This window comes from Burkholderia sp. AcTa6-5, from assembly GCF_017815075.1.
Lineage (GTDB): Bacteria > Pseudomonadota > Gammaproteobacteria > Burkholderiales > Burkholderiaceae > Burkholderia > Burkholderia sola.
This window is the reverse complement of sequence record NZ_JAGIQE010000007.1, coordinates 57541-112838: the sequence shown is the minus strand read 5'-3', so window position 1 is coordinate 112838 and position 55298 is coordinate 57541. Positions and strand designations below refer to the sequence as shown.

Annotated in this window: 58 protein-coding genes (2 of these 58 only partly in view); 26 read left to right on the top strand and 32 right to left on the bottom strand. The window is 67.2% G+C overall.

All coding sequences use genetic code 11. From position 1 onward, the window contains the following. The 5 genes from J8I33_RS11965 to argH all read right to left on the bottom strand — a co-directional run. Positions 1 to 107, bottom strand: the beginning of a protein-coding gene (locus tag J8I33_RS11965) for a polysaccharide deacetylase (protein ID WP_209924283.1). Its footprint begins 766 nt before the window's first position; only the first 107 of its 873 coding nucleotides appear in the window; its start codon is at positions 105 to 107; its stop codon lies beyond the left edge, outside the window. Between the two features lie 7 nt (positions 108 to 114). Next, complete coding sequence (locus J8I33_RS11960; protein ID WP_050015299.1) at positions 115 to 954, bottom strand: ABC transporter substrate-binding protein; 840 nt, start codon at positions 952 to 954, stop codon at positions 115 to 117. 81 nt (positions 955 to 1035) lie between these two features. Beyond that, positions 1036 to 1839, bottom strand: coding sequence for an amino acid ABC transporter ATP-binding protein (locus J8I33_RS11955; RefSeq protein ID WP_280920949.1), 804 nt, complete (start codon positions 1837 to 1839; stop codon positions 1036 to 1038). Then, positions 1836 to 2729, bottom strand: a complete 894-nt coding sequence (locus J8I33_RS11950; protein WP_050015303.1) for an amino acid ABC transporter permease — start codon at positions 2727 to 2729, stop codon at positions 1836 to 1838. The genes J8I33_RS11955 and J8I33_RS11950 overlap by 4 nt, the downstream gene beginning before the upstream one ends. Continuing rightward, complete coding sequence (gene argH / locus J8I33_RS11945; RefSeq protein WP_124592677.1) at positions 2723 to 4156, bottom strand: argininosuccinate lyase; 1434 nt, start codon at positions 4154 to 4156, stop codon at positions 2723 to 2725. The genes J8I33_RS11950 and argH overlap by 7 nt, the downstream gene beginning before the upstream one ends. A gap of 127 nt (positions 4157 to 4283) precedes the next feature. Between argH and gcvA the strand changes: the two genes are divergently transcribed. Continuing rightward, positions 4284 to 5162, top strand: coding sequence for a transcriptional regulator GcvA (gcvA, locus tag J8I33_RS11940; protein WP_089490044.1), 879 nt, complete (start codon positions 4284 to 4286; stop codon positions 5160 to 5162). Between the two features lie 24 nt (positions 5163 to 5186). On the opposite strand, the gene J8I33_RS11935 is transcribed toward gcvA, so the two are convergent. Further along, positions 5187 to 5717, bottom strand: a complete 531-nt coding sequence (locus J8I33_RS11935) for a GNAT family N-acetyltransferase (RefSeq protein ID WP_209935805.1) — start codon at positions 5715 to 5717, stop codon at positions 5187 to 5189. Positions 5718 to 5845: 128 nt separating this feature from the next. Further along, positions 5846 to 6871: an AraC family transcriptional regulator gene (locus tag J8I33_RS11930; RefSeq protein ID WP_209935798.1), complete on the bottom strand. Its 1026-nt coding sequence runs from the start codon at positions 6869 to 6871 to the stop codon at positions 5846 to 5848. Between the two features lie 351 nt (positions 6872 to 7222). Between J8I33_RS11930 and J8I33_RS11925 the strand changes: the two genes are divergently transcribed. From J8I33_RS11925 to J8I33_RS11905, 5 genes are all read left to right on the top strand, one after another. Continuing rightward, positions 7223 to 8470 carry a dienelactone hydrolase family protein gene (locus J8I33_RS11925; protein ID WP_209935791.1) on the top strand — a complete coding sequence of 416 codons (1248 nt, stop codon included), beginning with the start codon at positions 7223 to 7225 and terminating at the stop codon, positions 8468 to 8470. Positions 8471 to 8511: 41 nt separating this feature from the next. After that, a complete protein-coding gene (locus J8I33_RS11920) occupies positions 8512 to 9300 on the top strand; it encodes an SDR family oxidoreductase (protein WP_209935785.1) in 789 nt (262 codons plus the stop codon). A gap of 64 nt (positions 9301 to 9364) precedes the next feature. Further along, the gene (locus J8I33_RS11915; protein WP_209935778.1) at positions 9365 to 10603 is read left to right on the top strand and encodes a styrene monooxygenase/indole monooxygenase family protein; all 1239 of its coding nucleotides are present in this window, start codon (positions 9365 to 9367) and stop codon (positions 10601 to 10603) included. A gap of 5 nt (positions 10604 to 10608) precedes the next feature. Further along, positions 10609 to 11136, top strand: coding sequence for a flavin reductase family protein (locus J8I33_RS11910; RefSeq protein ID WP_050015318.1), 528 nt, complete (start codon positions 10609 to 10611; stop codon positions 11134 to 11136). Between the two features lie 37 nt (positions 11137 to 11173). Further along, a complete protein-coding gene (locus tag J8I33_RS11905) occupies positions 11174 to 12139 on the top strand; it encodes a transporter (protein WP_050015413.1) in 966 nt (321 codons plus the stop codon). Positions 12140 to 12405: 266 nt separating this feature from the next. On the opposite strand, the gene J8I33_RS11900 is transcribed toward J8I33_RS11905, so the two are convergent. From J8I33_RS11900 to J8I33_RS11830, 15 genes are all read right to left on the bottom strand, one after another. After that, entirely contained in the window at positions 12406 to 13380 is a 975-nt protein-coding gene (locus J8I33_RS11900) for a type II secretion system F family protein (protein WP_209935772.1), read from the bottom strand. A 36-nt stretch (positions 13381 to 13416) separates the two neighbouring features. After that, positions 13417 to 14394: a type II secretion system F family protein gene (locus J8I33_RS11895; protein WP_209935765.1), complete on the bottom strand. Its 978-nt coding sequence runs from the start codon at positions 14392 to 14394 to the stop codon at positions 13417 to 13419. Between the two features lie 34 nt (positions 14395 to 14428). Beyond that, the gene (locus J8I33_RS11890) at positions 14429 to 15796 is read right to left on the bottom strand and encodes a CpaF family protein (RefSeq protein WP_050015323.1); all 1368 of its coding nucleotides are present in this window, start codon (positions 15794 to 15796) and stop codon (positions 14429 to 14431) included. Between the two features lie 18 nt (positions 15797 to 15814). Continuing rightward, complete coding sequence (locus J8I33_RS11885; RefSeq protein ID WP_050015325.1) at positions 15815 to 17023, bottom strand: AAA family ATPase; 1209 nt, start codon at positions 17021 to 17023, stop codon at positions 15815 to 15817. 22 nt (positions 17024 to 17045) lie between these two features. Beyond that, on the bottom strand, positions 17046 to 17489 hold the full coding sequence (locus J8I33_RS11880; protein ID WP_124592669.1) for a TadE family protein: 444 nt from the start codon (positions 17487 to 17489) through the stop codon (positions 17046 to 17048). Further along, positions 17486 to 18019, bottom strand: coding sequence for a TadE/TadG family type IV pilus assembly protein (locus tag J8I33_RS11875; protein ID WP_069619953.1), 534 nt, complete (start codon positions 18017 to 18019; stop codon positions 17486 to 17488). The genes J8I33_RS11880 and J8I33_RS11875 overlap by 4 nt, the downstream gene beginning before the upstream one ends. 13 nt (positions 18020 to 18032) lie before the next feature. Next, the gene (locus tag J8I33_RS11870) at positions 18033 to 19304 is read right to left on the bottom strand and encodes a TadE/TadG family type IV pilus assembly protein (RefSeq protein WP_209924275.1); all 1272 of its coding nucleotides are present in this window, start codon (positions 19302 to 19304) and stop codon (positions 18033 to 18035) included. Between the two features lie 25 nt (positions 19305 to 19329). Next, on the bottom strand, positions 19330 to 19626 hold the full coding sequence (locus tag J8I33_RS11865) for a hypothetical protein (protein WP_124592666.1): 297 nt from the start codon (positions 19624 to 19626) through the stop codon (positions 19330 to 19332). 20 nt (positions 19627 to 19646) lie between these two features. Then, positions 19647 to 21578: a type II and III secretion system protein family protein gene (locus J8I33_RS11860; RefSeq protein ID WP_209935758.1), complete on the bottom strand. Its 1932-nt coding sequence runs from the start codon at positions 21576 to 21578 to the stop codon at positions 19647 to 19649. Between the two features lie 104 nt (positions 21579 to 21682). Beyond that, a complete protein-coding gene (gene cpaB / locus J8I33_RS11855; RefSeq protein WP_124592664.1) occupies positions 21683 to 22522 on the bottom strand; it encodes a Flp pilus assembly protein CpaB in 840 nt (279 codons plus the stop codon). A gap of 35 nt (positions 22523 to 22557) precedes the next feature. Then, positions 22558 to 23958 (bottom strand): ATP-binding protein, encoded by a 1401-nt coding sequence (locus J8I33_RS11850; RefSeq protein WP_124592663.1) that lies wholly within the window; start codon positions 23956 to 23958, stop codon positions 22558 to 22560. Positions 23959 to 24001: 43 nt separating this feature from the next. Further along, positions 24002 to 24541, bottom strand: a complete 540-nt coding sequence (locus J8I33_RS11845; RefSeq protein ID WP_124637523.1) for a prepilin peptidase — start codon at positions 24539 to 24541, stop codon at positions 24002 to 24004. 28 nt (positions 24542 to 24569) lie between these two features. Next, positions 24570 to 24776, bottom strand: coding sequence for a Flp family type IVb pilin (locus J8I33_RS11840; protein ID WP_124555503.1), 207 nt, complete (start codon positions 24774 to 24776; stop codon positions 24570 to 24572). 83 nt (positions 24777 to 24859) lie between these two features. Further along, positions 24860 to 25051 carry a Flp family type IVb pilin gene (locus J8I33_RS11835; protein ID WP_050015343.1) on the bottom strand — a complete coding sequence of 64 codons (192 nt, stop codon included), beginning with the start codon at positions 25049 to 25051 and terminating at the stop codon, positions 24860 to 24862. Positions 25052 to 25199: 148 nt separating this feature from the next. Then, positions 25200 to 25391 carry a Flp family type IVb pilin gene (locus tag J8I33_RS11830; protein ID WP_069619945.1) on the bottom strand — a complete coding sequence of 64 codons (192 nt, stop codon included), beginning with the start codon at positions 25389 to 25391 and terminating at the stop codon, positions 25200 to 25202. A 1049-nt stretch (positions 25392 to 26440) separates the two neighbouring features. Here J8I33_RS11830 and J8I33_RS11825 point away from each other — a divergent pair. The 6 genes from J8I33_RS11825 (at position 26441) to J8I33_RS11800 (ending at position 31926) form a co-directional block, all read left to right on the top strand. Beyond that, a complete protein-coding gene (locus tag J8I33_RS11825) occupies positions 26441 to 27679 on the top strand; it encodes a glycosyltransferase family 87 protein (RefSeq protein WP_209935753.1) in 1239 nt (412 codons plus the stop codon). Beyond that, positions 27676 to 29055 carry a glycosyltransferase family 87 protein gene (locus J8I33_RS11820; protein ID WP_209935747.1) on the top strand — a complete coding sequence of 460 codons (1380 nt, stop codon included), beginning with the start codon at positions 27676 to 27678 and terminating at the stop codon, positions 29053 to 29055. Before J8I33_RS11825 ends, J8I33_RS11820 begins: the two co-directional genes overlap by 4 nt. 24 nt (positions 29056 to 29079) lie before the next feature. Continuing rightward, positions 29080 to 30123 carry a glycosyltransferase family 2 protein gene (locus J8I33_RS11815; RefSeq protein ID WP_124555462.1) on the top strand — a complete coding sequence of 348 codons (1044 nt, stop codon included), beginning with the start codon at positions 29080 to 29082 and terminating at the stop codon, positions 30121 to 30123. A gap of 12 nt (positions 30124 to 30135) precedes the next feature. Further along, entirely contained in the window at positions 30136 to 30519 is a 384-nt protein-coding gene (locus J8I33_RS11810; protein WP_209935741.1) for a GtrA family protein, read from the top strand. Positions 30520 to 30813: 294 nt separating this feature from the next. Further along, a complete protein-coding gene (locus J8I33_RS11805) occupies positions 30814 to 31317 on the top strand; it encodes an inclusion body family protein (protein ID WP_023475068.1) in 504 nt (167 codons plus the stop codon). A gap of 69 nt (positions 31318 to 31386) precedes the next feature. Continuing rightward, the gene (locus J8I33_RS11800; RefSeq protein WP_209924271.1) at positions 31387 to 31926 is read left to right on the top strand and encodes an AidA/PixA family protein; all 540 of its coding nucleotides are present in this window, start codon (positions 31387 to 31389) and stop codon (positions 31924 to 31926) included. A 107-nt stretch (positions 31927 to 32033) separates the two neighbouring features. On the opposite strand, the gene J8I33_RS11795 is transcribed toward J8I33_RS11800, so the two are convergent. Further along, the gene (locus J8I33_RS11795; RefSeq protein WP_050015356.1) at positions 32034 to 32984 is read right to left on the bottom strand and encodes an ABC transporter substrate-binding protein; all 951 of its coding nucleotides are present in this window, start codon (positions 32982 to 32984) and stop codon (positions 32034 to 32036) included. 96 nt (positions 32985 to 33080) lie between these two features. Further along, positions 33081 to 34202, bottom strand: a complete 1122-nt coding sequence (locus J8I33_RS11790) for a TauD/TfdA family dioxygenase (RefSeq protein WP_124637519.1) — start codon at positions 34200 to 34202, stop codon at positions 33081 to 33083. A 404-nt stretch (positions 34203 to 34606) separates the two neighbouring features. Between J8I33_RS11790 and J8I33_RS11785 the strand changes: the two genes are divergently transcribed. Beyond that, positions 34607 to 36049: an MFS transporter gene (locus J8I33_RS11785; protein WP_209924270.1), complete on the top strand. Its 1443-nt coding sequence runs from the start codon at positions 34607 to 34609 to the stop codon at positions 36047 to 36049. A gap of 53 nt (positions 36050 to 36102) precedes the next feature. Continuing rightward, positions 36103 to 37371 carry an ATP-grasp domain-containing protein gene (locus tag J8I33_RS11780; RefSeq protein ID WP_050015362.1) on the top strand — a complete coding sequence of 423 codons (1269 nt, stop codon included), beginning with the start codon at positions 36103 to 36105 and terminating at the stop codon, positions 37369 to 37371. 18 nt (positions 37372 to 37389) lie between these two features. Here J8I33_RS11780 and J8I33_RS11775 read toward each other — a convergent pair whose 3' ends face one another. Beyond that, positions 37390 to 38265, bottom strand: a complete 876-nt coding sequence (locus tag J8I33_RS11775; protein ID WP_050015364.1) for a LysR substrate-binding domain-containing protein — start codon at positions 38263 to 38265, stop codon at positions 37390 to 37392. 164 nt (positions 38266 to 38429) lie between these two features. On the opposite strand from J8I33_RS11775, the gene J8I33_RS11770 reads away from it, so the two are divergent. Then, positions 38430 to 39374 carry a hypothetical protein gene (locus tag J8I33_RS11770; RefSeq protein WP_209935734.1) on the top strand — a complete coding sequence of 315 codons (945 nt, stop codon included), beginning with the start codon at positions 38430 to 38432 and terminating at the stop codon, positions 39372 to 39374. A gap of 37 nt (positions 39375 to 39411) precedes the next feature. Continuing rightward, positions 39412 to 40620 (top strand): ATP-grasp domain-containing protein, encoded by a 1209-nt coding sequence (locus tag J8I33_RS11765; protein WP_209935727.1) that lies wholly within the window; start codon positions 39412 to 39414, stop codon positions 40618 to 40620. Positions 40621 to 40658: 38 nt separating this feature from the next. Here J8I33_RS11765 and J8I33_RS11760 read toward each other — a convergent pair whose 3' ends face one another. Next, positions 40659 to 41273 carry an NIPSNAP family protein gene (locus tag J8I33_RS11760; RefSeq protein ID WP_209924268.1) on the bottom strand — a complete coding sequence of 205 codons (615 nt, stop codon included), beginning with the start codon at positions 41271 to 41273 and terminating at the stop codon, positions 40659 to 40661. A 112-nt stretch (positions 41274 to 41385) separates the two neighbouring features. Here J8I33_RS11760 and J8I33_RS11755 point away from each other — a divergent pair, with 112 nt between their 5' ends. Continuing rightward, the gene (locus tag J8I33_RS11755; protein ID WP_124630113.1) at positions 41386 to 42306 is read left to right on the top strand and encodes a LysR family transcriptional regulator; all 921 of its coding nucleotides are present in this window, start codon (positions 41386 to 41388) and stop codon (positions 42304 to 42306) included. 52 nt (positions 42307 to 42358) lie between these two features. On the opposite strand, the gene J8I33_RS11750 is transcribed toward J8I33_RS11755, so the two are convergent. Further along, the gene (locus J8I33_RS11750; protein WP_209924489.1) at positions 42359 to 43462 is read right to left on the bottom strand and encodes an alpha/beta hydrolase; all 1104 of its coding nucleotides are present in this window, start codon (positions 43460 to 43462) and stop codon (positions 42359 to 42361) included. 255 nt (positions 43463 to 43717) lie between these two features. Between J8I33_RS11750 and J8I33_RS11745 the strand changes: the two genes are divergently transcribed. Continuing rightward, the gene (locus J8I33_RS11745; protein WP_124592655.1) at positions 43718 to 44299 is read left to right on the top strand and encodes a TetR/AcrR family transcriptional regulator; all 582 of its coding nucleotides are present in this window, start codon (positions 43718 to 43720) and stop codon (positions 44297 to 44299) included. Positions 44300 to 44427: 128 nt separating this feature from the next. Here J8I33_RS11745 and J8I33_RS11740 read toward each other — a convergent pair whose 3' ends face one another. Continuing rightward, complete coding sequence (locus tag J8I33_RS11740; protein ID WP_124592796.1) at positions 44428 to 45348, bottom strand: LysR family transcriptional regulator; 921 nt, start codon at positions 45346 to 45348, stop codon at positions 44428 to 44430. An 81-nt stretch (positions 45349 to 45429) separates the two neighbouring features. Here J8I33_RS11740 and J8I33_RS11735 point away from each other — a divergent pair, with 81 nt between their 5' ends. The 6 genes from J8I33_RS11735 to J8I33_RS11710 all read left to right on the top strand — a co-directional run bounded on the left by J8I33_RS11735 (position 45430) and on the right by J8I33_RS11710 (position 50689). Continuing rightward, on the top strand, positions 45430 to 46380 hold the full coding sequence (locus J8I33_RS11735) for a 2-dehydropantoate 2-reductase (RefSeq protein ID WP_050015377.1): 951 nt from the start codon (positions 45430 to 45432) through the stop codon (positions 46378 to 46380). Then, the gene (locus tag J8I33_RS11730) at positions 46377 to 46769 is read left to right on the top strand and encodes a VOC family protein (RefSeq protein WP_050015379.1); all 393 of its coding nucleotides are present in this window, start codon (positions 46377 to 46379) and stop codon (positions 46767 to 46769) included. The genes J8I33_RS11735 and J8I33_RS11730 overlap by 4 nt, the downstream gene beginning before the upstream one ends. 2 nt (positions 46770 to 46771) lie before the next feature. Continuing rightward, positions 46772 to 47230: a MaoC family dehydratase gene (locus tag J8I33_RS11725; protein WP_209924488.1), complete on the top strand. Its 459-nt coding sequence runs from the start codon at positions 46772 to 46774 to the stop codon at positions 47228 to 47230. Then, the gene (locus tag J8I33_RS11720) at positions 47230 to 48453 is read left to right on the top strand and encodes a CoA transferase (protein WP_209935719.1); all 1224 of its coding nucleotides are present in this window, start codon (positions 47230 to 47232) and stop codon (positions 48451 to 48453) included. Before J8I33_RS11725 ends, J8I33_RS11720 begins: the two co-directional genes overlap by 1 nt. After that, the gene (aroE, locus tag J8I33_RS11715; protein WP_050015384.1) at positions 48450 to 49283 is read left to right on the top strand and encodes a shikimate dehydrogenase; all 834 of its coding nucleotides are present in this window, start codon (positions 48450 to 48452) and stop codon (positions 49281 to 49283) included. Before J8I33_RS11720 ends, aroE begins: the two co-directional genes overlap by 4 nt. A gap of 173 nt (positions 49284 to 49456) precedes the next feature. Then, a complete protein-coding gene (locus J8I33_RS11710; RefSeq protein WP_209935717.1) occupies positions 49457 to 50689 on the top strand; it encodes an MFS transporter in 1233 nt (410 codons plus the stop codon). A 207-nt stretch (positions 50690 to 50896) separates the two neighbouring features. Here J8I33_RS11710 and J8I33_RS11705 read toward each other — a convergent pair whose 3' ends face one another. Then, entirely contained in the window at positions 50897 to 51154 is a 258-nt protein-coding gene (locus tag J8I33_RS11705) for a hypothetical protein (RefSeq protein ID WP_200891628.1), read from the bottom strand. After that, positions 51151 to 51768 (bottom strand): NAD(P)H-dependent oxidoreductase, encoded by a 618-nt coding sequence (locus tag J8I33_RS11700; protein ID WP_209935713.1) that lies wholly within the window; start codon positions 51766 to 51768, stop codon positions 51151 to 51153. Before J8I33_RS11700 ends, J8I33_RS11705 begins: the two co-directional genes overlap by 4 nt. Positions 51769 to 51877: 109 nt before the next feature. Between J8I33_RS11700 and J8I33_RS11695 the strand changes: the two genes are divergently transcribed. Continuing rightward, on the top strand, positions 51878 to 52312 hold the full coding sequence (locus J8I33_RS11695) for a helix-turn-helix domain-containing protein (protein ID WP_050015389.1): 435 nt from the start codon (positions 51878 to 51880) through the stop codon (positions 52310 to 52312). A 366-nt stretch (positions 52313 to 52678) separates the two neighbouring features. Here the strand turns inward: J8I33_RS11695 and J8I33_RS11690 are convergent, their stop codons facing one another. Then, positions 52679 to 53545 (bottom strand): NmrA family NAD(P)-binding protein, encoded by an 867-nt coding sequence (locus J8I33_RS11690; protein WP_209936182.1) that lies wholly within the window; start codon positions 53543 to 53545, stop codon positions 52679 to 52681. Between the two features lie 210 nt (positions 53546 to 53755). Between J8I33_RS11690 and J8I33_RS11685 the strand changes: the two genes are divergently transcribed. Further along, positions 53756 to 54688 (top strand): LysR family transcriptional regulator, encoded by a 933-nt coding sequence (locus tag J8I33_RS11685; protein WP_089490056.1) that lies wholly within the window; start codon positions 53756 to 53758, stop codon positions 54686 to 54688. A 153-nt stretch (positions 54689 to 54841) separates the two neighbouring features. Here J8I33_RS11685 and J8I33_RS11680 read toward each other — a convergent pair whose 3' ends face one another. Continuing rightward, a protein-coding gene (locus J8I33_RS11680; protein WP_209935707.1) for an SDR family oxidoreductase crosses the window boundary here: on the bottom strand, positions 54842 to 55298 show its 3' portion. 308 nt of this gene lie beyond the right edge of the window; only the last 457 of its 765 coding nucleotides appear in the window; its start codon lies beyond the right edge, outside the window — the gene reads right to left on this strand; its stop codon occupies positions 54842 to 54844.

Here is a 55298-nt window from a genome sequence, read left to right as displayed (position 1 = left end):
CAGATCGACCCGTTCAGCATCGCGTCGCCGGTCGGGCCGTCGAGATCGAACGCGAGCGCGACGCATGCGCGCTTCGCGTCGGGCCAGCGGGGCGCCAGGTCCGTCATCGCGCGCTCAGTGGGTGCCGTTGATCATCGCCTTCGCCACCGCGTGTTCCTGCAGCCCCCATTTCGCGAGCAGCTTCCGGTACGAGCCGTCCGCGATCAGCTGGTCGAGCGCCGCCGTCAGCGCGCTGCTCAGCGCCGTGTTGCTCTTCGCGACGCCAATGCCCGTGTATTGCGACAGGAACGGCTTGCCGACCGGCGCATACGCGTTCTGCTCGAGGCTGTTCTGGTACGGCAGCGTCTCGCCGCCCTGCACCGCCGCGTCGATGCGGTTCTGGCGCAGCTGCATCCGCGCATCCGACGAGCCGTCGGTGCCCACCACCACGATCGGCGGCTTGCCGGCCTTCACGCAGTTCTCCGCGCTCCATGCGGTCGTATTGTCCGGGAACGACGTGCGCCGGCTCGACCCCACGCGCTTGCCGCACAGCGCGCTCATCTGCGCGAACTCGCCGGCGCGTGCCTTCAGCACGTAGAACTGCGGGCCCGTCTCGATGTAGTCGACGAACGTCACCGCATCGCGGCGCGTCGGCAGGTCGGTCATCCCGGACAGGATCATGTCGACGCGTTGCGTCGCGACCGCGCTCATCATCTGGTCGAAGCTCGTCTCGACCCAGTTGAGTTTCGCGCCCATCTTCGCGGCAAGCGCCTCGCCGAGATCGACGTCGAAGCCCGCGAGCTTGTCGGTCGCCGGATCCTTGTATTCGAACGGCGGATAGTTCGGCACGATCGCGACGTTCAGCGTGCGTTTCGCGGCCGCGGGGGCGGATTGCGCGACCGAGAACGTCGCATGAAGCGCGAGCGCGCCGAATGCGGCGGCGGCCAGCGTGCGGGTCAGGACGGATGCTTTCATGGGGTGTCGCCTTGTCGTTGTGGGCTTGTATCGTTGACGGAGGAATCGTTCGGGCGCTTCTGCACGGGGCGCCCGACCCGCTCAAGCAATCACCGCCGAAATGAAGTCGCGCGTGCGCGCATGGGTCGGCGCGGACAGCACCTGGTCCGGCGGCCCGCTTTCGACGATCCGGCCGCCGTCCATGAACACGACGCGGTCGGCCACTTCGCGCGCGAAGCCGAGCTCGTGCGTGACGACGATCATCGTCATCCCGCTCTTCGCGAGATCGCGCATCACGGCCAGCACTTCGCCGACGAGTTCGGGATCGAGCGCCGACGTCGGTTCGTCGAACAGGATCAGCTGCGGATGCATCGCGAGCGCCCGCGCGATCGCGACGCGCTGCTGCTGGCCGCCCGACAGCTCGACCGGAAACACGTCGCATTTGTGGGCGAGCCCGACGCGGGCGAGCAGCGCGCGCGCCTCCTCCTCCGCTTGCGCACGGCGGCGCTTGAGCACCTGCACGGGGCCCTCGATCACGTTCTCGAGCGCCGTCTTGTGCGGAAACAGGTTGAAGCGCTGGAACACCATGCTCGTCGCCAGCCGCTGGCGCGCGACCTGGCGCTCGGACAGCGCGTGGAGCCGGTTGCCCGTGCGCCGGTAACCGGCCAGTTCGCCGTTGACCCACAGCGCGCCCGCGCTGATCGTCTCGAGTTGATTGATGCAGCGCAGGAACGTGCTCTTGCCCGAGCCCGACGGGCCGATGATGCACAGCACTTCGCCCGGTTCGACGTCGAGCGTGATGCCGTGCAGCGCCTGGAAATCGCCGTACGACTTGCGCACGTCGACCGCGCGAACGACTGCATTCGTCATGACGTTCTCCCGATAGTTGTGGATCGTGTCGTTCATTTTCGGCCCGCCGCGCGCCCCGCACCGCGTGCGAAGCGCCGTTCGACGCGGGCCTGCGCGAGCGACAGCACGGTGACGACCGCGAGATACCAGATGCCGGCGACGATCAGCAGTTCGATCACGCGGGCATTCGCGTAATAGATGTTCTGCGCGTTGTGCAGCATCTCCGCGTACTGCACGACGCTCGCGAGCGACGTCAGCTTGACCATGCCGATCAGCTCGTTGCCGATCGGCGGCACGATCACGCGCATCGCCTGCGGCAGGATGATCCGGCGCAGCGCCTGCAGGCGCGGCATGCCGATCGATTTCGCGGCCTCGTACTGGCCTGTATCGACCGATAGCAGCCCGGCCCGCACGACTTCCGACGTATACGCGCCCTGGTTGATGCCGAGTCCGAGCACGGCCGCGAGGAACGGCGTCATCACGTCGACGGTCCGGTATTCGGCGATGCCCGGGATGCCGAGCGTCGGAAACACCAGCGCCAGGTTGAACCACAGCAGCAACTGCAGAATCACCGGCGTGCCGCGGAACAGCCAGATATAGCCCTGCGCGATCGCCCCGAGCACCGGGTTCGACGACAGCCGCATCACCGCGGTGACGACCCCGAGCACGACACCGACCGTCATCGCGAGGACGGTCATCACGATCGTGTTGGCGAGCCCCGTCAGGATCGAGCGCGCGGTCAGGAACTGGCCGACGACACGCCATTCGATCTGTCCGCGCGCGAACGCGGCGGCGATATAGGCAAGCGCGGCAACGATCGCGACCGATGCGACGTAGCGGCCCCAGTAGCGCCGGCGCACGCGCACGAGGGCGGCCGTGTCGTCCGCGACCGCATCGGCCGCCGCCGGTGCGCCGTCGAGACGGCGGGAATCGGATGCGCTCAGCATGACGGCCCCCGGTAATCGGCCGCCCACGCGGCCTGGCGCTCGATTGCCTCGCTCAGGCGGTCGATCTGTTCGCGCACGCGTGCAGGCGACGTGCCGCCCGCCCCGCCGCGTGCGGCAACGGCCGCGTCGAGCGTCAGATGCGCGCGCACCGCCGGTGCGAGGCGCGTGTCGACGGCCTCCAACTGTTCGGCGCTCGCGTCGGCCAGCTCGATGCCGTCCCGCTCGCACGCGCGCACGAGCGTGCCGGTGATCTCGTGCGCCTCGCTGAACGGCACGCCCGTCAGCGCGAGCCAGTCGGCGACCTCGGTGGCGAGCGTGAAGCCGAGCGGCGCCTGGCGACGCATCTCGTCGACGTTCACGCGCATCGTGCGGATCATCCCCGCCATCGCCGGCAGCACGAGTTCGAGCGTGTCGATCGAATCGAACGCGGCGATCTTGTCTTCCGCGAGATCGCGGTTGTACGCGAGCGGCAGCGACTTCAGCGTCGCGAGCAGCCCCGTCAGGTTGCCGATCAGGCGCCCCGCCTTGCCACGCGTGAGCTCCGCGATGTCCGGGTTCTTCTTCTGCGGCATGATCGAGCTGCCGGTCGCGTAGCCGTCGTCGAGTTCCACCCAGCGGAATTGTCGCGACGTCCACAGGATCACTTCTTCCGACAGGCGAGACAGGTTCACGGCAAGCATGCTGGTGACGAACACGAATTCGGCGACGTGGTCGCGCGCGGCCACCGCGTCGATCGAGTTCTCGCACGGCGCGTCGTAACCCAGCTCCCGCGCCGACAGCTCGGGCCGCACGCAGATCGCCGAGCCCGCGAGCGCGGCCGCGCCGAGCGGCGAACGCGCGGTGCGACGGTCCCAGTCGACCAGGCGATCGGCGTCGCGATACAGCGACTGCGCGTGGGCGAGCAATTGATGGCCGAACACGATCGGCTGCGCGGGCTGCAGGTGGGTGAATCCGGCCGTCACCGTGTCGACATGCCGGCTCGCCTGGCCGATCAGCGCATCCTGCAGGTCGAGCACGCCGCGCACGAGCCGGCGCGCCTTGTCGCGCAGATACAGGCGCAGGTCGTTCGCCGCCTGGTCGTTGCGCGAGCGCCCGGCGCGCAGCTTGCCGCCGAGCGCCGGCAGCCGCTGCGTGAGCACGCGCTCGAGGAACGTGTGCACGTCCTCGTCGGCGAGCGATGGCGCGATCGCGCCGGCGGCATAGTCGCGCGCGATGCCGTCCATCGCGTCCAGCAGTTGCGCGAGGTCGTCGTCGTTCAGGATACCCGCGCGGTTCAGTTCGCGCGCATGGGCCCGGGAGCCCGCCAGATCGTACGGCACGAGACGGAAGAAACTCGGATCGGAGCGGGACAGGTTCTGCAGCGCGTCGGACGGCGCCGACTGGAAGCGGCCGCCCCACAGGCGTTCGATCGGTTCGGTAAGGCTCATTGCGGTCGACCTCGACTCGGTTGGATTGCTCCCACTGTAGGCATTCAATTTTTTTTGTTGTAGCGAGAAATTGAATCCGTTTTAATGAAATTTTTCTCAGTATCGTCGCCCGCGACGCGCCCCGCCGATGCGCAACCGCCTGCCTCCGCTGAACCCGCTTCGCGCATTCGAAGCCGCCGCCCGGTGCGGCAGCGTGTCGGCCGCCGCCGATGAACTGCACGTGACCGCCAGCGCGGTCAGCCACCAGATCCGCATTCTCGAGAACACGCTCGGCATCGCGCTATTCGTCCGATCAAAGGCCCGCGTGAAGCTCACGCCCGAAGGTGAGGCGCTGCTCGAACCGGTCGGTACCGCGTTCGACATGATCGCGAACGCCACCGTCAGGCTCGATTCGCCGGCCGCCGCCGGCGATCTCGTCGTGTCGACGCCGCTGTCGCTGACGTCGCGCTGGCTCGCCCGGCACATCGGCGATTTTCTGGAGCGTTATCCGGGTATCCATCTGAAAGTGATTCCGTCGAACGACGATCGCGAAACCTATTCGGCGGACGTCGACGTCTGCATTCGCTACGGGGAAGGCAACTGGCGCAACCGGCGCGTCGAGCTGCTCGCGCATCCGGCGCTGTTCCCGGTGGTGAGCCCGGCGTTGATGAACGGGCCCGATGCGATCCGCAAGGTGCAGGATCTCGCGGGGCGGACGCTGTTCTGCGAGCATGCGGGCTCGTGGACGCGGTGGCTCGCGCAAGCGAACGCCGATAAGCTGCCGGGCATCCGCATTCTCGAAATCGGCAACGCGCACATCGGCGTCGAAGCCGCGGTGCACGGCCAGGGCGTCGCACTCGGCGACAGCCTGTCGGTGCGCGACGACCTGATCGACGGCACGCTCGTGCGGCCGTTCAGCGCCACGGTGCCGTCACGCCACGCGTACTATCTCGTCACGCGTCATGAACTGGCCGAGTCGCCGCTCGTGGCCGCGTTCACGTCGTGGCTGCGGGCACGCCTCGCGTGATACGCGTCGCCGCGCGCGGTGTGCTCACGCACCAAGGCTCGCGAGGTCGTCCCACACCATCACGATGTTGCGCGATCGCCAGACCGGCCCCGGATCGATGTATTCGCCGGCAGGCCGGCCATGCAGCGCCGCATAAAACGCGATCGCCGCGTCGTTGCCGTCGACGACGCTCAACGCCGCGCCCGGATACCGCAACCGGCCCAAATGCGTCGCGAGCCGCGCGAGCAGCTGGCGGCCGATGCCGCGACGCTGGAATCGGGGATCGACATACAGAAACTTGATCTCGCCACGGCCGTTGAATACCGGATCGGACGGCGCGCCGGCGGCCCCGATGCCGACGATGCTGCCGTCGATCTCCGCCACCAGCACGAGCGGGTTCCCGTCGTTCGACGACAGCTTTTCATTCCATTGTCTGTGGCGATAGTGTTCGTCGAGAACGGCGTGCGCGTCGGCCGGCGCGAGATCCCGATAGGTGTGCCGCCACACCTTGACATGAAAATCGGCGATCGCCTGCGCATCGCCGATCGTGGCGGACCGGATGGATAGGCCAGTCATTGAGGACGCTCCCGGAGGCATCGCGTCGACGGGCGCGATGTGCACGACGGATTGTCGACGATCCGCGCAACGCTGTCGAACGACCTTCGTCGCCGCGCGATCGAGCGGGCCGACCCAACGCGCCGCCCTCACCCCCGTCCGCGCCGCATCCTGAGCGTCGCCGACGGCGATTCGCCGAACGCCCGCTTGTACTCGATCGCGAACCGCCCGAGGTGCGCGAAGCCCCATTTCAGCGCGACGTCGGTAACCGACGCGAGCCCCGGCGTGTCGTCGGCCAGCAGTTCGTCGCGCACATGTTGCAGCCGCAACTGTCGGACGAAGCCCATCGGCGTGATCCCGTGGCGATTGCGGAAGCCGGCGAACAGCGTGCTCGGGCTGACGCCGGCGAGTTCGGCGAGCCGTTCGATCGTCAGCGGCTCGTCGAGATGCGCGCGGATGTATTCCTCGACGCGCCGCACGTAGAACGGCGCGAGCGGCGCCGGCGCGGAACGGGTGCCGTTGCGCGCGGTGTTCGGGTGGCCGTACAGCAGCAGGTTCAGCAGCGTCGATTCGAGCTGCTCGAACGCGAGCGGATGACGCAGCGGATGCGCGTCCGTCGCGATCGCGCCGGCGAGCACCGGCAGCAATTGCGCGAGACAGACGCCTTGCGGCGACGACAGGTCGAACGCCGGTTCGAATTCGACGCTCGCGCGCCGGTCCCCGCCGAAATGCCGCTGCGCATGCCGTTCCATCACGTCGCGCTCGATACGCAGGATGACTTGCGGACACGCTTCGCCCCATCGCATCCGGAGCGGCAGCGTGGGCGACAGCAGCGACGCCGTGTCGGGCGACGACACGAAGCGCATCGCGCCGCATTCGATCTGGGCGTCGCCGCGCAGCGGAATCTGCAACAGATAGAAATGCTCGAGCGGCCCCGGTTCGATCGACACCTCGCCACCGTAATCGAGCAGGTTCAGCGACAGGTTGCCCCAGCGCGCATGGTGCATGCAGCTGTGCAGCACGCGCGATTCGCCGGTGGGCGTGAGTCGATGCGGCTTGAAGACGTCCGCCACGCGCGCACGCACCTCGTCGACGTCGTTCGACTCCAGCAGCAGCGTGCCGTGATTGAAACAGGCGGCTTCACCCAGCCAGCCGGTTTCGGAAAATTGCGCCATCGAAGTTCTCCTGTCGTGCTCGATCGCACTCGCGCCGTGCATGCATTCCCGATCTCGGGGAATGCGTCGCACGATCCGGACAGCGCCCGGAGCATCCGGACAATCCGTCCCACGAAACACGCAAGTCCCGCGCAAGCCACGCAAGAAGCGGACCGTTCGCGCATCGTAGAAAACTGTGCGGGCTGTCCGCATCCGCACATACCCGCAGTCGCCCGCGGCCCGCCGGCTCGCGGCGGCCGCTGCCGCAGGTTTCCGTAATTCGCGGATACCGGCCGAAGAAAGCGGATAGAAACGCCCATTTCGGCCGCCAATACTGGGCCCATCACCGAAACCAACAGCACGGAGGGACAGATGAACGGACGTCACATCGAGATTCCATCGCCGGACGGCGGCGCGATTCGCGCGTACCTGAGCACGCCGGCCGGCGGCACGGGGCCGGGCATCGTGCTCTGTCACGAGATCTTCGGCGCGAACGCGACGATGCGGGACGTGGCCGACTACTACGCCGAGGAAGGCTACACGGTGCTCGTGCCGGACCTGTTCTGGCGCCAGTCGCCCGGCATCGAGCTCGGGTATGCGGCCGCCGATGTCGAGCGCGCAATGGCCCTTTATCGCGAATTCGACGAAAACAACGGTGTCGACGACGTCGGCGCCGCGCTGGACGCGCTCCGCCAGCGGCCGGAATGCACGGGCGAGGCCGGCGTGCTCGGCTACTGCCTCGGCGGCAAGCTCGCGTATCTCGCCGCATGCCGGCTGCCGGGCGTGGCGGCGGCGGTCAGCTACTACGGCGTGGGCATCGAGCATGCGCTGGACGAAGCGGCGCACCTGCACGGGCGGCTCGTGCTGCAGATCGCCGCGCAGGACCGTTTCTGCCCGCCCGACGCGCAGCAGCGCATCGCGGCTGCGCTGGCCGGCCGCGACGGCGTCGAAGTCTACGTCTACCCCGGCGTCGACCACGCGTTCGCCCGCGCCGGCGGCGATCATTACGACCAGGCCGCCGCGGTCATGGCCCACCAGCGCGCGATCGCCGCGTTCCGCGCCGCGCTCGGCCCGCGCTACGACCTGTCCGCGCTGTGGGAAACGCATCTGCAGCACGAGTTCGACACGCGCAACGTCGACGCGACGATGGCCACGATGGTCGCCGAGCCGTACGTCAACCATATTCCGACGCTGACCGGCGGCGTCGGCCATGACGAGCTCAAGCGCTTCTACACGCATCACTTCGTGCATGCGAACCCGCCCGACACGACGATCACGCCGATCTCGCGCACGATCGGCGCGAGCCAGATCGTCGACGAGCTGCTGTTCTGCTTCACGCACACCACCGAGATCGACTGGATGCTGCCGGGCGTCGCGCCGACCGGCAAGCGCGTCGAGATTCCGCTCGTCGCAATCGTCAAGTTTCGCGGCGACAAGCTCTATCACGAGCACATCTACTGGGATCAGGCGAGCGTGCTCGTGCAGATCGGCCTGCTCGACGCGTCAGGCCTGCCGGTCGCGGGCGTCGACACGGCCCGCAAGCTGCTCGACGTCACCGTGCCGTCGAACGGCCTGATGCGCCGCTGGCGCGACAGTGCGCCGTCCACCGGTGCGCACTGACGCGGCCCCACCCTCACCCCCATGATTCCCGGAGACACCCCATGAATGCCATTGCTGGCAAAGTCGCGCTCGTCACCGGCGGCGCCACGCTGATCGGCGCCGCGGTTGCACAGGACCTGAGCCGCGCCGGTGCGTGCGTCGCAATCCTCGATCTCGATGCGGACAACGGCGCACGCGTGGCCGCATCGCTCGGCGAACGGGCGCTGTTCATCGCGCTCGACATCACGGACGACCGTGCGATCGAGCGCGCGATCGCGACGATCGTCGAACGATTCGGCGCGATCGACGTGCTCGTCAACCTCGCGTGCAGCTATGTCGACAACGGCATCCACGCGACCCGCAACGACTGGCTCGCGGCGATGGACGTCAACGTCGTGTCGGCGGCGATGCTCGCGAAGGCCGTGCATCCGCACATGGCGCGGCGCGGCGGCGGCGCGATCGTGAATTTCAGCTCGATCTCCGCGCAGTGCGCGCAAACCGGCCGCTGGCTGTATCCGACCTCCAAGGCCGCAATCCGTCAGCTCACGCGCAGCATGGCGATGGATCTCGCGCCCGACCGGATTCGCGTCAACTCGGTGTCGCCCGGGTGGACCTGGTCGCGCCTGATGGACGAGCTCACGCACGGCGACCGTGCGAAGACCGATCGCGTCGCCGCGCCGTTCCACCTGCTCGGCCGCGTCGGCGATCCGTCGGAAGTCGCGCAGGTCGTCACGTTCCTGTGCAGCGACGCGGCGAGCTTCGTGACGGGCGCCGACTACGCGGTGGACGGCGGCTATGCCGCGATGGGCCCCGAACAGGCGGTGCCGGCGATTCCGCGGCTCGCGGAGTGACCGCGCGTCGCCGCTGCTTCCCTCGATCACTACGGCCGCTACACGACCAACCAAGGAATTTCCCATGAGACGCATCGCTATCGTCGGCGCCGGCCAGTCCGGCCTGCAACTCGCCTTCGCCCTGCTCGACCAGGGCTACCACGTCACGCTCGCGACCAACCGCGACGCGGAGCAGATCCGCTCCGGCAAGGTCATGTCGAGCCAGTGCATGTTTCACACGTCGTTGCAGATCGAGCGCGATCTCGGCCTGAATACGTGGGAGGAAGCATGCCCGTCCGTCGAAGGCATCGGCATCGCGGTGCCGCACCCGGACGGCCACGGCCGCAAGGCGATCGACTGGTCGTCGCGGCTGACCCGCTACGCGCAGTCGGTCGACCAGCGCGTGAAGATGGCCAACTGGCTCGACGGCGTGCGCCGCCGCGGCGCGGACGTACGGATCGGCGACATCGGCGTGCCCGAACTCGAGGCACTCGCGCGCAGCCACGACCTCGTGCTGCTCGCGGCCGGCAAGGGCGACATCGTGAACCTGCTCGGCCGCGACGATGCGCGCAGCCCGTTCGATCGTCCGCAGCGCGCGCTGGCGCTGACCTACGTGACAGGGATGACGCCGAGCGAGCCGTATTCGCGCGTGCGCTTCAACCTGCTGCCGGGCATCGGCGAGTACTTCGTGTTTCCCGCGCTGACCACTACCGGCCCGTGCGAAATCATGGTGTTCGAAGGCATCCCGGGCGGCCCGCTCGACTGCTGGGCCGACGTAAAGACGCCCGAGCAGCATCTGGACCGCAGCCTGTCGTTCCTGCAGCAGTACGTACCGTGGGAATACGAGCGCTGCCGCGACGTCGCGCTCACCGATCCGAACGGCACGCTGGCCGGGCGCTTCGCGCCGACCGTGCGCAAGCCGTTCTTCCGGCTGCCGTCGGGCCGCACCGTGTTCGGGATGGCCGATGCGGTGGTGGTCAACGATCCGATCACCGGCCAGGGCTCGAACAACGCCGCGAAATGCGCGAACGCGTATTTCGACGCGATCGTCGCGCGCGGCGCCGCACCGTTCGGCGAAGACTGGATGCACCAGACGTTCGAAGGCTACTGGGCGTATGCGCGGCACGTCGTGCGCTGGACCAACTCGCTGCTCACCCCGCCGCCGCCGCACATCCTCGAACTGCTCGGCGCGGCCGGCCAGTTGCCGTCGCTCGCGAAAACGATCGTCGACGGTTTCGACGATCCGCGCCGGTTCGCGCCGTGGTGGTTCGAGCCGTCGGCGTGCGCGGCGCTGATCCGCGAACACAGCGTGCGTGCGGAGTGAGCGCCATGGACACGACCGTTACCGACCGTCCGGCCCTCGACCCGATGCAGTTGCGCGCCGCGTTCGGGCAGTTCCCGACCGGCGTGACCGTGATCACCACGTGCGCGGCCGACGGCCGCAAGGTCGGCCTCACCGCCAATTCGTTCTCGTCGCTGTCGCTCGATCCGCCGCTCGTGCTGTGGAGCCTGCGCAAACTCGCGCCGAGCCGCCCGGATTTCGTCGCGGCGACCCACTTCGCGATCAACATCCTCGCGCACGACCAGATCGACCTGTCGCGCCGCTTCGCGACGCCCAGCGCCGACAAGTTCGACGGCGTGCCGCACGCGGATTCGGAGAACGGCGGCGTGCCGTGCCTCGACGGCGCGAGCGCGCGCTTCGTGTGCCGCAACGTCGGCCACTACGAAGGCGGCGACCACCTGCTGTTCATCGGCGAGATCGAGCAGTTCGACGCCTTCGGCAAGGCGCCGCTCGTGTTCCATGCGGGCCAGTATCGCGCGATCGCCGATCATCCCGATCTTTCACGTTCCATTTAATTAGTACATACAAGTAAACAACCAAGAGGTGGTGAACATGAAAATCGGCTCTCGCCTGCTCGTCGCCGCAGGCTTCGCACTCGCCGGCCTCGGCGGCCTCGCCGGTCATACGCCGGCCCATGCGGCCGACCTGCCGGCGGTCAACCTCGGCATGACCAGTTTCCTCGACGGCATGCCGCCGGCCGGCGCCGGCTGGTACGGCACGCAGTACCTGCAGTACTACACGGCCGGCCGCGTCAACGACAATGCAGGCAACAAGGTCGGGCTGCCGAAGCAGGACATCGACCTGTTCGCGGGCTTGAGTCAGCTCGTCTATCAGTCGCCGCTGACGTTTGCCGGCATGCATCCGGGCCTCGACGTGATCCTGCCGTGGATCGCGTCCGCGCGGACCGACGACGGCATCGGCAACGTCGCGCTGAATGCGCGCGCCGGCTTCGGCGATCTGCTGATCGGCCCGTTCGTCCAGTTCGACCCGGTGATGGGCGCGCAGGGCCCGCGCTTCGCGCAGCGCGTCGAATTCCAGTTCGTCGTGCCGACCGGCGCGTACGATCCGGCGCGCGCGATCAATCCGGGCAGCCATTTCTGGTCGTTCGATCCGTACTGGGCCGCGACGCTGTGGCTCACGCCGAAATGGACCGTATCGTGGCGGCTGCACTATCTGTGGAATGCGACCAACCATCAACCGGCGACGGCACTCGGCCCGGACGTGACGTCGACGCAAGCGGGCCAGGCGATCCACGTGAACTTCGCGACCGAGTACGAAGTGCGGCCCGGCCTGCGGCTGGGGCTCAACGGCTACTGGCTACGTCAGACCACCGACATGAAGGCCAACGGGCAGGACGTGCCGGGCACGCGGGAAGCCGTGTTCGCGATCGGGCCGGGCGCCATGTATAGCTTCTCGCCGCACGATCACCTGCTGTTCAACGCGTACTTCGAGACCTATGCGCGCAACCGGCCGCAGGGGACGCGGATGGTGCTGCGCTACGTGCATCACTTTCAGTGATACACCGGGCGTCGGCCGTCCCGATACGCAGCACGCCGGCTCGGCGGTTAGCCGCAGGGGGCAGCCGTGAAGGCGGTGGACTACGGCTCGTTCCATGATCGACCATGGGTCCAGGATGCATCGACGCCGCTATGGTCGACCTGTCTCGCGGCGCCGCCTGGGGAGGGAGCCTCCATGAAGCCTGTTGCCGCGCCGGCCGCCGAATCGCCCCGGGGCCGGCACGTCGAGCCTGAATCGATGCGCGTGAAGCCGCATCCGCGCGCCGCTTACGGCGCGATGCCGACGAACGTGGGCAGCAGCACCCGATAGACGTGGATCATCGCCGGCCCGAGCAGCACCATCATCAGCGCGGGGAAGATGCAGAAGATCAGCGGAAACAGCAGCTTCAGCGCGATCTTCGCCGCGCGTTCCTCCGCGCGCATCCGGCGCCGCGTACGCAGCATGTCCGACAGCACGCGCAGCGATTCGCCGATGCTCGTGCCGAACCGGTCCGCCTGGATCAGCATCGCGCAGAACGATTCGATGTCCTCGACGCCGGTGCGCAGCGCGAGATTGCGCAGCGCCGTCTCCTTCGTGAAGCCGGAGCGCATCTCGAGCAGCAGCAGATCGAGTTCGCTCGCGACCACCTCGCTGCGAAACCGCAGCTCCTCGCTCACCTTCATCAGTGCCGCGTCGAGCCCGAGCCCCGCCTCGACGCACACCGTCAGCAGGTCGAGCGCGTCCGGGAAATCCTCGAAGATCTTCTGCTGGCGCACCTTGACCCGCTGCGACAGTACGACGTTCGGGATGTAGTAGCCGATGCCGGCGAGCGCCACGAGAATCAGCGACAGCACCGCGCGCTCGTCGCCGAGCGACGTCGTGATCAGCGCCAGCAGCGCCGCGCACGGCAGGCCGAGCGCGAGTATCGTCTTCGCGGTGAAATACAGCGCGGCCGCGCTTTGGTTGCGCCAGCCGGCATTCATCAGCCGGATGCGCAGCGGCGAATTCTCCCAGCCGTCCTTCGGCACCGACAGCTTCGAGATCGGGGTGGACAGCTCGACCAGCTTCGCGACCCAGCGCGACGCCATGTCGTCGCCGTCGCCCGGGCCGGCGACGCCGCCCGCCCCGGTCCCGCCGGCCTGCTGGAGCCGGCGCTGGATGCCGCGCGGCGCGAACAGCAGCATCGCGACGAGCACGCCGCCGGCCACGAAGATGAACAAGCCGCCCAGCATCACGGCCTGGACCACGCTCAGGTTTTGCATGACAACCTCGCAACGGTTCGTTATTCGGCTCGCGCGTCAGACGCGAATGCGCACGATTCGGCGGATCCAGAACAGGCCGAACAGCATCGACACCAGCATCGTGCCGACCATCCGGATCCCGGCCGGATCCTCCCAGAGCACCGACAGGAATTCGCGGTTCAGCAGCGCCATCACCGCCGCGGTGCCGAACGGCAAGAGCCCGAGAATCCACGCCGACAGCCGCCCTTCCGCCGACAGCACGCGCACCTTGTCGAACAGCTTGAAACGCTCGCGGATCAGCGCGGCGATGCTGTCGAGCAACTCGGCCAGGTTGCCGCCCGTCTCGCGCTGGATCAGCACCGCGATCACGAAGTAGCGCAGGTCCTGCACCGGCACGCGCGTCGCGAGGTTCATCAGCGCGTCGTGCAGCGACACGCCGTAGTTGACCTCGTCGAACGTGACGCGGAATTCGCCGCCCATCGGCTCGGAAAACTCGTCACCGACCATCCCGAGCGTGCTCGTGAACGAATGACCGGAGCGCAGCGCGCGCGCGATCATGTCGCAGATCTCCGGCAACTGCCGTTCGAGCTTGCGCATCCGCCGGGCGCGGCGGCGCAACACGTACATCATCGGCCACCACCCGGCGAACAGCGCGAGCGGCACCGCGGCGAGCTGCGGCGCTCGCGCGAAACTCGCCGCGAACCACGTGAGCACCGCGAACGTCGCGCTGAGCGTGATCAGCTTCGGCAGCGTCCAGTCGAGGCCCGACTGCTGGATCACGAGATCGAGCGCGTGCACGCGCGGCAGGCGCAGCAGCAGCCGGTCGAACGGCTTCGACTCGTCGAGCATGCGCTTTTTCAGGATCGACAGCCGCTCCTGCTGCACGTTGCCGCCGGCCGACATCGCGCGAATGCGCGATTCGATCCGGCGCGCGGCGGCGCCGTGCCGCGCGTTCCACCATTGATAGATGCCTTCGATCGACAGCACGACCGCGACGAAGGTAAGAATCACAAAACCGTAAAAGATCGCATTCATGAGCCTCTCCCCGGCAGCACAGGACGCCCTGGCGTCAGTCCGCCTCGTACCGCATGGACGGGTCGTACAGCGAATCCGGCAGGTTGATGCCGAACGCCTGCAGCCGCTCGACGAACTTCGGCCGCACGCCGGTCGCGCAGAAGTGGCCGCGCACCGCGCCGTCGCGGTCCACGCCCGTGCGCTTGAACGTGAAGATCTCCTGCATGTTGATGATGTCGCCTTCCATCCCGGTCAGTTCCTGGATGCTGATGATCTTGCGCTTGCCGTCCGTGAGCCGCGCCGCCTGCACGACCACCGAGATCGCCGACGCGATCTGCTGACGCATCGTCTTCGGCGGCAGCGTCAGGCCGGACACGCTGACCATGTTCTCGAGCCGCGTCAGCGCGTCGCGCGGCGTGTTCGCGTGGATCGTCGCGAGCGAGCCTTCGTGGCCGGTATTCATCGCGTTGAGCATGTCGAGCGCTTCGGCGCCGCGCACTTCGCCGAGGATGATCCGGTCCGGGCGCATCCGCAGCGCGTTGCGCACCAGCGTGCGCTGCGTGATCTCGCCCTTGCCCTCGATGTTCGGCGGGCGCGTTTCGAGCCGCAGCACGTGCGGCTGCTGCAGTTGCAGTTCGGCCGCGTCCTCGATCGTCACGATCCGCTCGTTGCGCGGAATGAAGCCGGACAGGATGTTGAGCAGCGTCGTCTTGCCGCTGCCGGTGCCGCCCGACACCAGCACGTTGACCTTCGCGCGCGACAGCGCGTCGAGCAGCTCGGCCATCGGCGGCGTCAGGCTGTGGTAGCGCACGAGGTCGTCCATCTTCAGCGGGTTGACCGCGAAACGCCGGATCGACATCAGCGGCCCGTCGATCGCGGACGGCGGGATGATCGCGTTCACGCGCGACCCGTCCGGCAGCCGCGCGTCGACCATCGGGCTCGATTCGTCGATGCGGCGCCCGACGCGCGACACGATCTTCTCGATCACCTTCATCAGGTGCGCATCGTCGTAGAACGTCACGTCGGTCAGTTCGAGCTGCCCGCAGCGCTCGACGTAGACCTGCCGGTACGTGTTCACGAGGATGTCGGAAATGCCGGGGTCGCGCAGCAACGCTTCGAGCGGGCCGAAGCCGAACATCTCGTCGTACACGTCGATCGCGAGCTGGCGCCGCTCGATGTCGTTCGCCGGCATCCGCTCCTCGTCGAGGATGCGTGCGATCAGCGAGCCGATCTCCATGCGGACCTGGTCCTGATGCAGTCGCGACAGGCGCTCGAGCTCGACGCGCTCGAGCACGGCCAGGTGAATTTCGCGGCGCAGCTTCTGGTATGCGTCGCGCACCGACGAATGCGCCGGGCCGACCGGTTCGCCGCCCGCCGCCGCCGGCTGGGCCCGATGCAAGGACATCTGTTCGCGCAATGACATGATGGTTCCCCGTAAGAATTACATCGACTTGAGCTTCGGCGTGGCCTTGCGGCCGAACAGCCGGGACATCAACGGCTCGCTGTGCGTCGCGCTGCGTCCCGCGCGCACCTCGCCGTCGACGAGTTGTTTCGCATGGCCCTGCAACGCCCGTGCGACCGCCGAGCCGCGCGCGAGCCGCGACACCGGATGGCCCTGGTTGATCGCTTCGAGCACGGTGTCGGCGTCGTCGGGAATCGTGCAGGCCGCCTGCAGCCCGAGCACTTCCTCGAGCGCGGTGCGGGTCCGCTCGCTCGCGCGCGTCGCGCGGTTCACGATCAGCCGCAACTGGTCGGTCGAATAGCCGAGCGACACGAGGATCTCCAGCAGCCGGCGGCCGGCGCGCACGTGCGGCATCGCCGGCTGCAGCACGAGCTGGATCTGGTCGCTGCGATCGAGCGCGACCATCGACAGCGGGTTGATGCCGACGCCGACGTCGAAGATCACGAAGTCGTAGCGCGGCGCGGCGACGCCGAGAATCCATTCGAGCGCGTCCTCGCGCATCTCGGCGGCCTTGACCGGGTCGCCGGCGCCGGCCAGCACGTGGAAGTTTTCCGTCACGTGCGCGACGCTCGCGTCGAGAAACGCGCTGTCGAGCCGCTCGATCTGCGCGCACAGCTGCGGCAGCGTCGACGGCGGAGTTTCGTCGCTGACGAGGAACGCCGCGTCGGCGAACTGCTGGTTCAGGTCGATCAGCAGCACGCGGCGCTTGAAGCCCTCGGCGATCTCGAACGCGACGTTGCTGGCCGCGAAGCTCGTGCCGGCGCCGCCCTTGCACGACATGAACGACACGATGCGCGTGTCGTCGGTATCGCGCCGCGTGCTCTGCGCGGCGGCCCGCCCGAGCGCGTGGCCGAGCGCCTGCGGATCGAGCGGCCACTGCAGCACGTCGCGGGCGCCCGCACGCATCGCATCGAGCAGCACGTGCGGCGATGCGTCGGCCGTCACGAGGATGCAGGTCAGGCCCGCATGCGCGCGGCAGATGCGCTCGATCGCCGACAGCTCGAACGGCTCGAGCGACGCGCCGTCGACCAGCAGGATGTCGAACGCGTCGAGCCCGTCGGTGCGATGTTCGATCTGCGACGGGCGGCCGGTGGCGCGCGTCGTGCGATAGCGTCCGCAGTCGGCCACGAGACGCGCGATCTGCGAAAGCCGCGCGGTATCGTCGGAAGCTACGAGGATATTGATCATGTCGTGTGCCTCGTCTTGTCGATTAGTTGCAGGCGGAGCCGCCCGTCGCGGAATTCAGGCTTTCGCGCGGCAGCGTCGTCGTGAACGGCGGCATTTTCAGCGTGACGTTCATGAACGGAATCATGGTCTTGACGGTGACGTTCGTGACGCTCACCGTCACGAACGAACAGGTGTTGATGTCGCAACTCGACGGCGTGTAGTTAACCGAAACGTTCGCGTTCGACAGCAGCGGCATCAGCGATCGCACACGCTTCACGACGCCCGCGGCGTTCACGTCGCAGACCACCGCCGTGCGTGCGCCGAGGCGCACGGCCTCGCTCGCCGTGTTCCAGTAGAACAGCACGCGGCCGAACTCGAAGATGCCGATCAGCAGCATGATCAGCACCGTCGCGATCAGCGCGAATTCGACGATCGCCGCGCCGCGCTGCGCGCGCCGGCGGGACAGCGGAAAATGGCGCGCGTTCATGACACTTGCCTCATCACGGTGACGATGTTGCCGAAGGTGATCGACGGCAGCCCCGGGTACGCGGGAATCGGCTGGTACTTGTAGCCGCTGATCTTCACTTCGACGACGTTGATCGCGCCCGTGGCCGTGCCGCTTGCCGCGTTGTTGTTCGAATCGTAGGTCGGCAGGTTCGCGAACTGCGCCGGATCGGACGCATCGCTGCAGCCGGTCGTGTGCTGCGCGTCGCAGATCGTGACCATCGACGTCGTGAGCCCGGGCACCAGCTCGGTGCCCGACGTGCCGCACGTCGTGCTGCCGTAGACGACCAGGCACTGCGCCTGCGCCACCGGATACGCGCTGTCGGTCGGCAACCAGACCGACAGGTAGCGCGCCGCGTCGCGGGTCGCCTTGGTCAGCGTCTCGTACTGGTAGATCGCCCGGCCGAACTCGGCCACGCCGGTCGCCAGCATGATCATCGGCATCAGCACGAGCGCGAACTCGACGGCGACGGCGCCGCGGGTGCGCGAACGACGAATCGACGGCTTCTTCATGATCGTCTCTCCGCTATTGAACGAGCATCGGAACCTGGGTTCCGGACGCGCTGCCGCTGCCGGGCAAGCCGTGCGTCGCGCACGGGTTGTTGCCGGACACCGACGAGCCGAGGTATTCCAGATGCGCGACGATGGCGCCGCTGCCCGCGCTGAACGGGAGCGGATCGAGCATCAGCACGCAATCCCACTGCGTGACGTGCACCTTGCCGCTGGTGCCCTTCAGCGTCGAACAGTCGCCCTCCGGCGCGAGCGCGAGGCGCCGGTCGCTGCCGTAGGTCGCGTAGTTGCTCGCCGTCGCCGTGCCGTTGGTGGCGATGCCGCTGCCCGACGGCGGTGCGCCGTCGCCCTGGTAAGGCTTGAAGCTCGCGCGGTCGGCCACGAACTGCGTGTACGCGTCGCCCTTGATGCCCGGCGTTCCCGGCGGCCCGTAGTTCGGGCCGACATACGCGTAGCCGGTGAAGTCGGGCTGGCCGCTCGAACCATTCGCGCCGTTCGTATAGATGCCGAAGCGCGTGTTCCAGGCCCGCAGCGACGCCGACTTCAGGCCCGTGGTGGCCAGGTCCGGCGGGCTCGTGATGTTGCAGGTATTGCCCGACAGCTCGCTCGCGAGCGTCGTCTCGTTCGTCGAGCCGTCGAGCGCCGCCCAGCCGAAGTTGCCGGGCCCGTAGGTCGACGACGATCCGGACGGCGACGAGATCCAGTCGCCGACCTTGTAGGCCGGGTCGGACGGGCCGCGGCACACGAACACCGGAATCGCGCAGGTCGTCTGCCCGCCGCCGACGGTCGCGATCGCGCTCGCCGACACTTCCGCCGCATTCGCGAGCTTCGTGCCCGGCAGCACGTTCAGCACCTCGATGAACCAGTGCGCGATGTTGCTCAGCGTCGCGGTGCACTGCACGTACTTGACGCTCGCCGGATTCGTGACCGCGTTCTTCGCCAGGAACGGGTTGGTCAGCGAATCGCTGAACGTGACGTTCGCGTTCGTCGACATCTGCACCGACGTCTTCTGAAAAAACACGAAATTCAGGTGGCCGGCGGCGATGCCGTCGGCCTCGGCCACCGACAGGCTGATGGCCGAGGTCAGGTCGCGCGCGGCCGACAGCGCGCAGGCATCGGCGCTGTTCTGCAGTTCGCTGCGCGTGACGTACAGCTTGCCAAGATCCAGCGCGAGCCCGACGAACCCGATCATCACCGCCAGCGAGAGGCCGACGATGATCGCGACGGCACCGCGCTGGCGATGCAGGCTGCGACGCGTGACTTTCGGATAGCGGGCTGCGCGGTTCATGGCGTTCTCCCTGAGCATGCCGTCGTTATTGGGTAGCCTTGCCGATGCCGATCACGAACGCATTGGCAGGCGGCACGGTCTGCTTGAACGACTTGTCGTAGTTGTCGAGCGCGGCCGCGGCGGCGCTGCCGTCGACCCCCGGCGCCGACGCCGGATGTTCGCCGGCATGCGGGTCGATGATCTGGGCGTGCATCACGGTGCGGACCGAGTCGCCGAAGCGGCTGTCCCACACCGGGGTCGACGACATGCAGCCGGCAAGCGCGAACGCGAGCGGGGCGGCGAGCGCCGCGCGGCGCACGAATACGAGGTAGGCGGATTTCATGAGCTTCCCCTTGGATGGCTTCAACGATCGGTGGACTGGGGTTCCGCACCCGTACGCGCGATCTGCGCGTTGGGCGCCGCCGCGGTCCGGTGCTTGGTGCGCGCCGCCGGCTGGGCCGACGGTTCGGCGCCGGCGGCCGCAAGACGCGCGGCGGCGGCTTCGATGCGTGCGACGCGCGCCGCGGTGGCCGCATCGGGCTGCGGCGCGGCGGCCGCGACCGGCGCGGGCGCCTTCGGCGGCTCGGCCGGCACCGGTTGCTGCACGTCGGCTTGCGGCGCGCGCGGCGCGGGCAGCGCGGCCGGCACGACCGGTGCTTCCGATTTCGGCGCCGGAGCGGGTGCCGGCGCCTGGGCCGGTGTCTGCGGCGCGGCGGCCGCACCGTTCGCGGGCTGCATCGGCTGGGCGCCTGCCTTGCGCACGCCGCGGCGGCCTTCCATGTTGCCGGTCGCATACACGTCGATTTCGCTCGGCTTCGAGAAGCTGTCGGTCGGCAACGCGACGTCCGCCGTCTGCAGTGGCTTCACCAGGTGCGGCGTGATCAGGAAGATCAGCTCGGTGCGGTCCTGCTGGAACGACGTGCTGCGGAACAGCGCGCCGAGCACCGGCACTTCGCCGACGCCCGGGATCGCCTTCAGCGCGCCGGTCGCGTTGTCCTTGATCAGCCCGCCGATCGCGAACGATTCGCCGTCGCTCATCTGCACCGTCGTCGACGCCCGCCGCGTCGTGATCAGCGGCAGGATCGACGTGCCGCCGATGTTGGTCGCGCTCAGCGTGACGCCCGTCTGCGACAGCTCCGACACTTCCGGCGCGACCTTCAGGCTGATCCGGCCGTTGGCCAGCACCGTCGGCGTGAACTTCAGCGCGACGCCGAATTCCTCTTCCTGCAGCGTGATCGACGACGTGCCGTTGCCGCTGCTCTGCGGGATCGGGATGAAGATCTTGCCGCCCGCGAGGAACGTCGCTTCCTGGCCGCTGATCGTCACGAGGTTCGGCTCCGCGAGGATCTTCACGAGGTTGTCGGTGTTCTGCGCGTCGGCCGCGATGCTGAACGGCTTGTTGTTCGCCTTGTTGAAGATGGCGCCGCTCGCGACACCGGCAAGCAGGTTGCTGACCAGCGCGCCGCTCCACGAACCGAAGCCGCCCTGGATGTTGAACGCGCTGCCCATCTGGTTGATCAGCGTCTTCGACACCTCGGCCACCTTCACCTCGAGCATCACCTGCTGCGGCGACGTGACGTTCAGCATGTTGAGCACGCCGCCGCCCTGCTTGCCGCCGCCCGCGCCTTCGCCCGCGCTGTCGCCGTACGCATGGGCGATCTGCACGGCCTGCTGCGCGGCCTGCGAGCTCGACACGGTGCCGGCCAGCACGATCGTGCCGGCCGCGGTCGACACATGGATGTCGCGCTCGTTCGGCATCAGTTGCAGCAGCGACGCCTGCAGCCCGCCGGCGTCCGCGCCGACCGCGACGTCGATCACGCGGCATGCGCCGCTCCTGCCCTGCACGATCATGTTGGTCGTGCCGACCGCGAGCCCGAGGATGTACAGCGTCTGCGGCGACACCATCGTCGCCTGCGCGACGGCCGGATTGCCGATCGTCCGGTTGCGGACCGGCTCCGGCATCGGCACCAGCAGCGACTTGCCGAGCGGCACCGCGACGCTGGTCGATTCGCGCACGGCGCCGACGCAGTTCGGCCCGCGCAGCGGCCCCGCCGACGCGGCGGGCGCGGCGGCCGGCGCCGGCGTCATGCTGATCGTCATCTGCATCGGCCCCTTGCCGGCCGCGGCGGGCGCGCTGGCGCCGCCCTTGGTCAGCACCGCCGATTCGATGCCTTCCTGGGCGAGTGCGCCATATACGGTCAGCCATCCCGAACAGAGGATCGCGGCCATCATCGTGCCCCGTGCGACGCGTGTGCGCAGTGGGCCGGTACCTGTGCGTTGCGGTTTGATCTTCATTTCGTCTGATCCCCCGAGAGACCGGCGCCGTGCCGGTTATCGACTTCCAAGGCCGCCGCGCGTTGCCGGCGGCCGGTTTGTTTATCTGGCTGGTTGGTTTGGCTTCAGAAACACTCGACGCTGCCCTTCACGCCCGTCAGCACGCCGACGCAGTCGCGCCGCACTTCCGGCGCCGCATGCGACGCGACGTGCACACGGACCGGCCGCACCTGGACGGGCGCCGGCGCCGCTGCCGGTGCGGGCTCCTTGCCGAGCAGCGTCAGCTTGGTCGCGCCGCCGGTGGTCAGCGTCTTCTGGTCGACCTGGTTGCGCAGCACGAGCGACAGCGTGCCGACGCTGCGCGCGAGGTCGAGCCGTTCGGCCTGGTCGGGCGTGACTTCGAGCGTCACCGCGTTGACCACCTTCGGCGCCGTGTCGTCGCGGCTGACCTGCTGCGCGACGGCGAGCACGAGGATGTGCTCGAGCACGATCTTCGAGATGCTCTGCCCGTCGGTCTTGCCCTGCTGTTCCTGCGTGTTGACGATCACGTCGACGTAGTTGCCCGGCAGCGCGAAGCCCGCGACGCCGACCACGTCGTTCACGCGCACCGTGATCGCGCGGCTGCCGTCGGCGATCACCGCGGACAGCCCGCCCTTCGTGCCGACCGGCGCGAGCTTCGACTCGATCACCGGCTCGCCGCGCGCGAGGCTGGTGCGCACGACGCGCCCTTCCAGCGTTTTCGTATCGGTGAACGCGCCGGTCGGCACGCTGCCCGACGGCCAGCTCACCATGTGGATCTGGTTCGGCCCGAGCGGCTCGCCCAGGTTCAGGTCGGTGGTGGCCACCGCGACGGACGTGACCGAGCTCGTGGATGTCTGTACCAGCCAGCGGGACGCGAACACGACCGCGGCGAGACCCGCGATCATCGCGACGACCAGCATCATGAGCGCTCGACTGTTTTTCATGGCAATGCTCCTCGACGAATCGTGAAAGAAACGGCTCAACCGGTGATGAACGTGCGGCCTCCGCGCTCGACGGGCGGCGGATGGCTGCCGTCACGTTCGGGCGCCGAGCCGAAATAGCTCGCCCACGCGTCGTAAAGCGCGTCGTGCGTCACTTCGGGCGGATCGCCGCGATACCGCGCACCGGCGGCCACCAGGCGCAGCAGATCCACGGGGAAACAGGCAAGAAACGCCTTGCCGGTCGGAAAATGCAGCCGGTGCAGCAGGAAGTCGAACGCATCGCTCGCCGATACGAGCCCGAGCGACGTGCAGGCCGCGTCGTACACGGCGCGGTAGTGATCGATCGACATCGCGCCGACGTGCAGCTTCGAGCCGAGGCGGCGCATGAACGCGTCGTCGCAGAACTGCTCCGGCGCCAGGTTGCTCGAGAACACCGGCCATACGTCGAACGGCATCACGAAGCGGTTGCCGGATTCGAGCGTCATGAAATCGACGCCGCGATCGAGCGGACGTAGCCAGCGGTTGAGCAGGTCGCGCGGCTCGACGCGCTGGCGGCCGAGATCGTCGACGACGTACATGCCCATGTTCGCCTTCATGTGCGGCGGCGCCTGATAGAAGCCGGCCGCTTCGTCGCGGCGAAGATCGAGCTCGCCGAGCGTCAGTTCGCCGCCGGACATCACGACCGGCCGTTCGCACAGGCGCCAGCGACGGTCGACCGACTGGCCGCGGGCCTGCGACGCTGCGTCGACATGCAGGAGCGGGTCGTAGACCTGGATCACTTCGCCGGCCGCGCAGATCGCGTACGGGATCGGTACGCGACCATGCATCAGCGTGCCGAGCCGTTCGGCGAGGAAGGTCTTGCCGCTGCCGGCCGGGCCGTAGATCAGCAGCGGCCGGCCGGCGTTCAGCGCGGCAGCGGCGGAGTCGAGGATCGACGTGTCGATCACGACGCCTTCGAACGCCGCCCACACGTCGCTCTGGCCGATGTGCAGCTTGCGCACCGAATGCGCGGCCACGTTCGCGAGATACGCGTCGAGCGTGACCGGCGCGGGACCGCTGTAGCCGCTGCGTTCCCGTTCCTCGAGCGCGAGCACGCGGCCCGCGTCGGTCAGGCGAAACGTGACGTCGAGATCGGTCGCGCCGCGATGGGTCAGCTCGACGAGATGCTCGCGCACCAGGAACGCAAAGACGTCGTCGAGCACCGCGAGCGGCAGGCAGTGCCGCTCGACCAGGTCGCCGTACGACGGGCGGCCGAGCATCAGCGTCGACTTCAGCACGAGGCCGGCGACGAACGTCGTGCTCAGGCCGGTTTCCGCGAGCGTGCGCGGCGCCGCGGGCAGCTGCGCGCCCAGCTTCGTATGGATCTCCCGCGACGGCGGCGGATCGGGCAGGCGTGCCACCTGCGCGTCGCGTCTCGGTTCGGTGTGGTTCGTGTTCATGGTCGCTCCGTCCTCGTTGCGTCCTCGTTGCGGATCCGCCGCGCTATGCGCACGACGCGAACAGCATGCCCAGCGTGCCGACCGCGATCGCCACGCCGTACGGCAGCGTGCCGACCGACGCGATCTCGACGGGGCCGTCGTCGGCCTCGGCGCGCGCCGCTCGCGAGCGCCGCACGATCAGCGTGCGCACGTTCGCCCACATCTGGCGCATTCGCCCGCGCAGCAGCGCGTAGGCGATGGCGCCGATCCCGCCGGCCACGAACGTGGCCAGCACGATGTAAAACGTCATTTCCGCGCCGACCCATGCGCCGATCGCGAGCATCAGCTTCACGTCGCCCGCCGCCATGCCGCGCAACAGGTAGAACGGCAGCAGCAGGCCGAAGCCGGTCGCGGCTCCGGCGAGCCATCCGAGCGCGCCGGCCAGCACGCCGTGCAGCAGGCACTGCGCAACCAGCGCGCCGGCCAGGCCGAGCAACACGAGGCGGTTCGGAATGCGACGGCTGGCGATGTCCGTACTGGCCGCGGCGATCGCGAGCAGCGTCACGCACAACGGAACCGGGTAAGGCGGCGCAACGGGAAACATGGCGAACCTCGCGTATCGAATCGGTGGATCAGGAAACCATGGACAACGCGGTGGTCAAGGCGGCGCTCACGGCCGCGGCGATCATCTCGTACGTATCGACGAGCGAGCCCTTCAGCGTGACGACGCTGCCCAGTACCGCGACGGCGAACATCGACGCGAGCAATGCATATTCGATCGACGTCACACCCCGTTCGTCGGCGATCCAGCGACGGGCGACACGCGCGAAGGCTTGCATGATGGTCTCCGGTTTCCGGTTGATCGGGATGGCCGCGGACGGCTCGAATGCTGCACCAGCCGAGCCGCCCGCGGCGCGGTGCATCAGATGCCTGCAACCGCCGAATCGAGGTCGGCCGCGATCGTGCTGAACACGGTCTTGAGGTCCTTCCCGATGGTCGACAGCGCGGCGATGATGCCGATGGCGATCAGCGCGGCGATCAGGCCGTATTCGATGGCGGTCACGCCGTCTTCGTCGCGAATGAAACGGCCGGCTTGTTGAATGAACTTGGACATGGTGTTCTCCTTGCGTGGTGACTTTCAAAACCCTCGCGCACCGGCTGGTCGGACGACCGTGCATCGATACGTCGAGGAATGTCGTTGATGCCGTGTGGCGCCGACGAACGATTCGAACGATCGGACAAACCGTTCGTCGTACCGTCCATCAGAGGCCTGCTACCGCCGAGTCCAGATCCGCGGCGATCGTGCTGAACACGGTCTTCAGATCCGTACCGACCGTCGCCAGCGCGGCGACGATGCCGATTGCGATCAGCGCGGCGATCAGGCCGTATTCAATGGCCGTCACGCCGTCCTGATCCTGGACGAACCACGCAACCTTTTCGATGATTCTTGACATGAGCACTCTCCTTTCGGACTGCTATGAAATACCCTTCGTCGGTCAGGACGTCGGGGGTGGGCACCACCGGCACTACGCTAGAAATCGGAAGCCGACGATCAGTCGCGGAAACGGGGCGGACTACCGCGGTTCGTACGAACGGGTATCGGCGAGACGGAGCATGAGAGACGCGTGTACGGTCCGACCGGCCGGATGAATCGGGCAGGTCGAGCGACCGGAACGGCACGACGGCCGTTCGACGCATGGAATCCGGTTGAACGGGAGAGGAACTCCCGGCAAAGCTGCAATGTGTCTTTAACGCGGCTTGCGATCCGCGATGTGCTGTGGTCGTTCATTTTTATTCCCCATGTACTGCCATGCCGATTTCTTATTGCCCGGAAGCTGCCAGGTCTGGTGGGTCGTTCGACGACGGTTCCCGCGGTTGATGGCGCTGGAGCTGCGTGTTCCCCGACGCGCTCCGGACCATCCTTGCCGCAGGCGATTCGCGAGCCGGTTCCGCTGCCTGTTGCCTGAACCGCCCGCTCGCCACGTCGTCGACTGCCGTGCCAACGCTTACGCAAAGAGCGGACCATCCCGGGCGGAATCGAGGCGTACCAAGGGTTCCGGCGATCCGCTCGCCTGCCCGTCAAACGCCCGGCTGCCGAAATGTTTCAACTTTGATATATGCGGGTCGGGCGCATGCAGCCGGCATGAAACCCCGTCATCGCGCTGCACAAAGGGCCAAAAAAATTTTCTCGGGATTTTCCCGAACGCCGCGCGTTGCCCGAGCGTCGCGGGTTCGGCGGCATGCCCGGTCGGTAAAAATCACGGAATGTTTCAGGCCAGAAACACGAATCCCGGCGGCGGCGTTTTCTCATACCAGAAATGGCGGTTTTCGCCCGAATCGCTGAACACATTCAATGCCGTCCGGCCGTGCCTGGTTTGCATCACGCGTTTTTTTCTTCAACAATGAATTCACGGACAACGCCATTTCAGAGCGATCGATCCGCAGGCACGACAACATCGAACGGCCGCGACAGACCACGCGGCCACACCACAGACGGGGCATCATGTACACAGCCAATCGTGGAACGCGCGATCGCGCAATACGCTGTGCTCAATGGCTGACGGCCGACCGGATCATTCCGTACAGCTGCATCATGCTGGCGCTCTTCGTTGCGCTGCTGATCGTCTGGGGTGTCGTGACCGACGGCTTCACGTCGAACGCCACCGCCCGCCCCGGCACCGACTTCTCTGTCTTCTGGACCGCATCGCATCTCGTGTTGCAAGGCCACGCCGCGGCGGCCTACGACACGTCGTCATTCCTGCAGGCCGAGTTCGCGCACTTCGGTGCGTATCTGCAAAACCGGCCGCTTCCCTGGCTCTATCCGCCGACGATGCTGCTGTTCATCGCTCCGGTTGCCCTCGTGCCTTTCCTGCCCGCTTACTTCCTCTTTTTCGCGGGCAGTCTTTTATGCTACGCGTTCGCCGTCTCGCGGTTGTCGGGGCTGCGCGCGCATCTTCCCGTGCCGCGCGCCGCGGCGCTCGTCGTCGTCGCGTATTCGGCCGTGTGCATGTCCGCGCTGTTCGGCCAGAACAGCATCCTGACCGCCGGCCTCGCCGCGCTCGCGCTGCATCTGCTCGGCAAGCGTCCGGTCGTGGCGGGCGTGCTGATCGGGCTGCTCGCGATCAAGCCGCAACTCGCGGTCGTGTTCCCGTTCGTGCTGATCGCGACGCGCGCATGGCGCACCTTCGCGGCGGCCGGGCTCAGCGCGACGCTGTTCGCGGCCGCCGGCGTCGCACTGGCCGGCCCCGCCGCGCTGCACGGGTTGAGTCATGCGATGTCGACGGTGCGCGAGCAGCACTTCATGCTCGCGTCGTACTGGCTCGCGTCGCCGACGCCGTTCGCCGCGCTGCGGCTGGCGGGCGCGCCGGTGGCGGCCGCGCTGGCCGCGCAGGCGGCGGTCGCGTTCGTCGCACTCGCCGCGGCCGTCGACGTATGGCGCCGCACGCGCGACATGCGACTGCGCGGCGCGGTGCTGGCGGTCGCCACGCTGCTGACGACGCCGTACCTGTGGAACTACGAACTGACGTGGCTCGGCATCGCGGTCTTCTGCCTGATCGCGCACGGTCTCGACGAAGGCTGGCTGCCCGGCGACCAGGGCATCCTCGTGCTGGCGTGGCTGCTGCCCATCTTCGAAATGCTGAACCGGCTGATGAAGCTGCCGCAGATCGGGCCGGTCGTGCTGCTCGCGGTGCTGTTCGTGGTGGTGCGCCGCACGGCGCTTGCCTCGCGGAGCGCACGATGAAAACGCCATCGTTCGCCCGCCACGCGCACTCGGCCGCCGACATGCATCCGGAACTCCCGATCGCCGGCCCGCGCCGCCATCCGCACTGGCTCAACCGCGATCGCGTACGGCTCTATGCCGCCGGCGTGCTGTTGACGGAGCTGCTGTTCATCGTCATCTACCTGATCCGCGTGCACCTGTCGCACGACGGCGCGCTGGAGCCGCTGTCGCAGGATTTCTCGCCGGTCTGGAGCGCCGCATGGCTCGCCGCGCACGGACGTGGCGCCGACGCGTGGCATTACTCCACGCTGTTCGCGGTGCAACAACTCGCCATCCCGACGATGACCCTCGCGGACGGCACGCTGCCGTGGCTCTATCCGCCGACGATGCTGCTGCTCGTGCTGCCGCTCGGCTGGCTGCCGTACACGCTGGCGCTCGTGCTGTGGCTCGCGATCACGTATGCGCCGTTCGCCGCGGCGATGCGCGCGACCGTGCAGCGCGACGCCGCGTGGCTGTGCGCGCTTGCGTTCCCCGGCGCGTTCCTCACGGTGATCGTCGGGCAGACGAGCCTCTTCACCGCGACGCTCGCCGCGTTCGGCCTGCTCGCGCTGAACCGCCGCCCCGTCTGCGCCGGCATCTGTTTCGGGTTGCTGACGATGAAGCCGCAGCTCGCGGTGCTGTTCCCGCTCGCGCTGCTGTGTGCCGGCCAATGGCGCGCGCTGGGCGCATGGGCCGCGACGATCGCCGTCGGCGCGCTGCTCGCGACGCTCGCGTTCGGCGTCGGCCCATGGATCGCGTTCATCCAGTTGATCGCCCACGTCTATACGATCGTCGGCACCGGCCACGCGAAGCTCGCGCGCATGCCGACCATGTTCGCGCTGGCGACGATGGCCGGCTGGCCCGCGCTCGTCGCGCGCGGCCTTCAATTGCTGTCGGCGGCGGGCGCGGCGATTGCGGTCGTCTATGCGTGGCGCGGCGCGTGTTCGTACGCGCTGCGCGCCGCGACCCTCGCATGCGCATGCCTGCTCGTCAGCCCCTATCTGTACGACTACGACCTGACGTGGTACGGCATCGTGATCGCGTGGTACGCACGCTATGCGTGGACGCACGGCTGGCGGCGCTTCGATCGCGAATGGCTGATGCTGCTGTGGCCGATGCCGCTCGCGAGCCTCGCGATCGTCCCGCATCTGTCGTTCCAGTTCATGCCGCTCGTGACGCTCGCGTCGCTCGCACTGCTCGTCGGCCGGATCGCCCAGGAAAGACGCGACGTGCCGTCGATGCCCGACGCGCGCGACATCTCGACCGAGACCGAATTCGCGCACCCGGTCCGACCGCACCACCGCCCGGCGCACGGCATGCGCCGCACCGGCCGCCTGACGCTCGGCGCCCACCGGTAAAACGACATCACAAGGGGAATCATCATGCGGGAATCCATCTACACGCCGCTCGTCTCGCTGGTCGTGCCGTTCTACAACGAAGGCGAAGCCGTCGAGCGCTTCTTCGACGTCGTGATTCCGCTGATGAGCGCGATCGATGCGATCCGCTTCGAGATCGTCTGCGTGAACGACGGCAGCCGCGACGACACGCTGGAACGTCTGGTCCGGATCGGCGCCGCCGAGCGGCGCGTGCGCGTCATCGATCTCACCCGCAATTTCGGCAAGGAGGCCGCTCTGACGGCCGGCCTCGACGAAGCCGCCGGCGATGCGGTGATCCCGCTCGACGCCGACCTGCAGGACCCGCCGAGCCTGATTCCGGTGCTGATCGAGCACTGGCGCGACGGCGCGGAGGTCGTCGCGGCCAAGCGCAGCAACCGCGCATGCGATTCGTTCGCCAAGCGCACCGCCGCCGCGATCTACTATCGCGTGCACAACCTGCTGTCGGACGTGAAGCTGCCGGAGAACGTCGGCGATTTCCGGTTGATGGATCGCAAGGTCGTGAACGCGCTGCGCAACCTGCCCGAGCGGCACCGCTTCATGAAGGGCCTGTTCGCGTGGGTCGGCTACAAGACCGTGATCGTCGAATACCAGCGCGATCCGCGCAGCGCCGGGCACTCGAAATTCTCCGGGTGGAAGCTGTGGAATTTCGCACTGGAAGGCATCACCAGCTTCAGCACCGTGCCGCTGCGCAGCTGGACCTACATCGGCATCGGCATCGCGGCGCTCGCATTCGTGTACGGCACGTTCATCATCCTGCGCACGCTGCTGTTCGGCAATCCGGTGCTCGGCTACGCGTCGCTGATCTCGGTCACGCTGTTCATCGGCGGCATCGAGCTGATCGGGATCGGCGTCGTCGGCGAATACGTCGGGCGGATCTACGACGAATCGAAGCAACGGCCCGTGTACCTGATCCGCCGCCGCTACCAGACGCACGGCAAGGTGATCGAACTGCCGGTCGCGCGCGACGCACGCCGCCAGCCCGCACGCCGGCGCGCGCAGCCGGTCCGCGCGCGCATCGGCGCGCGCTGACGCGCAGGCGCCATGATCGCGCTGCTGCAGGCCGAGCGCACGCGGCTCGTGCGCTTCGGCGTGTCCGGGCTCGGCTCGACCGCGATCCATTCGCTGGTCGCGGCCGCCCTGTTCGCGCTGTTCGATGCGACGCCGGTGACCGCGAATGCGGTCGCGTTCCTCTGCGCGACCGCGTTCTCGTATCTGGCGAATACGCTGTGGAGCTTCTCGTCGACGGTGCGCACCCGCAACGCGACGCGCTTTCTCGCGGTCACGCTCGTCGGGTTCGCCGAAACGATGCTGCTCGCGCGCGCCGCCGAGGCGTTGGGTGCATCGCGCGCGATGGGCGTCGTCGCGATCGCGCTGCTGATCCCGCCGACGACGTTCGTGCTGCACCGGCTCTGGACGTACCGGTAAGCGGCCCGCTTCCCGCTCCCGCCAATAATCGGTCAATCAATTAACAGATTCAATGTCGTGATATTTATGTCACGCATCGATTCGATTGATTCCGATTTCAAAATTAACCCGATAAATCATTTTCGGACCTGTTTACTTTTACAGCTACCACGATTAACCAAACGGGATAATCTGCATTCGCCGTCGCTTCTGCATGCGTCGAACCCGGCGAAAACCCTTGCAGCACAACGCGATGGCGGCCGCACGAAGCAATTCGCGCAACGATAAGTTCCATTACTTGAAACGGGAGCTTCTATGTCACGCGTTACCGATGTGCTCGTCTCGTTCGATACCGAAACCATTCTCAAAAAATATCCGAATCCCAGCAAGAATCCGGCTGCGCCGACGCTGATCGACTGGCATTACGTGTATATGGTGACGAATCAGGACAACGTCATCTCCGGGCAGGCGGGCGGCGAGCTCGACCTGAAGGCGCAGGTCGGCGACCTGATCCGCTGGCGCGAAACGAGCCTGTCGCTCGGCTTCGAAAACCAGGTGGTGTTCTACAAGTTCATCGGCAACGTCGGCAACGACCTGATCTCGACGCCGACGCCGCGCGTCGCGGAAGCATCGATCCCGGTGCCGAACACGAGCAAACCGGAAGTGCCGACGTGCCAGAAGGTCGCGAACTACTACTGGTCTTCCGAATGCCTGAAGGTCGGCCGCGTGACCTACCACTTCCAGTTCCAGATCATCGATCGCAATTGCCAGAGCCAGGGCTGCTTCTCGTGGGATCCGTTCATCTCGATCCATAACTGATCTGATCGCGGCACGCGGGCGGCGCACGACGGCCGTCCGTGCCGCTCACATGTTGCGGAGGGCGTGCTCATGTCTGGTGTTCGTTGCGATGTGCTGGCGATCGTCGACGCCGTCACGCTGCTGTCGGCCTATCCCGATGCGAGCCGGGACGCCGACGCGCCGACCGCGATCGACGGCCGGCACATCTACGTGTTGAGCCCCGGCGACGCCGGGCAGGTCGGCCGCAACGACAACCGGCTCTTCGCCGGCCTGTTGCCGGGCGACCAGCTTCATCTGCGCGAAACCGCGCTCGCGCTGCGTGCGGAGGCGACCGTGCTGTTCGTCCGGTTCGCGTTGAAGGACGCCGGCATCGTCGCGCCGATCGAAGCGGAAATCCGCGACGCCGCCGTGCCGGTGCCGGACGGCGACGATCTGCTGCATCCGTCGTGCCGGCCGATGAAAGACCATTTCTGGCGCAGCGAGGTGCTGGCCGCGGGCGCCACCTCGTGCACGGCCGATTTCGCGGTGCTCGATCGCGACGGCGCCGTGTCGGGCTATTTCCGCTGGGAAACGACGATCGAGATCGCCGCCAGCCAGCCGGACGCGAAACCGCCCGGCGCCAAGCCGTAACCGGATCGCGACGGCTATTTCAAGCAGCCGCCGACTGGCGGTTTCAACGCGGCCGGGGCGGAGGACGACTACGACGACGCTCACGTGCGCCCCGCCGCGTGCGGTACTCAGGTGCGCGGCAGCCCCGGCGGATTGGTCTGCGACCGGTCGATCGCTTCGGCGTCCAGCCGCCAGTGATCGAGCGCCTTCCGGTAGCTGCCGTTCGCGATCAGCGCATTGATCGCGAGCGTCAGCGGATCGGCGAGGCCGCTGCCCTTGCGGGTCGTGATCGCGATATCGGCGGTGCGCGGCCAGCCGCCGCTGACGGTGCCGATCAGTTTCGCATCGCCGCGCAGCGACGCCTGGTACGCGAGCATCGAATTCACGCTGAAGATCGTGTCGACGCGGCCCGACTGCAGCGCGACCCAACGCTCGGCCGCATCCGCGTAATACTGGATCTCGATCGGCGCGAGGCCGCGCGCGACGTTCTGCCGGTTCCATTCGAGCAGGATCTTTTCCTGGTTCGTGCCCGAATCGGTCACGACGCGCAGCCCGGCGACGTCCTTCGGCTCGCGGATCGCGGCAAGCTTGCTGTTGGTCTTCACGTAGAAGCCGAGCTGGTCCTTCCGGTAGGTCGAGAAGTCGAACTTCTCCTTGCGCTGCTCGGTCACCGTCACGTTCGAGATCACCGCGTCGACCTTGCCGGACTGCAGCGCGAGCGGCCAGTCGGCCCATGCGAGCGGCACGATTTTCAGCTTGCGGCCGACGCTGTCCGCGATCAGCTGCGCGAGATCGGGATCGAAGCCGACCACCGTGCGCGCGTCGGTCGCATAGGTGCTGAGCGGCGGCAGGTTCGGCGCGATGCCGATCGTCAGCGTGTTCGCTTCGGCAAACCGGAAGCCGGCCGGCAGCGCCTGCTCGACCGCCGGGTTCACGGCGCCGCGCTGCCGGGCCGGCTGCTCGGGGCTCAGGTCGAACGATGCAGCGCGCGCGGTGACGGCGCTTCCGGCGCTCGCGGCGATCAGCGCGACGGCCAGCACGCGGGCGATGCGCCCAACGGGAAAGGCGGTTCTTCTCATTTCTTGTGGATTCCTGTTTTTATTCGAGGATGCTGGGAGCGAGCGCGGGCAGCGGGCTGGCAACGTTCGGCGCCAGTCGCTGCCCCGCCGGGTCGATCACGCAGGCGTCGCTTCGAGTTCGACCGAGGCCGCACGCTGCGTCGCCGGTTGCACGACGGGCGACGGACGCCTCGCGTGCGCCGACTCGCCCGCATACACCGCCTTCGGATCGAACACACGCGCTTGCAGCGACGTGAACGCGCGGAAGTTCCACAGGCTGCGCGCGACGAACACGCGCTGCACCCAGCGGAACGCGCGGTCGTTCTCGTCGTACTGCGGATCGAAGCGGTCGCGCGAATGCAGCGTGAAGTGGTTGTTGATCAGCACCAGCTTGCCCGGCGACACCTGCACGCCGAACGACACCTCGCGCACCGCGCGATACAGGTTGGCGAGCGCTTCCTGCGCGCGCGCGTTGACCGCCAGCACCATGTCCGGATAGAACGCGACCGTCACGCGCGGCGCCTCGAGCGGCCCCGACAGCACGGCGCTCAGGTCGGTGTTGTCGCGCGGCGTAGGCGCGGCGCCGCGCCACCGGTACGGCACGCGAATGATGTAGTGCTCGCCGTAGAGTTGCGCGATATCGTCCGGCGACAGCAGTTGCAGCGCGCGGCGCGCATCGGCGAGCCGCGTGTACGGGCCGCCGCCGGCCTCGCTGCGCACGCCGAGCAGCAGCAGCGCGAACGGCGACGTGTCGCCTTCCGGCATGTGCGCCTGCGCGGCGTTCTCGATATGGAAGTCCAGCTCGACCTCCGAGCCGAGGCCCGTGTAGTCGCGCGCGGTCGCCTTGTGCGGCGTCAGGTTGTTCACCAGCTCGCGGCCTTCGTGCGCGATCGAGTACGGCTCGCCGGCCAGCGTGCTCAACGCGACCAGCACGTTCTCGCTCAGCACGCCGGCCTTGAACGAGCGGCCGGTTTCCTCGAACCGCGGGCTGCCCGTCACCCCGTCGTCGATCGGCAGGTTGTCGATCTCGATCGAGCCGTGCGCGTCCGCGGTCGGCGCCTTCGCCCGATCGAATGCGTCGACGATCCGGTCGGGAAACGCGTTGTAGGCCAGCTTGCGGACTGCGCTGATATAGCCCGCGCCGCCGGCCGGGTCGTAATCCAGCGCGCCGAGCGTCTTGCGGATGTGAGCGGATTCCGCTGCGGTCAAAGCAATACGTTCATCTGCGAGATAGGTCATAAGTCTCTCGTATAAAGATCTGGTTCGAAGAGCGGCGTGGCATCGCCGCCGCGCCCCGCCGTCCTCGGTGCGAAGCGCTCGACAAGACTAGGAGACCGTCATTGCATTGCGAAATGATATTAATGCGATTGCAAACAAAAATTATCGATATAAGTTCAGCAATGCGGACGGAACCGGTTCACGTCGTATGCGCCGTCCTTTAACAGGAATACTTGTTAAAAAATCGTTGCTTATTATTTGTATTCGCTAACGGGTTGATGCTAGTTTTCTGTCGGATTCGACGATGCGGCCGGCTCCCGACGAGAAGCCGGCTCCGTTCATCTCCCTACGGGAACCCGCCAGATGACTCGATACCGCCTGTTGTGCCCTATGTCCCGCACGCCCCATCTGCCGTGGGAGCCGCGATGAGCGACCGTGCCCCGGCACTCGAGCACGTCGAGCGCGCGCCGACCGCCGCCGCGACTCCGCCCCGCACGTCGCTACGCGCGATCTTCCCGACCGTCGCGGCCGCGAGCCTCGGCTTCGCGATCGTCCAGCTCGACGTGACCGTCGTCAACGTCGCGATTCCGAGCCTCGGCCACGCATTCGGATCGAGCGTCCACGGGCTGCAGTGGATCGTCGATGCGTACACGCTGTCGTTCGCCGCGCTGCTGCTGACGTCCGGCACGCTGGCCGACCGCTTCGGCAGCCGCCGGCTGTTCGCACACGGTCTCGCGCTGTTCCTGCTCGCGTCGCTCGGCTGCGCGCTCGCGCCGTCGCTGGCCGCGCTGGTCGCCGCACGCGTCGCGCAAGGCGTCGGCGCCGCGATGATCCTGCCCACGTCGCTCGCGCTGATCACGCATGCGTGCGCCGACGATGCCGCCGCGCGCGTCAAAGCCGTCGCGTGGTGGAGCGCGACGGGCGGCGCGATCAGCGCGGCCGGGCCGACACTCGGCGGCCTGCTGATCGATTCGCTCGGCTGGCGCGCGATCTTCTTCATCAACCTGCCGATCTGCGCGCTCGGGCTATGGCTCACGCTGCGTCACGTGCAGGATTCGGCCGCCGCGCGCACGCGGCTGTTCGATCCGGCCGGCCAGATCGTCGCGGTGCTCGTGCTCGGGCTGCTGACCGGCGGGATCATCCGGGCCGGTGCGCACGGCATCGGCGATCCGTATGCGGCCGCCGCGCTGATCGCGTCGGCCGTGCTCGGCGCATGGTTCGTCGCGATCGAGCGACGCGTGGCCGCGCCGATGCTGCAGCTCGCGTTCTTCCGGATCGCCCGCGTGCCGGGCGTGCTCGCGATCGGCGCGGTCACGAATGCGGCGTTCTACGGGCTGATCTTCTCGCTGAGCCTCTATTTCCAGAACGCGCGCGGCTTCACGGCGACCGAATCGGGGCTCGCGCTCGCGCCGCTCACGATCATCATGCTCGCCAACATCACGAGCGCACGGCTCGCGGTCCGCTACGGGTTTCGCGCGACCGTCATCGTCGGCCTCGCCGTATCGCTCGCCGGCTACGTGTGGCTGTGGCAAACGCTCGCCGCGCACACGCCGTACGCGCTGCTGGCGCCGGGGCTCGCGGCGATGGCGATCGGCGGCGGCATCGCGATTCCCGCGCTGACGTCGACGATGCTCGGCAGCGTCGAGGCCGGCCGCTCGGCCACCGCGTCCGCGATTCTCAATACCGCGCGCCAGGTCGGCGCCGCGATCGGCGTCGCCGCGCTCGGCGCGCTGGTTGCCGGCCAGGGCGCGGCAATCGTCGCCGGCGCGGCGCGCGCGTTCGCCATCGCGGCCGCGCTCGTCGCGGTCTGTGTCGTGCTCGCCGTGCGCTGGCCCGGCGACGCCCGCGACGCCGGCACGCGGGCCTGAGCACCTTGCCGCACGACATCCTTCAACCGATCCCCCATCCGAGCGAGGAATCCATGCAGCATCGCTTCATCGATACCGTCCTGATCGTCGACGGCGCGTCGACCGCCGCGTACCTGGCCCCCGCGTTTCGCGCCTACGGCATCCGTTGCGTGCACGTGATCAGCGACCCCGATCTGCCGGCAATCTATCGAAACCAGTTCGTGCCGTCCGACTACATCAGGCAGGTTCAGCATCGCGGCGACATCGACGCGACGCTCGCGCAACTGGGCGACCTGCGGATCGGCGCGGTGCTGCACGGTCTCGACGCGGCGCTCGAGCTGGCCGACACGCTGGCCGAGCGGCTCGACGTGCCGTCACGCAACCCGCTCGCGACCTCCGCCGCGCGACGCGACAAGTTCGCGATGAACGAGCGCATTCGCCAGGCCGGGCTGCGCGCGCCCGCGCATTTCCACAGCACGTCGGTCGACGAAGCGCTCGATTGGGCGCGCGCGCACGGTACCTTGCCGCTCGTCGTGAAGCCGGCGCGCAGCGCGGGCGTGGCCGGCGTGAAGATCTGCCGGACGCTCGCGCAGGTCGAGGCCGCCGCGCGCGACGTGCTCGCCACCCGTTCGCTGTACAACCAGCCGAACGACGACATCGTGATCCAGAGCTATTCGGAGGGGCAGGAATACATCGTCGATTCGGTGTCGTTCGAGGGCCGCCATCGCGTGGTCAGCCTGTGGGAAGTGCATCGCGACCGCACGCACGCGCCGCGGCTCGACAAGATGCTGGTGCTGAACCACGCCGACCCGCGCTACGCGCCGCTGCTCGACTACGCGGCCGACGTGCTCGACGCGCTCGACGTGCGCTTCGGGCCGACTCATCTGGAGCTGTTCGATACGGCCGACGGCCCGACGATCGTCGAGCTGAACGCACGGCTGCACGGCAGCCTCGACCCGCGGCTGACGAGCGCGGTCAGCGGCGAGAATCACGTGTCGGCCACCGTCGAAGCCGTGCTGCATCCGGAGCGGCTGTTCGGCGACGTCGCCACGCCGACGGATTTTCACGGGTACTGCGGGCACGTGCTGCTGCTTTCGTCGCGCAACGGCGTGCTGCGGCAGGATTTCACGTGGCAGGCGATCCAGGCGCTACCGTCGTTCGTCGGGCTCAAGCAGTGGATCAAGGTCGGCGACACGCTGCGCGTGACCACCGACCTGCAGACGGCGCTCGGCACGGTCGGCCTCTACAGCCCGACGTTCGAGCGACTGCTCGAGGACTGCGCGCGCATTCGCGAAATCGAGGCCGATTTCTTCGCGGATGAGTGCGCGGTCGTGCCGGCCTAGGGCTGCGGCGTGCGTGTGTCAGCGCGCGAGCAGCGCACCCGCCCGGCGGCCGAGCACCGCGCGCAACGCGTCGAGTTCGGGCAACGCAGGCGCTTCGTCGGGCGTGACGAGGTAGGTCGTCACGCTGTCGAGATCGTCGAATGCGTGCGTGCGCAGCTCCTTGCGCGCCACGTGTTCGGTCGTGATCCGTTTCGGCAGGATCGCGACGCCCATCCCGGCCGCGACGCAGCCGAGGATCGCGCCGAACGTGCCGAACGACGACACCGATTCGATCGCGACGCCGCGCGCCTTCAACCAGTGCTCCGCGACCGCGCGATACGGACAGCCGTCGTGAAACGCGAGCAAGCGCACCGTGTTGTCGGCCAGCAGCTGCCGGCGCGTGACGGTCGCCGCGCTCACCAGCACCATGTCTTCCGCGAACGCGGGCTCGTAATGCAGCCCGGGCCGGACCACCGCGCGTGCGGTCAGCGCCGCGTCGAGCCGGCCGCGCAGCAGCGCGTCGGCCAGATCCGGCTCGCTGCCGATCTGCACCGCGAGGCCGAGCGCCGGATCGCGCTCCTTCAGCGCGGCGGCCAGCGCCGGCAGCCGCGTGGCGGCCGTGCTTTCCATCGAGCCGAGCCGGAAACTGCGGGCAACCGGCGTTTCGCGCACCACCTGCGTCGCTTCGTCGACGAGGCGCAGGATGCGGTCGCAATACGGCATCAGCCGGCGTCCGGCATCGTTCAGTACCAGCCGCTTGCCGTGCCGGTCGAACAGCAGCGCGTCGAGCGACTCTTCGAGCTGGCGCAGCCGCGCGGTGACGTTCGACTGCGTACAGCCGAGCCGTTCGGCCGCACGCAACGCGCTGCCTTCCTGCACGACGGCCCGGAAAGTTTCGAGCAGAGGGATGTTCATATCAGTTTCTCTTGTTACTGATTAATCTTATATCATTTTACTTCGCTCATCATCGGGATTAGCCTAGCGGGTATTCCCTGCCGGCCGCCTCTCCAAGGAATCCGCATGCCATCCGCTGCCTGCTTCGGCTTCACTCCCGTCCGCCGCCGGCCCGAGGTTCGTCCGTGCGCGCAGTGATCGCCGCGCTGGTGCGGCGCGGCCCGACCGTGCTCGCGTGCGGCGTCGGCCTCGGGTTGCTGGCGCCGCCGCTCGCGGATCTCGCACGGCCGCTGATGCCCGTTACCGTGTTCCTGTTCGTGCTCGGCACGTTGCTGCGCGTCGAGCCGAGCGCCGTGCGCGCGGTCGCATGGCGGCCCGCCGTGTCGCTGCTGCTGCCCGCCGTGACGATGATCGCGTGCCCGGTCGCGCTCGGCATCGCCGCGCGGCTCGCGGGTTTGCCGTACGACTGGGTCGTCGCGCTGGTGATCGCATACTGCGCGCCGCCGTCGAGCGGCACGTCGACGATCGCGCGAATGCTGTCGCTCGACGCCAGTGTCGCGCTCGTCGCGACCCTCGCGTCGATGGTGTTCGTGCCGCTGACCGCGCCGCTGCTGACCGCGTGGTTCAGCCACGACGCGGTGGTGTCGATTTCGCCGTCGAGCCTCGCGCTGCGGCTCGCGCTGCTGATCGGCAGCGCCGAGGGCGTCGCGCTGCTCGTGCGGCGCTTTGCCGGCGCGCGACTCGCGCGCCATGCGACGCCGATCGATGCAACCGTCGTCGTCGCGCTGCTGATATTCGCACTCGGCACGATGGCCGGCATGCAGCAGTCGATCATCGACGCACCGCACCGCGCGTTGACGGCGATCGCACTCGCATTCGCCGTCAACGCGGGCTTCCAGATCGTCGCGTACGGGCTCACGCCCGGCGACGTCCGCACGCGCCTGAACGTCGCGCTGATCGTCGCGAATCGCAACGTCGGGCTGATGTGGGCCGCGCTCGGGCTCGCCGCGACGCCGACCATGGCGCTCGTGTTCGCGTGCGCGCAGCTGCCGATCTATACGCTGCCGCGCGTCGTTCAGCATCTGCTGCCGCGCCTCGAAGCGCAGCGACTGCGCCGGCGCGCACGCTAGCCGGCATCCCTCTTCCGCCCTCGATCCAGGATTCATCATGAAGCGACTCATCTTGATCGGCGCACGCGCCACCGGCAGCAGCGTCGCACTGGTGCGCGCCGCCATCGCACGCCAGGTGGCCGTGACCGTCATCACCGCACCCGGCCATCGTCTCGATGGCGTGTTTCCCGACGGCGTCGAGACGGTCAACCTCGCGCCCGACGCCGGCCAGCTCGTCGACTGGCTGCGCGCCCGCTTTCCGGACGAACTCGACACGCTGCGCGTGACGACCGCGCACGACAGCTATGCGCGCACCGCCGCGTGGGTCGCCGATGCGCTCGGCCTGCCCGGCCCCGATGCGCGGCACGTCGCGCATGCGGTGTCGAAGTCGAACCAGAAGGCGCTGCTCGCCGCGCACGGAATCCCGGCCGCCCAGTTCGTCGCGGGCACGCTCGCCGCGCCGGCGGCGCTCGCGGCCGCCGCGGCGCCGTTGCGCTTTCCGGTCGTCGTCAAGCCGTCGGAAGGCTCCGCGAGCGACGGCGTGCGCCGCTGCGAGGACATCGCGGCCGTGCGCACGCAGCTCGACGCGCTCGCTGCCGCACAGGCCGATGCACCATCGCTTGCGACCGAACGCATCGTCATCGAGGAATTCCTGGACGGCAGCGAATACTGCGTCGAGTATTTCGACGGCCGCTACGTCGGCGCGCTGCGCAAGCTGAAGCGGCATGGCGCGGGTTTTCTCGAACGCGGGTATACGTCCGAGCTCGATCTCGACGCCGACACGCTGCGTGCGCTGATCGACGTCGGCACGCGCGCGACGGCCGCCGCCGGGCTCACGTGGGGGCCCGTGCATCTCGACTGCATCGTGCACGACCGCGTGCCGCACGTGATCGAGCTGAATCCGCGCATCGCGGGCAGCTTCATCTGCGACATCGTGCGCGACGGCTACGGCTTCAACGTGGTCGACGCGTTGCTCGACAAGCTCGATGGGCGCGCGGTAACGATCCCCGAGCTGTTCGAGCCGCACGCGTATGCGCGCGCCGAATTCCTGCTCGACAGCGATCCCCGTGCGTGGCGTTTCGCGCAAGGCGGCGAGATCGACGATGGCGCGGTCAGGATCAGCTATGGACCGCAGGTGCTGCCCGATCGTGAACGGCGTGCGTTTCTTTATGTGCGGGTAGCGTTGCCGGCGATGCACGGTTCAGCGCACGACGTGGGTTTGGCGGCTGAGTGCGGTGAATTGAAATCAACTACCGAGTCAGCCTGACTTCGGGGGAGCGCGGTTTGCCTGCGCCGGCCGCGCATTCAATGCAACGGCGACCACGCCTCCGGCAGGCCGATCGTCGACGTCGCCCGTTCGATCTGTTCCGGCCCGCCTGCCGGCGGCCACAGGCCCTCCGCGTAGTGCCGCTTTCTCAACGCCATGCGTTCTTCCAGACTCGAGAACCCCCAAATGTGCGTGATGCGCGGCGGTCCGTCGAGCGCGTACATGTTGCAGACGAGATGCGACGTATAGGCTTGGGCCGGGCCCACCGCACGTTCCCACGCGGAAATGGTCGGCGCCACACCGCCGGCCTTCAGCCAGTAGCAACGAATCTCATAGAATTCGCCCAATACCGCCGGTTCGATATCGGGTAGAAAAGGAAAAAGTGCGTAACTTTCCATGCTCACTCGAACGGACGCGCTTTCGATCCCGAAAGGTTGCTCGGCGCTCAATGCCCGATTGCGTTCATGCTGCAATTCGTCCGTCGTCTCGAAGCCACGCAGCACGACGACCCGCGATAGCTCGCCAATTTCCGTGCGCCATGCGCCAAGCAGCCGCCCTTGCGCGTCGGCATCCGATACCCAGCGATGTGCACGGCCGGACACGATATTTTGGTCCAGAAGCGGACACGACAACGTCGTGAGTTCATACAGCATGTCTGCTCTCCTTTCGCTCGCCTGTCGCAATGTATTTCCATTGCACTGTATTTCCAAACCGGCGGCTGATAAACGCGCCGCACCTTGAAACAGAATCCAGTAGCATTGCGCAATGGATCTCTTCAAGGCGATGGCCGTATTCGTCCGCATCGTGGAAACGGGCAGCCTGACGGCCGCCGCGCAAGCGTCCGATCTGTCGCCGACCATGGTCGGCAACTACCTTCAGGCGCTGGAAAGTCGGCTGGGCGCGGTCCTCGTTCACCGCACGACGCGTAAGCAGAAAGTCAGCGCGTTCGGCCAGGCTTACTACGAGCGCTGCGTCGAAGTCCTCGGTCTGGTCGACGACACGGAACAGCTTGCGCTCGATCACCTCGAGCATCCACGCGGGCGTCTGCGCGTGACGGCGCCTGTCGTGTTCACGAACGAGTGCCTGATTCCCGCGCTCGCGGACTATTACCGGCGCTACCCCGAGATCAGGCTCGATATCGTCGCAACCGACTCGCTCGCCGATCTGTTCGACGAGGGTTTCGAGGCCGCCATTCGCATCGGCGCGCTCGCCAATCCGGATGTGGTGGCGCGTCCGCTAGCGCCCTATCGGCTGGTGATGTGTGCGTCGCCCGCTTACGTTCACGAACATGGCGCGCCGACTACGCCGCATGCGCTGCGCGAGCATCACTGCCTGACGTATGCGTATCCGCCCCGATCGGAATGGCACGCGGCACAATCCCGCTGGATGCTGGAAGGCCCGGACGGGCCGATGAGCATCTGCGTGGACGGCCGACTGAAAATCGACAGCGCGGAAGCGTTGCGCCGCGCGACGTTGAGCGGGCTGGGTATCGCGATGCTGCCTTCGATGCTGATCCACGAGGACATTCGCAAGGCGCGCCTCGTCGAGATCATGCCGGACTTCGCCGCCCCCGAGCGGTCGATGAATCTGCTTTATCCGCAACAGAAGCAGAAATCATCGAAGCTTCGCAGCTTTACGGAATTCGTGGTCGACCGGTTCGGCGCCGAAACGGCCTCCCGGACCTGATGCGGCTACCGCCGCCGGTCGCGAAAAAGCCCTATGCCACCGCGCCCGTGCTTCACGCCTTCGCGAAAGCGAGCAAGCGTTCGCCCAGTCTGGCCGGTTGCTCCTGCTGGATCCAGTGGCCTGCGCCGTCGATCAGTTCGATGCCACGCATGCTCGTCGTCGCCTTCGTTCTCATCAGATCGAGCGCGCCCGGCGCCGAATAGGTGCCCCAATCGCTCGTGCCGCCAATGAAGAGCGACGGGACGTCGATCGTCTTGCCCGAAAACAGGCGCAACTCGGCGTTCAGATCAGGATCGGACAACACGCGATAAGCCTGAAGCGCGCCTTGAAATCCGGTGCGGCCGTACTCCGCCGTGTACACGCCAAGTTCCGCATCGGTCAGCCATATGCAGGCACGGGTTTCGGCGGCGGACGGCTGGAATGGCGCGACGGTTTCGGGCATCGTCTTGCCGAGATCCATCACGTAGTACGTGGGCATTTGCGCCAACTCCGCGGCCGTGAGCGCCTTGAGCGGATGCGGCTTGTTTCCGGGCCAGTCGGCACTCTTGACATGGAAGAATGCGCGAAGAAACGCGGATAAACCTTGGGGCGGGTGCCACATGTCCCGGTTGGCGTTCCGGGTGCACAGGTATTGCTGGTAATACTGTCTCGGCGGATCGAGCGCGGCAAGCGCCGCTGCCAGTTTCCGACCGTCACTGCTCGGTTGAGCCGACGATGTCTCGCTTCGCGCCGTGTCGAACGGAAGCGCCGGCGGGCCGGGGAACGGTGCGCTCATCAACACCACCGACGGAAAGACGTCAGGTCGCGCCAGCGCACAATACGCCGCCACGGGCGAGCCGAGGTCGTGTCCTACCAGCATTGACGTCTGCCGATACCCCAACGCAGAAACCAATCCGAGCGCGTCGCGCGTCATATTCAACAAGCTGAACGGCGCGAGCGGGGCGTCATAGTCGTTCACCCAGCCGGTGGTGCGCCCAAACCCCCGCTGGTCGGGCGCCACGACGTGGTATCCCGCGTCGGCCAGGATGGGCATCAGATGTCGCCAGCCGTAGGCCAGATCCGGAAAGCCGTGCAAAAGCAACGCGAGCGGCCGGCCGGCGCTTTCATGACCGGCCTCGAGAATATGGACGTCGAGGCCGTTCACCCCGTGGATCATGCGCGAGCGCACCCCTTTGGGAAGCGTTCCTGCGGCGTAGGTCGGCATGGTCGGATCCCCTTCTGCTGTCGGGTTTGCGCGGGCGGGGCGAAGCAAAGCCGCAATCAGGCCGGCCGCGCCCATCGCCAGGACCGTTCGTCTCGGCGCAGATAGCTTGCTCTTGTCGACGGGCATCGCGGCCTCCCGGAATATGGTGATCACCATAGTATGGCGATCGCCATAGCCGGGTCAAGCCGAACGTGGTACTTTTCCGGCATGACACGCAAGACTGACGCTCGCGCTCGCGCGATTGCCACGGCCGAACGGCTGTTTCGCATCCAGGGCTACACCGCGACCGGACTGACTCAGATCCTCGAAGAAAGCGGCGCGCCCAAGGGATCGTTCTACTTTCACTTTCCACGCGGCAAGGCCCAACTCGCGGAAGAAGCAATCGATCAGTACGTCACGAATCGCATTGCCGTCTTGCAGAACATCTCGGCCGAAACGACCGGTCATGCGCTGGAGTTCGTGCGTCGGCTCTTCAGCACGTTTGCGGCCGAAATGGTCGCCGCCGATTTCCAGTACGGGTGCCTCATGCAAAACCTCGCCAACGAACTGCCCGCGCTCGACGCCGAGCTGACCGAGCGGGTCGCGCGCGGGTTTGCCGATTCGACCGAGGTGATTGCGGCGCATTTCAGGGGATGCGGTTTTGCTGCCGCGCGCGCATCGTCAGCCGCGGCCGCGTTGGTCGCCGCGCTGGAGGGCGCCCGCACGATCGCGCGTCTGGAACGCTCGCCGGCTGTATTCGACGCGCTGGCAGACGTCAGCGGCCAAGGGTGGGGTGCTGCCGAAGGGTGATCCGCCCCGATGTTGTCGTGACAGGCCGTGCCTTCCGCCCATCACGGGGACATTGCCCGTTGTCGTGTACCGCACCGCCCGAAAGCCGCGTGCGTTCCAGCCTCCATCGCGAACGCCGAAACCGCAGATCAATGCGAATGACCGAATAATCGAATCACGACGCCGCGCAGCCACCGGTTGCCGGCCTCGTGGTGATAGCGCGCGTGCCAATGCTGCCGCACCGCGAAGCCGTCGACCGGAATCGGGCAGGCATGAACCGCGAGATCGTTGGCCTGCGCCAGCGTCTCGCCGATATGACGAGGTAGCGTCGTGATCAGGTCGGTCGTCTGGACGATCGCCCCCAACCCGAGAAACCCCGGCAATTCCAGCACCACGTCCCGCTCGATGCGCGCCTGCCGCAGCGCCTGTTCGAGCAGTTGCGCCCCGGTTCCCGCCGTGATGGCGACATGTCCTTCCGCCCGATACTGCTTGACCCCGAGCCGGCCGCGAATCCGCGGGTGATGCCGATTCACCAGACAAATCCAGTCCTGGTCATACAGCTTCTGCTGGTAAATGCCACCGCCCAGCCACGGCACGTAGCCGATCGCGAGATCGGCTTCGCCGGATTCGAGCGCCCGCTCCGTATTGCCGTCGATCCGCGCGGCTTCGAGCCGGACGCCCGGCGCCTGCGCGCGGACATGGGCCAGCAGCCGCGGCAACAGCGTGACGTGGCTCGCGTCGGTCATGCAGATGCGAAAGCGTCGCTGGGCGGTCGCCGGGTCGAACGCGATCTCCCACGCCGTGAAGCGCCGCAGCGATTCGAGGATTTCCCGGCATGGCCCGATCAGTGCGTCGGCCTGAGGAGTCGGCGCCATGCCGCCGGGCGTGCGGATGAAGAGTGGATCGTGCAAATGTTCCCGCAAGTGCCCGAGCCAGATGCTGACCGTCGGCTGGCTCTGGCCAAGTTGCTCGGCGACGCGCGTGACGCTGCGCACGTCGTACAGGAGATCGAATAGCTGAAGCAGCTTCAGGTCCGGCAGATCGGCGGGCATCGTTTCATTATTGTCCAGGGCAATGACGCCATTGTATCCATTGCATTGTCGACATGAGCGACGGCTCCTATCGTGAGGCCATACGTCAAGGAGACAGCATTGAAAATTGCGATTCTGGGAGCCGGCGCACTGGGCTGTGCGATCGGCGCCACCCTCACCGAAGGCGGTCACGAGACCTGGTTGATCGACCGCTCGCCCGCGCACGTCGATGCGATGCGCCGTGACGGCCTGCGGGTCGACGACGCGCGCGGCACCCGGCAGGTACGCGTGCACGCGACGACACAGGCTGCCGAAGTCGGCACGGCCGACATGGTCGTGGTGCTGGTCAAGTCGTTCCACACCGACGCGGCGATCCGCGGCGCCCTGTCGCTGGTCGGGCCCGATAGCGTCGTGCTGTCACTGCAGAACGGCCTCGGCCACGAGGACATTCTGAGCGACGCCGTCGGCCGCGAGCGCGTGCTCGCGGGCAAGACCTACGTCGGCGGCGTGCTGCGCGGGCCCGGTCATATCGAATCCGGCGTGATCGGCAAATACACGTACATCGGCGAACTCGACGGACGCATCACGCCGCGCGTGCAGGCGATCGCCGCCGCGTTCGATGCCGCCGGCCTCGCGACGACGATCAGCGACAACATCGTCGGCACGATGTGGGACAAGCTGCTGGTGAATGTCGCGACGGGCGCGCTGACGGGCCTGACCGGCCTCACCTACGGGCAGCTCTACGACGAGCCGCTGCTGAAGGCGACGTCGCTCGCGGCGGTCGCCGAGGCAATCGCGGCGGCGCAGGCGGCCGGCGTGAAACTGTCGATGACCGATCCCGAACAGGCATGGACGCTCGCCGCCGAGGGCCTGCCGGCCGCTTTCAAGACGTCGATGCTGCAAAGCCTGGAGAAAGGCTCGATCACCGAGATCGACTTCATCAACGGTTCGGTCGTGCGTGCCGGGCAGCGCCACGGCGTGCCGACGCCGGTCAATGCCACGCTCGTCGCCTGCATCAAGGGATTGGAGCGCGCGATGGCCGATCGCCAACGCGAGGAGGCAGCCGCATGAGCGCCACGAAAGCCTATCTCGAACACGTTGCGATCTGGGTGAAGGACATCCACTGGCACATCCGTTTCTTCGAGGACGTGCTCGGCATGACGCTGCGCGAAGTGGACGGCACGCTCGACGCACCGCGGCAGTACTGGACGCTCGGCGGCCTGCAGTTCATCCACGCGCCGGAACATGACGGCCCGGAAGGCCGGCTCGCCCATCTCGGCGTGATGTGCGAGGACCTGGAGGCCGCGCTGGCCGCGGCGCAGCGATTCGACGTGACCGAGATGCCGCAGGGGCGCAACTGGATTCGCCTGCCCGACGGGCTCGCCGTCGAACTGATTCAGGCGCGGCCGGCTTCCTGCGTTGCGCAGGCGCTGGCGATCAACCCGCGCGCGGAGGCATGACCATGACCATCGTCGAGAAATACTGGGACGACGCCCGCGAAGGCGACACCTGCATGAGCCCGACCTACGTCGTGACCAAGGAGCGCATTCTCGCGTATGCCGACCTCACCGGCGACCACACGCCCGTTCACGTGGACGAGGCATACGCGAACGCCAGCCATTTCGGCTGCCTCGTCGCGCACGGGCTGTTCGGCCTGTCCGTGGCCGACGGCCTGAAGACGCAGAGCGACTATCGCTTCCTGCCGGGCATGTCGCTCGGCTGGACCTGGGATTTCCTGCTGCCGATCAAGGTCGGCGACGTGCTGCACGTGACGTTCCGCGTCGGGTCGATGCGGGCCAGCAAGAGCCGTCCGGACTGGGGCATCGTCGTGCTGCCGTCGGAACTGATCAATCAGGACGGGCAGGTCGTTCAACGCGGCGAACATCGACTGATGGTGCCGCGCCGTCCGGAGGCACCGTGATGCAGGCTCGTCCCCTCGAAGGCATTCGCGTCGTCGACTACAGCCATTTCCTCGCCGGCCCGTATGTCGGGCGCTGTCTCGCGGCGCTCGGCGCCGAAGTCATCAAGGTCGAGCGTCCCGGCGCCGGCGACGCCGGACGCCAGCACGCGACCGTGCTCGACGACCAGCAAAGCGGCTATTTCCTGCAGCTCAACATGGGCAAGCGCGGCGTGAGCGTCAACATGAAGGACCCGCGCGGCAAGGCGTTCATGCAGCGGCTGTGCGACTCCGCCGACGTCTTCATCGAGAACTATCGGCCGGGCGCGCTGGACAAGCTCGGGCTCGGCTATGACGAACTGTCGGCGCGCAATCCGGGCCTCGTCTACTGCTCGATTTCGGCGTACGGTCACACCGGCCCCGATGCGCATCGCGCAGGTTTCGGGCTGATCGCCGAAGCGAAGAGCGGGATCATGCAGATGGTCGGCACGCCGGGCGAGCGCCCGCCGCTGCTGCGCATTTCGCTCGGCGACATGTACACGGGCATCCATGCGGTCGCGGCGATCAACGCCGCGCTGCTGGGGCGCGTAAAGAGCGGTCGCGGGCAGCACGTCGACATGGCGCTGTACGACACGCTGGTATCGATGCACGAATACGCGGTGCAGTGCTACACGCTGAAGGGCGTGCTGCCCGAGCAGACCGGGCACGACATGCCGACGTCGACGCTCTATGGCGTGTTCCGCGCCGCGGACGGCGATCTCGTGATCGCCGCGCAGGTGGACGACGCGTGGAAGCGCTTCGCCGCGCTGATCGCGGCACACGGTGGCCCGGCGGGTTTCGGCGCCGACACGCGGTTTCACGACAGCACCGGACGCAACGCGCACCGTACGGAGATTCTGTCGGTGGTCGAGCCGTGGGTGGCCGCGCGTTCCGTCGCGTCGGTACTGGACCTGCTGGACGGCATCGACGTTCCGTGCGCGAAGGTGCAGCGCATCGACGAAGTGTTGAACGATCCGCAGATCCAGGCCAGAGGCATGGTCGTCGAGCAGCAGCATCCGCGCTACGGCACGCTGCGCCTGCCCAACCTGCCGTTCCGGTTCTCCGATTGCGATACGACGATTCGCGACGTCGCGCCCGATCTCGGGCAGCACAACGCGGAAGTCGCCCGTTCTCTCGGGTTCGATTCGGCCGAAATCGATGCGATGCAGGCCGACGGTGTCCTCTACTCGAAAGCGAGCCAACGATGACTGATCAATACGCGGTGATCGGCAATCCGATCGGACATACGAAATCCCCGCTGATTCACGGCCTCTTCGCGCAAGAGACGAAGCAGGACCTCCGCTATACGGCGATCGAGGGCCCGCTCGAGCCGGCAGGCGCTTTCGCTGCCGCGGTGCGCGCGTTTTTCGATGGCGGCGGCAAGGGCATCAACGTCACCGCGCCGTTCAAGCTCGACGCGTTCGCGATGTCGGACGAACGCAGCGAGCGTGCGCAACTCGCGGGCGCGGCCAACGCACTCAAGTTCGACGGCGGCCGCATCCTGGCGGACAACTTCGACGGCATCGGGCTGGTTCGCGATATCGAGGCGAACCTCCATCTGCCGATGGCCGGCAAGCGTGTGCTGGTGCTCGGTGCGGGCGGCGCGGCACGCGGCGCGCTGTTGCCGTTCCTCGAAGCCGGCCCGGCGGAACTCGTGATCGCGAATCGCGACGTCGACAAGGCGCGCGCACTGGCCGCGCAGGTCGCCGGGCGCGGCCCGCTCGTGGCCGGCAGCTACGCGGACCTCGCGCGGATGGGACGTTTCGACCTGGTCGTCAACGCGACGTCGGCCAGTTTGACCGGCGACCTGCCGCCTGTCCCGCCGAGCGTGTTCAGTCCGAAGGGAACTGCTTACGAGCTCGCCTATGGCAAGCGACTCACGCCGTTTCTCCGGCTCGCGAAAAATGCCGGCGTGCACGGGATCGCGGATGGCGTCGGCATGCTGGTCGAGCAGGCGGCCGAGGCGTTCGCATGGTGGCGCGGTGTGCGCCCCGCGACCAGTTCGGTGATCGATCGGCTGGCCGTGCCGTTCGACTGAACACGCGATGGGGATCGGCATGCAGGCGATCCCGATGCGCGATGCCATCGATCGCGACAGAGGCGGCAGGCGCGATCGGGTAGACTCGGCGCGTCCATACGAACGCGCTGCGCCGAGCAACGCTGCCTTGCCGCGGCCCTCCTCCCACGCCCGAGACCGTGCCGAACACCGTCATGCCGGACACCACGCGCCCCGCTCGCCTGAACTTCGCGCTCATGTTGCCGCTGCTGCTGGCGGCCCAGCCGGTGGCGACCGACAGTTACCTGCCGGCACTGCCCGAAATCGCCGCGACGCTGGGCTCCGCCAGCGTCAGCCTCACGGTTTTCGCACTGATATTCGGTATCGGACAGTTGCCGATGGGCAGTCTTTCCGACCGATTCGGCCGTCGTCCCGTCTTGCTGACCGGCCTTGCGCTCTATGCGCTGAGTGCATTGGCGGCGGCGATCGCGTCGACCGCCGCGATGCTGGTGGCCGCGCGTGCGATGCAGGGCTTTGCCATGGCCGCGATCCTGGTATGCGCCCGTGCGACGGTGCGCGACCGGTATTCGGCGGGCGACGGCCCGTACGTGATGGCGCGCGGTTTCATGGGAATGGGAATGATGGCGTTCCTCGCCCCGCTTGTCGGTGCGTATGTCACGCAGCACGCCGGCTGGCGATGGGTACTCGCGGGGATGAGCCTGTATGCGTTCGGCTTGCTCGTCATGTGCTGGTACGGCTTCGAGGAAAGCGCCGCCAGAATCGCGCCGCGTAGGAACTCGACCGGGGACGTGCGCGAGATATTCGGCAATGCCCCGTTCAGGGTATGGACGCTGCTGGCCGCGTCGACGTACACCGGCATGTTCTGTTTTCTGCTGCTTTCTCCGACGATCTACATCCGGCAGTTCGGCATCTCGCCGCAGCGATACGGCTGGATCCCCGCGAGCGGGACGCTCGTCTATGTGCTGAGTACCTTTGGCTGCCGGCAGTTGCTGCGACGTCAAAGCATGCTGCGAACGGTACGCCAAGGGGCGGCGTTGAGCCTCTCCGGTGCGGTGATCCAGGCATTGGGGTGCGCGCTGCTTCCCGGCAGCATCTGGCCGCTGCTCGTCGGGCATGGCGTGAATTGCCTCGGCCACGGAATCCATCAGCCGTGCGGGCAGGCAGGCGCGGTCAGCGGCCTGCCTCATCTTGCCGGCCGCGCGGTCTCGTGGTCCGGCTTCATCATGATGTTCTTCGCTTTCAGCGTGGGGCAGACGGCGGCGGCTTTCACCGATCCGCGCTATCCGTCCGGCGCGTGGCCGATGGTGGTGCCGATGCTTGGCGTGGGCGTCACGCTGGTTACGATTGCGTTTGCGTGGTTGCCGAGAATGGGTGGCGCGAATTTGGGGGTGGCAGTCGTTCCCGCGCGGGCGGGGAATGGTCGGTGAGTTGCGGCGGGAAATCGGTGGGAGAAGGCGGTATGGGTTTTCAGCGCGTCGTCAGCTGTCGACCCATTGCGATCGGTCGTAAGATCACGGTCCCTTCGTCGCTTCTTGAAGTACTTCGGTCATCCGACGGCCGGTCTTTTGGTCGGGCATCGGCCAACACGGTCGACACCTCCGCAGAACCTTATCGGGCGTACGCCGACTTCCGAGTCATTGGATTTGAGGAAGCCGCGTCAGAGAGCGATCGCGCCGGAAGCTGCTTGTATTGCCAGCAATCTCGTCTTCGCTGCGCCCCCCATTGATGGCAATGCTTTCCCCAAAGACAAAATGAGGAACCGAACGAACACCGGCATTGGCCGACTTGAACGCTTCCGCTTCGACGCGATGGTGCCGTTCAGGATCAAGAGCGATGGCACGCGCCTGATCGCGGTTAAAACCGTAGTCGGCGGCAATGTCAGCCAGCGTCACGCAGCCTTCGCCAACAAGGCTTTGATAGCCGTTTCGGTGTGGGCGATTGCGGCCTTCGCCGCATCGGGGCCGAAAACCGTGCCTTCGACACGCACCACTTCAACGTCGGTCAGGCCGATGAAACCGAGCAGATGCAGCAAATAGCTGGTCTGGAAGTCGAACGGCGCCCAGGCACCTTCCGAGAACACGCCACCGGCAGCGGCAAGGAGATAGACTTTCTTGCCAGTCAGCAGTCCCTTCGGCCCAGTATCGCCGTAACTGAAGGTGACGCCCGGCCAGGTGACGTGATCGAACCACGCCTTTAGCTGCGAGGACAGACTGAAGTTGATCATGCCCGAACCGAGCACGATCACATCGGCGACCTTCAACTCATCGACCAACTCTTGCGCGACCTTCACCGCCTCGACCTGTTCCGGCGTGCGATCTCCGGGCGACGTGATCCGGCCCTGGATGTAGGCCGGTGCGATATGGGGCGGAGGATTCGCGGCAAGGTCACGCACGGTCAGCGGGCCGCCCGCGTGCGCCTGGATGCCCTCTGCGATTTCGGTGGCAAATCGGGTGGAAAGGCTGTCAGCCCCGCGCGGGCTGGACGTGACAAGTAGGGTGTGGCTCACGGCGGCTCCAAGGTATAAAAAGAGAACTAAGTAAGATGTCGATCCTTACTTACCAATTCATACAAAGGATGGTATGGTTCCTGCCGTTTTCCCACAAGAAGGCACACGCATGTCACTTAGTCACTCCGAACTACCTGCCGATATGCCTGCACCTGACGCTGGGGGCTGCCTGGCAACTCGTGAAATCCTGGATCGCATCGGCGACAAGTGGAGCCTCTACATTGTCGCCATGCTGGCCAATGGCTCGCGGCGCTTCAACGAATTGAAGCGCGGCATCGACGGCATTTCGCAGCGGATGCTGACACTGACCTTGCGCGGACTGGAACGCGACGGACTGGTAACGCGAACGATGTATCCAACGATTCCTCCTCGCGTCGATTACCAACTCACTGACATGGGAAGAACGCTGTTGAAGCCTGTCATGGCGTTGGTCAACTGGGCGAACGAGAATCAAGTCGCCATTGCCGAAGCGCATAAACGTTTTGACGAGGAGCCGGAGCCGGATCAGGTCTTGATTCAGGGCGTTGTCTACCAGCGTCGATAAACGGGTCGAGGCCGTGGCTTGTGCAAACACAGCGGCGCAATCCAAGTGCCGGCTCGCGTCGGGACCTGTCCCGACGCGGATCTTTCTTGGGGTGCGAAAGCGCTGCATTTTCCGATCTACCCAGCAGGTGAAGTTCCGGCGAAAATGTCATCCGATTGGCCTCCATCGGGCTGAGCCGCAGGAGACACCGGCGGATGCCCGAAATGCTGCGCAGTCCAGACTCCGGACGAGGCCGTTCGCCATAGTCATCAATGACGTCAATAGCGACATTTACACCCCCCTTCGGCATGGAAGCCACTATCTGCCTGACCGGAAATCCGATGCATGGGCGGGCGTAGCGCAAGCACGCCACGCCACCGCACTCAATCAGACCGCACGCGACACCAACTCGCCCAGCACCGTGTCCAGCGCGACATGGCCTCGCAAGATTTCGTCAGGACCGCTTTCGAAATCGATCCAGCCTTCGTTGAAGCCGTCCAGCATGCGCGTGCGCGGGCGCGGATGCTTCATGCCCTGCGCGCGAAACAACGCTTCCCACGTTCGCCTGTCGACGGCTTCCGCTCGCACGTCCCGGCCCAGAACGCGAGCGAAGGCCAGCGCGAGATCGTTGGGGCTCACCCGGCGCGGCCCCTCGAGCTCGACGACACGCACCCCGCTCCACGTCTGCCGAAGCAGTTCCGCCGCGACGCGGCCCACGTCCGCGGTGGCGACCATCGGCACGGGCTTGTCGAGCGGCTGCAGATAACTGGCGACGACGCCCCCGTCGCGCGCGGAGGCAACGTCCCACGCGGCGTTCTCGATGAACCAGCCGGGCCGCAGGAACGTCACCGGCATCGGCATCTCGCGCAGCGCCTGCTCCATCAGCGTGAGTTGCGTGAGCAGATTGGTCTCGTCGGCCTGCGCGCCGATCGTCGACAGGCAAACGACCTTTTCGGGGCGCGCCTTCAGCAGCGCGGCGGATACGGCTTCGATCACCTTCCGCGCTTCGGGAAACCCGGGCGCCGGATCGAACACCGGCGGCAGCAGGATGAACACGCCCGTCGCGCCGGTGAATGCGGCGGCGAGCGACGAAGGATCTTCCATGAACGCGGTCGCGACCTCGCACCCGCGCGCCGCCCATGCCGCTGCCCGCGTCGTGTCGCGTACGACCGCGCGCACCGCGTCGCCCCAGGCCAGCAGTTCGCGCGCCAGTGCGCCACCGACCTGACCGGTGATTCCAGTGATTGCATACATTGCTCGTTCTCCATGTGCGAATACGTGGGTCGCATTCTGGACAAACGCCGACCAAAACAAAATGACATGGATGGCATCAGATAAGTGACAACATGTCATCAATTCGGCATGATCGACACCGACGCCCGGCATGGCTACGCTGTGCGGCGTTGGCGTGTCGGCCTTCAGTGGGTCGCGCGCGATCGGCCAACCGTACTCAGTCGAACAATCATGAGATCCAGTAGCGAGAAACTGTCCGGCAGCATCAGCGTGTTCGCCGCCGTGGTCGATGCGGGGACGTTTTCGGCCGCCGCCGACGTCATCGGCATGACGCCGCCGGGCGTCAGTCGAGCGATTGCGCGGCTGGAGAGAAGGCTGAACATCCGGCTTTTCAACCGAACGACGCGGTCGGTGTCGCTGACCGAAGAGGGCCGCCGCTTTTACGAGCAGGTCATGCCCCATCTCGCCGGGCTGGAGGAAGCCGCGGCAGCGGCGGCGGGCAGCGTCTCCGCGGTGCGCGGAAGGCTGCGAATCAATCTGGATCCGGTCGTCTACCGGGCCATTCTCGGGCCACGGCTCGATGCGTTCATGGACGCGCATCCCGAGCTCGAAATCGAGCTCATCGCGCGAGACAGCCTGGGCGACCTCGTCATGGACGGCTTCGACCTCGCCGTGCGATTCGGCGAACCGCGGCCATCCAGCCTGATCGCGAGAAAGCTGCTCGATACCGGCGTCGTGACGGTCGCGGCGCCCTCGTACATCGCACGCCGGGGACGACCGGCCAAACCCCAGGACCTCGAAAACCGCAGCCACCGCTGCCTGGAATTCCGCAATCCGGAGACAGGCAGGCCGTTCGCGTGGGAATTCCATCGCCGGCGCAAACGCATCGTGGTCGACACCCGCGGACGCCTGACGGTCAACGATCCCGGCGCGCTGCTCAACGCATGCCTCGCCGGTTCCGGCATTGCGCAGATGTTGCTGCTCGGCGCCGAGCCGCTGATCGCCGACGGCCGGTTGATCAATCTTTTTCCCGAATGGGCCGACGAGCGGTACCCGTTATACGCGTACTACCCATCCCGGCATCACGTGCCGGCGAAGACTCGCGCGTTCCTGGATTTCATGGTCGAACTGACGGGCGTGCACGGCGGCGTCGGCGCCCGTTAGTGCTGTTCCGGCGAAACCCGTTAGCGAGCTTCGACAGGGTGCCGGCAGGTATCCGGCAATTGAATGCGCCGGGGGCGTCGATATCGTGATTGCTTACCTCGATAAAGACGATCGACGCGACCGCCTGCACCCGGTCGCGTCGATCAGTCCCGCTCAAATCTGCTGCTGACCGCCATCGACGAACAATTCGATGCCGTTCACGAAGCTCGCGTCGTCCGACGCCAGGAACAGCGCGGCGCTGGCGATCTCGCCAGGCTCACCGAGGCGCCCCATCGGGATCTGGGCCGCCAGATAATCGGCAAGCCCCTGCCGCTGAGCCGCATCGTCACCGGCGAGATCCAGCAGGCCGGGCGTGCGGGTCGCGCCCGGGCTGATCGTGTTCACGCGGATGCGGCGGTCCTTGAGGTCGAGAATCCAGCTGCGCGCGAACGCACGCACGGCCGCCTTCGACGCCGAGTACACGCTGAACGCAGCGGTGCCCGCGCTACCCGCCGTCGAGCCGGTCAGAATCACCGATGCGCCATCGGCGAGCAGCGGCAGCGCCTTCTGCACGGTGAACAGCACGGCCTTCACGTTGCGATCGAAGGTTTCGTCGTAGTGCGCTTCGGTG

Bases quoted from the DNA above. Each gene is read 5' to 3' on its own strand.
- J8I33_RS11960 (WP_050015299.1), bottom strand. From the start codon at position 954: ATGAAAGCATCCGTCCTGACCCGCACGCTGGCCGCCGCCGCATTCGGC.
- J8I33_RS11955 (WP_280920949.1), bottom strand. From the start codon at position 1,839: ATGAACGACACGATCCACAACTATCGGGAGAACGTCATGACGAATGCA.
- J8I33_RS11950 (WP_050015303.1), bottom strand. From the start codon at position 2,729: ATGCTGAGCGCATCCGATTCCCGCCGTCTCGACGGCGCACCGGCGGCG.
- argH (WP_124592677.1), bottom strand. From the start codon at position 4,156: ATGAGCCTTACCGAACCGATCGAACGCCTGTGGGGCGGCCGCTTCCAG.
- gcvA (WP_089490044.1), top strand. From the start codon at position 4,284: ATGCGCAACCGCCTGCCTCCGCTGAACCCGCTTCGCGCATTCGAAGCC.
- J8I33_RS11935 (WP_209935805.1), bottom strand. From the start codon at position 5,717: ATGACTGGCCTATCCATCCGGTCCGCCACGATCGGCGATGCGCAGGCG.
- J8I33_RS11930 (WP_209935798.1), bottom strand. From the start codon at position 6,871: ATGGCGCAATTTTCCGAAACCGGCTGGCTGGGTGAAGCCGCCTGTTTC.
- J8I33_RS11925 (WP_209935791.1), top strand. From the start codon at position 7,223: ATGAACGGACGTCACATCGAGATTCCATCGCCGGACGGCGGCGCGATT.
- J8I33_RS11920 (WP_209935785.1), top strand. From the start codon at position 8,512: ATGAATGCCATTGCTGGCAAAGTCGCGCTCGTCACCGGCGGCGCCACG.
- J8I33_RS11915 (WP_209935778.1), top strand. From the start codon at position 9,365: ATGAGACGCATCGCTATCGTCGGCGCCGGCCAGTCCGGCCTGCAACTC.
- J8I33_RS11910 (WP_050015318.1), top strand. From the start codon at position 10,609: ATGGACACGACCGTTACCGACCGTCCGGCCCTCGACCCGATGCAGTTG.
- J8I33_RS11905 (WP_050015413.1), top strand. From the start codon at position 11,174: ATGAAAATCGGCTCTCGCCTGCTCGTCGCCGCAGGCTTCGCACTCGCC.
- J8I33_RS11900 (WP_209935772.1), bottom strand. From the start codon at position 13,380: ATGCAAAACCTGAGCGTGGTCCAGGCCGTGATGCTGGGCGGCTTGTTC.
- J8I33_RS11895 (WP_209935765.1), bottom strand. From the start codon at position 14,394: ATGAATGCGATCTTTTACGGTTTTGTGATTCTTACCTTCGTCGCGGTC.
- J8I33_RS11890 (WP_050015323.1), bottom strand. From the start codon at position 15,796: ATGTCATTGCGCGAACAGATGTCCTTGCATCGGGCCCAGCCGGCGGCG.
- J8I33_RS11885 (WP_050015325.1), bottom strand. From the start codon at position 17,023: ATGATCAATATCCTCGTAGCTTCCGACGATACCGCGCGGCTTTCGCAG.
- J8I33_RS11880 (WP_124592669.1), bottom strand. From the start codon at position 17,489: ATGAACGCGCGCCATTTTCCGCTGTCCCGCCGGCGCGCGCAGCGCGGC.
- J8I33_RS11875 (WP_069619953.1), bottom strand. From the start codon at position 18,019: ATGAAGAAGCCGTCGATTCGTCGTTCGCGCACCCGCGGCGCCGTCGCC.
- J8I33_RS11870 (WP_209924275.1), bottom strand. From the start codon at position 19,304: ATGAACCGCGCAGCCCGCTATCCGAAAGTCACGCGTCGCAGCCTGCAT.
- J8I33_RS11865 (WP_124592666.1), bottom strand. From the start codon at position 19,626: ATGAAATCCGCCTACCTCGTATTCGTGCGCCGCGCGGCGCTCGCCGCC.
- J8I33_RS11860 (WP_209935758.1), bottom strand. From the start codon at position 21,578: ATGAAGATCAAACCGCAACGCACAGGTACCGGCCCACTGCGCACACGC.
- cpaB (WP_124592664.1), bottom strand. From the start codon at position 22,522: ATGAAAAACAGTCGAGCGCTCATGATGCTGGTCGTCGCGATGATCGCG.
- J8I33_RS11850 (WP_124592663.1), bottom strand. From the start codon at position 23,958: ATGAACACGAACCACACCGAACCGAGACGCGACGCGCAGGTGGCACGC.
- J8I33_RS11845 (WP_124637523.1), bottom strand. From the start codon at position 24,541: ATGTTTCCCGTTGCGCCGCCTTACCCGGTTCCGTTGTGCGTGACGCTG.
- J8I33_RS11840 (WP_124555503.1), bottom strand. From the start codon at position 24,776: ATGCAAGCCTTCGCGCGTGTCGCCCGTCGCTGGATCGCCGACGAACGG.
- J8I33_RS11835 (WP_050015343.1), bottom strand. From the start codon at position 25,051: ATGTCCAAGTTCATTCAACAAGCCGGCCGTTTCATTCGCGACGAAGAC.
- J8I33_RS11830 (WP_069619945.1), bottom strand. From the start codon at position 25,391: ATGTCAAGAATCATCGAAAAGGTTGCGTGGTTCGTCCAGGATCAGGAC.
- J8I33_RS11825 (WP_209935753.1), top strand. From the start codon at position 26,441: ATGTACACAGCCAATCGTGGAACGCGCGATCGCGCAATACGCTGTGCT.
- J8I33_RS11820 (WP_209935747.1), top strand. From the start codon at position 27,676: ATGAAAACGCCATCGTTCGCCCGCCACGCGCACTCGGCCGCCGACATG.
- J8I33_RS11815 (WP_124555462.1), top strand. From the start codon at position 29,080: ATGCGGGAATCCATCTACACGCCGCTCGTCTCGCTGGTCGTGCCGTTC.
- J8I33_RS11810 (WP_209935741.1), top strand. From the start codon at position 30,136: ATGATCGCGCTGCTGCAGGCCGAGCGCACGCGGCTCGTGCGCTTCGGC.
- J8I33_RS11805 (WP_023475068.1), top strand. From the start codon at position 30,814: ATGTCACGCGTTACCGATGTGCTCGTCTCGTTCGATACCGAAACCATT.
- J8I33_RS11800 (WP_209924271.1), top strand. From the start codon at position 31,387: ATGTCTGGTGTTCGTTGCGATGTGCTGGCGATCGTCGACGCCGTCACG.
- J8I33_RS11795 (WP_050015356.1), bottom strand. From the start codon at position 32,984: ATGAGAAGAACCGCCTTTCCCGTTGGGCGCATCGCCCGCGTGCTGGCC.
- J8I33_RS11790 (WP_124637519.1), bottom strand. From the start codon at position 34,202: ATGACCTATCTCGCAGATGAACGTATTGCTTTGACCGCAGCGGAATCC.
- J8I33_RS11785 (WP_209924270.1), top strand. From the start codon at position 34,607: ATGAGCGACCGTGCCCCGGCACTCGAGCACGTCGAGCGCGCGCCGACC.
- J8I33_RS11780 (WP_050015362.1), top strand. From the start codon at position 36,103: ATGCAGCATCGCTTCATCGATACCGTCCTGATCGTCGACGGCGCGTCG.
- J8I33_RS11775 (WP_050015364.1), bottom strand. From the start codon at position 38,265: ATGAACATCCCTCTGCTCGAAACTTTCCGGGCCGTCGTGCAGGAAGGC.
- J8I33_RS11765 (WP_209935727.1), top strand. From the start codon at position 39,412: ATGAAGCGACTCATCTTGATCGGCGCACGCGCCACCGGCAGCAGCGTC.
- J8I33_RS11760 (WP_209924268.1), bottom strand. From the start codon at position 41,273: ATGCTGTATGAACTCACGACGTTGTCGTGTCCGCTTCTGGACCAAAAT.
- J8I33_RS11755 (WP_124630113.1), top strand. From the start codon at position 41,386: ATGGATCTCTTCAAGGCGATGGCCGTATTCGTCCGCATCGTGGAAACG.
- J8I33_RS11750 (WP_209924489.1), bottom strand. From the start codon at position 43,462: ATGATCCACGGGGTGAACGGCCTCGACGTCCATATTCTCGAGGCCGGT.
- J8I33_RS11745 (WP_124592655.1), top strand. From the start codon at position 43,718: ATGACACGCAAGACTGACGCTCGCGCTCGCGCGATTGCCACGGCCGAA.
- J8I33_RS11730 (WP_050015379.1), top strand. From the start codon at position 46,377: ATGAGCGCCACGAAAGCCTATCTCGAACACGTTGCGATCTGGGTGAAG.
- J8I33_RS11725 (WP_209924488.1), top strand. From the start codon at position 46,772: ATGACCATCGTCGAGAAATACTGGGACGACGCCCGCGAAGGCGACACC.
- J8I33_RS11720 (WP_209935719.1), top strand. From the start codon at position 47,230: ATGCAGGCTCGTCCCCTCGAAGGCATTCGCGTCGTCGACTACAGCCAT.
- aroE (WP_050015384.1), top strand. From the start codon at position 48,450: ATGACTGATCAATACGCGGTGATCGGCAATCCGATCGGACATACGAAA.
- J8I33_RS11710 (WP_209935717.1), top strand. From the start codon at position 49,457: ATGCCGGACACCACGCGCCCCGCTCGCCTGAACTTCGCGCTCATGTTG.
- J8I33_RS11695 (WP_050015389.1), top strand. From the start codon at position 51,878: ATGTCACTTAGTCACTCCGAACTACCTGCCGATATGCCTGCACCTGAC.
- J8I33_RS11690 (WP_209936182.1), bottom strand. From the start codon at position 53,545: ATGTATGCAATCACTGGAATCACCGGTCAGGTCGGTGGCGCACTGGCG.
- J8I33_RS11685 (WP_089490056.1), top strand. From the start codon at position 53,756: ATGAGATCCAGTAGCGAGAAACTGTCCGGCAGCATCAGCGTGTTCGCC.